Source organism: Rhizobium sp. 3T7, assembly GCF_020166565.1.
Classification (GTDB): Bacteria; Pseudomonadota; Alphaproteobacteria; order Rhizobiales; family Rhizobiaceae; genus Rhizobium.
In genome coordinates this window covers 1-57,160 of record NZ_JAIQXS010000021.1, presented here as the reverse complement: position 1 = coordinate 57,160, position 57,160 = coordinate 1, and the positions used below count along the sequence as shown (strand labels likewise).

Here is a 57,160-nt window from a genome sequence, read left to right as displayed (position 1 = left end):
TCTCATCAGTTCCTGGTGGTTACCGCTTTCGATCAACTCACCGTTCTGCAGGACGATGATGCGATCGGCCTCCCTGATCGTGGCGAGGCGGTGGGCGATAACAAGCCCCGTGCGGTTTTCGAGCAGCTTGACCAGCGCCTTCTGGATCAGCATTTCCGTATAGCTGTCGATATTGGCCGTCGCCTCGTCGAGGACCAGTATTTTCGCGTCGGCCACCAGCGCACGGGCAAAGCTCAAGAGCTGACGCTGGCCGAGCGAAAGGTTGCCGCCGCGTTCACCGAGCATGCTGTCGTAGCCCTGCGGAAGGCGCATAATGAAGTCGTGAGCGCCGACGGCCTTGGCCGCCTCGATGACCTGTTCGCGGGTCGCTTGCGCCTTGTGATAGCGAATGTTCTCAAAGACCGTACCGGTAAACAGGAATGGCTCCTGAAGGACCATGGCGATCTGATCGCCAAGCGAATCCTGGGTCAGTTTGCGCACGTCGTGCCCGCCGACCAATACCTGTCCCTGCTGAACGTCGTAAAAGCGATGGATCAGCGACATGCAGCTCGACTTGCCCGAACCCGTCGGCCCAACAAGTGCGACCGTCTCGCCCGGGTTCACCTTGAAACTGACATGCTTGAGAACCGGATGCTTCGGATGATAGCCGAAGACCACATCGCGAAATTCCACTGACCCGTCCATGTCGGTAGACAATTCCTTGGCATCTGGGGCGTCCTTGATCTCGACGGGCACGTCGAGAACTTCGGTCAATCGCTGACCGGAGGCCATGGCGCGCTGCATCACCGAGTATTGCAACGTCAGCGAGCGGATCGGGTCGAAGAAGCGCTGGATATAGAACAGGAATGCAACAAGGACGCCGACATCGAGTGCTTGGTTCAGAACACGCGCGCCCCCGACGACGATGACGAGCGCCATGGCGACACCGGTCAGCGAGTCGACGATCGGCACCATCACCTGGGCATAGCGTGCCGCTGTCAGGTGCGTCTTCAGATTGGCCTTCGCTTTGTCGTCATAAAGCATGAAGTTGACGCCCTGGCGGTCCATGCTCTGGACCGCTCTTACGCCGTGGATCGCCTCGGCCAGCGCTCCGTTGGCGACGGAATTGGTCTCGTGCGCTGCCATGAAGGACTTGCGAGCCAGAGGCAGCCAGAAAAGCCGCACGACAAAAAGGATCGGCAGGACCGAGAGCGTCAAAAGCCCAAGCTTGAAGTCGAGGTAGAGCATCACGAAGACAATGCCGAAGAGCAGCGCGATATCGCCGACCGACAGGACGGAGGTTTCCAGGAACTCCTGCATCGAATTGACGTCGCCTTGCAGGCGCGACATCAGGCGGCCGACCTCGGTCTTGTCCATAAAGGAGAGCGAAACCCGCTGCAGGTGCGAAAACATCGCCTTGCGGATGTCGAAGAGTACCTCTTCCGCGACATTGCCAACCAGCGTCTCCTGCGCATAGCTGGCGCCGTAGTTGATCAGGATCGCCACAAGAAACGTGACCATCGCCCATGTCAGCGCCGAATGGCCCCCTTGCGGCTGCATGCCGTGATCGATCGCGTAGCGGATGATCAGCGGGATCAACAACTGCATCGCCGTAAAAGTCAGCACGGCGGCCACCGAAAGCCAGACTTGGCGGCGGTAGGGATGCACGAAGGCCCAGATTCGCTTGACGATGTTGCCGTCGAAGGTCTTGCCGAACATCTCCTCCTCGACGCGATGGGAGCCGACAACTGCGCGTGGCGGCCGGCGTCCATCCTCGCGAACGTCGGGGCGTTCGGTTTCCAGTTCCTCGGCCATCTATACTCCTCCCCAGGCGCTGAGGGCCTCGTCGCCCGGCCGCACCTGTAGATCGTAGAGCGCCTTGTAGCGCCCGCCCGCGGCCAGCAACTCCTCGTGCGTGCCGCGCTCGACGATTTCTCCGTTCCAGACGAACAGGATCTGGTCGGCATGCATCAGCGAGCTCAACCGATGAGCGACAATAATCGTCAGGCGATCGGCTGCATACTTGCGCATCGCAGAGCGGATGCGCTGTTCGGTTGCCGCATCGATCGCCGCCGTCGAATCATCAAAGATCATGACGGCAGGTTTCAGCATCAGCGCGCGGGCGATCGACAAACGCTGGCGCTGCCCTCCCGACAATGATACGCCGCGTTCGCCAACCACCGTGCCGTAGCCCGTTGGCAGGCCAAGCACGTAGTTGTGCAATTGTGCGCTTTCGCTTGCGCGCTCGATGCGGCTTTCCTTTGCCCAAGGATCGCCGTAGGCGATGTTGTTTTCGATCGAGGTCGTGAACAGGAAGGAATCCTGCTGGACAACGGCGACCGCGCGACGAAGCGACTGCAGCGTCGCCTTGCGGATATCCTGCCCGTCAATGGTGATCTTGCCCCTCGTGACGTCGTAAAACCGCGGGATCAGATGAGCAAGCGTCGACTTACCGCTGCCGGGCGGCCCGACAATGCCGATCGTCTCGCCGCGTTTTGCTTCGAAGGAAACATTGCCCAGCACCTCGTGCATCGGCGAGCTCGGATAGGCGAAGCTTACATTCTCGAAGCGTAGCGTCCCATCGGTCAGCACCAGATCCTTGGCGTCAGGCGCATCGCGCACTGCAATTTCGAGGTCGAGCAGATTGAAAAGCCTCGTGCCGCAAGTTGATGCGCGCGCGAAGGCATTGACCATGAGGCCAAGCTGGCGGACCGGCATCTGCAGGATCGTCATGAAGGTCAGGAACGACGCGAGCGTGCCGACCGTGATCTCGCCGGACATCACCTTGCCGCCGCCAACCCAGAGCACGAGACCCATGGCTGCAAAGAAGGAGAAGGTCATGGCGCTGGTATTGACCACACGGATTCCGACGCGCTGGTGGGCAAGCGTCAACGCGTTCTTCGAGGCCCTCTCGAACTTCATCATCTCGTGCGCCTGCGCGGCGAAGGCCCGTACCACGCGGATGCCTCCGAGATTTTCTTCCATGATGCGCGTCAGCACGGACAACCGCTCCTGCAGGTCGAGCCAGGTCGCGCGCAATCGCAACTGCGTGACCGAAGAACGCCAGCCAACGAATGGCACGAAGCTTAAGGCAAGCAAACCGAGAACGACGTCTGTGGAAAGCAGCATATAGGCGCCGATGCCAATCAGCATCGTCAACAGCACCATGCGCACCAGCGCCGTCGAGAAATACATGCGGACACCTTCTAGGTCGAGCAGACCGACGGTAATCAGATCGCCCGAGTGGACGCCGTCATGAAAACTGAAGGATAGGCGCTGAATTTTCTCGTAGCAGGCAAGGCGTAGCTCGTAACCGACATGGTGGCCGACGCTTTCGCTGTAATAGTTCTGGATCATCGTAAAGATGCCACGTAGGACGCTGGCGCCGAGCAGCATCAGCGCGGTCGTCAGCAGCGCATCCTGTGCAAGTTGCCCTGCTTGACCGCCTTCCATCGCGATCTGCGTGTGGTCGACAGCCTGGCCGAGCAGACGCGGGATCATCAGCTGAAAGGTGGAGGCCACAAGGGTTGCGCCAATGGCCAAACCGGATTGCCAAGGATGGCGAAATGCCATGACGGTGATGCGGACCAGCGTAAAGAGGCCTTTGCCCCAGCCTGCCGCAATCGCCTTCGCCATCGAAGCCGAGGGCTTCGTCGCGCGTGTTAAAGCATCGCTGCTCACGGGTAATGTTCCAAACAGAGGTGTGGTCGGACGCTGGTCCGGAAAGACGAAGAATCCATCAAGGGATTGATTAGCGCCCTTACTTTTGCCGATTCCTTTCGGCCCTTCAAGTCAAGAATTCACCAATTGGTTATTTTATCGTGAGCCTGGCAAAGACGAAGAAACGGCACCGATACGGCGATATTTGGCTCGAAATATCCAAACAATTTCCGTTCGTTATCGCTGGAGGACTGTGGGGCTTGGAACAAAAGACTTGCCTAAATCGTCTTTTGGAGCTTTCATACACGACCAGTTTGATAGACTAATAGGCGGTTCAAAACTGCGTGAACCAGCTCAACGCGCGAGCGATTTTTCCCGCGTTGAAACCAATCGAGACACGATGCGCGAGGTCGCAGGGGAGTTGAGATGACGGTTCAAGGGCTTTTTTCCTCGAAGTCAACAGCGGCGGCACAGATCTCCGCCATGCCGCGTTTTGCCATTGTCGGCCGCGGCTTTTCCGGAATGATGATGGCGGTCGCCCTGATGAAGACAGTGCGCATGCCTTTTCATCTGCAGCTCTTCGACCCCAATTCGTCGGTCAGCGGCGGACAAGCGCTTTCCTCGGCACGAGCTTCGACGATCCTGAATACGCGTGTGCGGGATCTGTCGGTTTCCACTGGCGATACCGACGATTTCAACGACTGGCTCTGTAGCAACGCGGAATTCCGTGCCGCCGTGCCCGCGGCTATCCCGGGGTTCCGCCAGATCTTCGTGCCAAAAGAGATATTCAGTGACTACGTCTATCAACGCTTCTCCGAAGCCTTGTCCGCCCGCAGGGACATCACCGTTCAGGTCTGCCACGAACCGGTTGTGGCGATCCGCAAGAGCCACGGCAACCGCTTCCTGCTCGAAAGCGCCAATCCCGCCAATCCGCTGTTCGATACGGTCATCCTCGCCACTGGCTACGGCTTGCCGCAGATCGAAGAACCGGAACAGGAGTCTTCGCCAGTCAGAGCCCAGCGCCTGATCGCGCGACCGCACACGGTCCTGCTCGGCAGCGGCATCCGGGTCGTCGATCAGCTCTTGCAATTGCGCGATGCTGGCTATGCAGGGCAGGTTACTATCCTCTCCCGGCACGGTTTCCTGCCCCAAAGCCATACTCCCAACTCTGCCGATCCGGTTTTTCCCGCAGACGCTCTGCCGTCCAACCTCCCGGATATCCTGCGTTTCATCCGCAGCGCCTGCCGCGAGGCCGAAGAAGAAGGCCGAAGCTGGCAATCCGTCATGAACGGGTTGCGCAAGCATGCCCGCTCTTTGTGGCGCGCGCTGCCGGCCCACCAAAAGCGTCAGTTCAACCGTCACCTTCGCGCCATCTACGACAGCCATCGCAACCGACTACCCGAGGCCATCTACGCGCGCCTTCAGAGCGAGCTTGCCGGTGGCAATACGGTTCTTCGCCGCGGCGTCGTGGGACGGCAGGGTTTGAGCGGCCTATTCTTCCGGCCGGCCAGCTCGCAGTCAGATGAGATCATCCATGCCGAGCGTATCCTGGACTGCCGCTGCCAGGCGCCACAATTGACCTCGCCGCTGCTTGCAAGCCTGATACGAGAAGGCTTGGCCGTGCCAGACGAATTGTCGCTCGGCCTGGCCGTCGATCAGCGCGGCCAGCCTTGCCTCGACGATGGGTCGGTGGTTGAGGGACTGTTTGCCGTCGGCCCGCTCGGCCTCGGCAGCCTTCCCGACATCGATCTCGTTCCGGAGATCGTCAGCCAGGCATACGCTGTTGGAGAGCATGTTGCGCTGCGCTTCTATCCCCGGAGCAAGGCTGTCTGATCAGGCTCGGCGGGCGCGCAATTCGCTGCGGAAGACGAAGGCAAGTAGCCCCGCGGCCATGATCGCCAGCGCGAACCAGGTAATCGCGTAAACCAAATGGTTGTTGGGGAAGGCGATCTGCGTCAGCCCGCCAACCGGCAGACCGCCTGGATTGGGCGTCGCATCAGCATCGATGAAATAGGGGGCGACATCTGCGACGTTGCGGCGATCGGCGATCGCTGCCACATCGCGCGAATACCAGCGATCGTTGGCCGGATCGTTGGATTTGATCAGAGTGCCTTTCGGCTCCGTAATCCTTAGCAGTCCGGTGATCTTCACCGATTGAACCTGCCCGTCGCTGCGTGTCTGAGCATCGCGCTTGTCCGTCGGTACGAAGCCGCGATTGATCAGGATAGAGGTCCCGTCGGAGAGATTGAGCGGGGTGATTACCCAATAGCCTGGTCCGAGCGCCGTCGACGCGTAGATCAGCGTTTCCTTGTCGTTTTGCAGGATACCTTCGGCCGTCACATGACGATATTCGTCATTGGCGCGACTGACCTTGCCCCACTGCGCGCGTGCAGGCGCTGGAACCGGCTCTTGATGGACGCGCTGATCAACGCGGGCGATCAGATCCTCTTTCCAGGAAAGCCGTTCGACCTGCCAGATACCGAGCGATACCAGGGCGGCAATCAGCAACACCATGAGACCGCAGAATATCGTGAGCCCCGCGGCGGTATGCTGTCTTTGCGCTTTTTCGGAGGGAATGTCGGCCATCGCCAAAACCTTTGCGGGCGACGTGACCGCCGCCCGCTCTTTGCCCTCATGGCATGTTCTTCATCATTTCCGGGCTCATCGGCATCATGTTTGTGTTCAGATGATGCATGACCCAGAGGGAACCGGCGAGCGCGATGGCTACGAGCAACAGCGTGAAGATCAACGCCATCATCGTCCAGCCACCTTCCGAGCGCGGATTCATATGAAGGAAGAAGATCATATGAACGACGATCTGCACAGCAGCCAGCCCCATGATCCAGGCAGCAGTGACGGCCGAGTTTTCGAATACGCCGGCCATGACCAGCCAGAACGGGATTGCCGTCAGAATGACCGACAGCACGAAGCCGATCATATAGCTCTTGAATGTGCCGTGGGCCGCCTCGTGCCCATGGCTGTGGCCATGATGGGCTTCGTGCGCGTCTTCGGTTGCAGGTGCGTTGGAGGTCATCCGAGAACTCCCATAAGATAGACGAAGGAGAAGACGCCGATCCACACGACGTCGAGGAAGTGCCAGAACATCGACAGGCACATCAGGCGGCGACGGTTTTCCGGGATCAGACCGCGCAGCGATACCTGCACCATCAGCGTCACCAGCCAAACGATGCCGAAGGTGACGTGCAGACCGTGCGTGCCGACCAACGTGAAGAAGCCGGACAGGAAGGCACTGCGGGTTGGACCCGCGCCCTCGTGGATCAGGTGCGCGAACTCATAGAGCTCAATCCCAAGGAAGGTGAGACCGAAGAGGCCGGTAATGGCGAGCCAGAAGAGCGTGGCGCTCTTTTCCTTCCGCTCCATCTGCAGCATCGCGAAGCCATAGGTGATGGAGGACAAAAGCAGCATCGACGTGTTGATCGCCACCAGCGGCAGATCAAAGAGATCGGCCGGTGATGGTCCGGCCGCATAATTGCGGCCGAGAACGGCGTAGGTGGCAAACAGCACCGCGAAGATGAGGCAGTCGCTCATCAGATAGAGCCAGAAGCCCAGCATCGTGCTGCCTTCGGGATGGTGCTCCTCGGTCAGGTAGAATTCAGGCTTGCTGGCCTTGTCGATCACAGTATCGCTCATGGTCTTACACCTGCTCGGCAAGCAGTGCCGTGCGCTTGCCTTCCGTTTCCGTGACTTCCTCGGCGGGAATGTAGAAGTCGCGCTTGTAGTTGAAGGTATGGCCGATCGCGACCGCAAGCATGGCGACGAACGACAGGATGGCGAGCCACCACATGTACCAGATGAGGCCGAAAGCCAGCCCGATGCTGAGTGCGCCAAGGATGACACCGGTTCCGGTGTTCTTCGGCATGTGGATCGGCTTGAAGCCTTCCAGCGGGCGGGCATAGCCGCGCCCCTTCATGTCGTACCAGGAATCATGGTCGTGGACGACAGGTGTGAAGGCGAAGTTGTAGTCCGGCGGCGGCGAGGACGTCGACCATTCCAGCGTGCGACCATCCCAGGGATCGCCCGTCGTATCCCGCAACTCCTCGCGCTTGAAGAAGCTGACGACGAGTTGGATGATGAACGAGGCGATGCCGATCGCGATCAGGACGGCGCCAAAGGCTGCGATGATGAACCAGATCTGCAAGGACGGATCCTCGAACTGCGACACACGACGCGTCACGCCCATAAGGCCGAGCACGTAGAGCGGCATGAAGGCGAAGTAGAAGCCGATCAGCCAGAACCAGAAGGACATCTTGCCCCAGAACGGATCGAGCTTATAGCCGAACGCCTTCGGGAACCAATAGGTGACGCCCGCCATCAGTCCGAACACCACGCCGCCGATGATGACGTTGTGGAAGTGGGCGATCAGGAAGAGCGAATTGTGCAAGACGAAGTCGGCCGGGGGAACCGCCAGGAGGACGCCGGTCATGCCACCGATGACAAAGGTCACCATGAAGCCGATCGTCCATAGCATCGGTACTTCATAGCGGATGCGGCCGCGATACATCGTAAACAGCCAGTTGAACATCTTTGCCCCTGTCGGGATCGAGATGATCATCGTCGTGATGCCGAAGAAGGAGTTGACGCTTGCGCCCGAACCCATCGTGAAGAAGTGGTGCAGCCAGACGAGGTAGGACAGGATCATGATCACGCAGGTGGCGTAGACCATCGAGGCGTAACCGAAGAGGCGCTTGCCGCAGAAGGTGGCAACAACCTCCGAGAAGATGCCGAACGCCGGCAGCACCAGGATGTAGACCTCCGGGTGACCCCAGATCCAGATGAGGTTGACATACATCATCGGATTGCCGCCGAGGTCATTCGTGAAGAAGTTCGTGCCGGCATAGCGGTCGAGCGACAGGAGCGCCAGCGTCGCCGTCAGGATCGGGAAGGTCGCGACGATTAAGATGTTGGTGCAGAGCGCCGTCCAGGTGAAGACCGGCATCTTCATGAAGCTCATGCCGGGTGCACGCATCTTGACGATGGTCGCAATCAGGTTGATCCCTGACAGGGTCGTGCCGATACCTGCCACCTGCAAGCCCCAGATGTAGTAATCGACGCCGACGCCCGGACTATAGTCGGATCCCGACAGCGGCGGATAGGCAAGCCAACCGGTCTGCGCGAATTCGCCGACGAAAAGCGAGATCATGATGATGATCGCGCCCGCCGTCGTCATCCAGAACGAGAAATTGTTCAGGAACGGGAAGGATACGTCTCGCGCGCCGATCTGCAGCGGCACCACAAGGTTCATCAAGCCCGTGACGAACGGCATCGCCATGAAGAAGATCATGATGACGCCATGCGCCGTGAAGACCTGGTCGTAGTGATGCGGCGGCAGGTAGCCACCCGATCCGTTGAAGGCAATCGCCTGCTGGAGGCGCATCATGATTGCGTCGGAGAAGCCGCGCAGCAGCATGATGAGCGCAAGGATGACGTACATGATGCCGATCTTCTTGTGATCGACGCTCGTCAGCCACTCGCGCCAGAGGTAACCCCAGAGCTTGAAATAGGTAACAACACCCAGAAGCGCGATGCCACCTAGCGCGACGGCCGCGAAGGTCACGACCAGGATCGGCTCGTGATAGGGGATCGATTCTAGGGTCAACCGACCGAAGATGAACTTCAGGAGGTCAGGATTGGAAAACATGGATGAACCCGTTCATTGATGTCGTATCGACGCAAAGCGCCAGGTCTTAGTTGCTGTTTGATTGCGCAGGCGTCGTCTCGCCGCCGGTTTTGCTGTCCATGCCGGGCATCGCGTGACCGTCATGTTGCATTCCCGGCATGTTCTGCATGTCGTTGGTCTCGTTGGTGCCGTTCGTAGCGTCTGCCGGCTTGGCTTCGATGGCATCGTGGCTTTCGCCCGCAGACGCCCCGTGTTCACCGCCGGTCTGATCGGCGTGACGGTCGTCGTAGCGCAGCTTCTCGCGATTTTCGGCGCTTTCCTTGCCGCCGCCACCCATCATGTCGATGTGCATCATTTCGTTCATGCACATCTTGCCGGGTGCCGCGCACATGTTGAGAATTGCATTGAAGAGATCCTTGTCGACCGACGAGAAGTAGCGCACCGGCTCCCTCTCACTCGGCCGCTCGAGCTTCAGATAGGTGTCCCGGTTCAGTGCCGTGCCCTTTTCCTTGACCTGCGCCACCCACTGATCGAAGCCCTGCTGGTTTACGCCATGGAACTTGAAGCGCATGTGCGAGAAGCCGGCGCCGCTGTAGTTGGCCGAAAAGCCGTCAAAGACACCTTCCTTGTTGATGACGGCATGCAGCCTGGTCTCCATGCCGGGCATCGCATAGATCTGACCCGCAAGCGCAGGCACGTAGAAGGAGTTCATGACCGACGAGGAGGTGATCCTGAAACTGATCGGAACGTCGACAGGCGCTGCCATTTCGTTGACGGTCGCAATGCCGAGTTCGGGATAGAAGAACAGCCATTTCCAGTCGAGCGCGACGACTTCGACGGTCAGCGGTTTGGTATCGGCCGGGATGGCGCGCTCAGCGTCAATCCGATCGAGAGGACGAAAGGGGTCGAGCTTGTGCGTGCTGATCCAGGTGATGGCCCCAAGTGCGATGATGATCGCCAATGGCGCTGACCAGATGACCACTTCGAGACGTGTGGAATGGTGCCATTCCGGATCATAAGTGGCGGCCGCATTGGAACGGCGATAGCGCCAGGCAAACAGCAGCGTCAGGAAAATCACCGGAACGATGATCAGCAGCATCAAAACCGTCGACACAATGATCAGGTCGCGTTGCTGCATAGCGATATCGCCCGAAGGCGACATGACCACCAAATTGCATCCTGCCAGCGCCAAAAGCAGTGGCAGAACGAGGAGATGGCGGGAAAACTTTGGCAGTTTTTGCACGTCTCTATGCTCTTGTTGTTTCGTCCAAACCGCGACTAAAGCACTGTACCCGATAGCAACATGAGGTGTTTGGTCGCAGCGCAGCAGAAATGCCGCACTGCGGGATAAGGCACGTGGCGCAGGATGTCAAAATCCTGATGAAATTTCGAAGGATTTTCGCGCGCAACCCTTTTTGTACGGCTAATATATCCGCGAAGGCCAATCATGCCAGCCTTTTGCAGGCCGATTTCGCGGCACGGGCCGCGATTTTTCATCCACATCTGATTTTCGAGCAGTAAGATGAACTATTTACGTCGATCAGACTTGATAAGCGCAGTAGTTTGATCAAGATCGCTCGTGAGGCGCTTTGCCACACGGGGTGCCTCAATGAGGGAGGCATTTTTAATGGCGAGTACTACACACTACGGACCGTCGTCCACATCGATGGAACAGGATGCACGGCGAATTCATGCCGACAAGCCGGTGTCACCCGGCAGCATCGCGATCGGCGTCGTCATCGGACGCATGTCGGAATTCTTCGATTTCTTCGTCTATGGCCTGGCATCCGTGCTGGTCTTCCCTCAACTTATCTTTCCTTTCGCGCCGGATCGGCTGACGGCGACGCTCTATTCCTTTGCGATCTTTTCGCTGGCATTTCTGGCACGTCCGGTGGGATCTGTCGTGTTCATGACCATCGACCGCATCTACGGCCGCGGCGCCAAGCTGACGATCGCATTGTTTCTGCTCGGTGGTTCGACTGCCTCGATCGCATTCCTGCCCGGTTATAACGAGATCGGCGTCTGGTCGATCGCCTTGCTGGCGCTGTTCCGGCTCGGCCAGGGTTTTGCGCTCGGCGGAGCATGGGATGGCCTCGCCTCGCTGCTGGCACTCAACGCGCCTCCAAATCACCGTGGCTGGTATGCGATGATCCCCCAGCTCGGCGCCCCCATCGGCTTTGCCCTGGCAAGCGCCCTGTTTGGATACTTCATCGCCAACCTTTCCGGCGAAGACTTCTTGAGCTGGGGCTGGCGATATCCGTTCTTCGTCGCCTTTGCCATCAACGTCGTTGCGTTGTTTGCACGGTTGCGTCTCGTAATGACGCCGGATTTTGGCTCTGCGCTGGAGCAGCATGAGCTGGAAGCCGCACCGATCCGAGACGTGCTGCGGGTGCATGGACGCGATATCCTGCTCGGCGCCTTCGTACCGCTCGCAAGCTTTGCGATGTTCCACCTCGTGACGATCTTCCCGCTTGGCTGGGTCTATCTTTACGGAACCCACGCGATCGGCGCGTTCATGGTGGTGCAGATGGTCGGTGCCGTGGTCGGTCTCGTCGCGATCGTCGTCTCTGGAATGATTGCCGATCGCATCGGTCGGCGCGCCCAGCTGGCGATCTGCGCGGTCCTCATCGCGATCTTCAGCTTCGTCGGTCCGATGCTGATGGCCGCCGGCTCCGAGGGACAGGAGGCTTTCGTCATCATCGGCTTCGGCGTCCTCGGCCTGTCCTTTGGCCAGGCGACCGGCTCGATCTCATCGCGGTTTGGCAGAGGCTACCGATACACCGGCGCTGCCTTCACCTCCGACCTGGCCTGGCTCGTCGGTGCGGGCTTTGCACCATTGGTCGCGCTGACCCTGTCCAGCCGCTTCGGTTTGGCTTTCGTTGGCTACTACCTGCTGTCGGGCGCCATCTGCACGCTCGCTGCTCTGGCCTTCAGCAGGGCGCTCGAACAGCGCGACTAATCTCGCAAAACGACAAAGGGCCCGCCTCACGATCGTGGAGCGGGCCCTTTGCTTTCCGGAGAAGGTGAAATCGTTACATTGCCGCTGCCTGCGGCTGTTTTGCGGCGCGCGCGGCCGTGAGCTCCGCCGTCGTATGGTTAAGGCGGTCGGCCAGCACGCGCATGATCTCAACGGCCATTTCAGGGAAATCACTGAGCAATTTCAGGAAGTGTTCCTTGCTGATGCGCAGAACTTCCAAGGGCGACGTGGCGCGAACTGTCGCGGTACGGGAAACATCGCACAGAATGGCGATCTCGCCGACGATTGAGTTGGGCTCCACATCGGCGACCTTGATATCACCGGCGGAGGAGTGGACAAGAATGTCGGCGGTACCAGATAAGACGACATAGGCGGCATCGCCCGGATCCCCCTGATGGAAGAGGTCCTGACCGATATTGTATGTCATTCGATCGGAAGTGAAGGCCAACAGCTTGAGTTTCGCAGGCGCAATCCTCGAGAAGATCGGCACCCGCCGCAGCATTTCGACTTCGTCTCTCAGCAGCATAAACCTACTACCCCCTGCCGCGCTGTTCGGTGCGCGGCGCTAGACCGTGGCACCTCTCAAGGGGCGCCATCTTACTGTCCCCCCATAGAGTATTACGATAACAGTTCCTTGAACATACCGTTTTGCTCGGAGAGCTCCGGAAAGTTGCCGGCTTCGGCCAAGGCACCCCTGTCGAAGAGCAGGATTCGATCAAAGATTTCGGCCAGTTTCGCGTTAGACAGCACCCAGATGATGGCGGGCTTTTCGCCTTCCCTGTGCAACCCTTCCACAACGTTGTGCGTGATCTGATCCTGCACTCGCTGGTCGAGGGCCGATAACGGCCTGTTGAAAACGAAATAGTCCGAGCGCTTGAGGAGCGCGCGAGCAAGATTGAGCTTCTGCCGCTGCACCATGGTCAGGCGCTTGCCGCCAGAGCCGACGTCGAACTCGAGCCCGATCGACAAGACGTCATCGAAGAGTTCGAGCGAGTCGAACAGTTCGCCCATGATGGCCCGAATGCGGTCGGATGCGTCGGCCTGTTGATAGGCAATGCGCCCGAACAGGACATTGTCCATCAAGCTTGCAGAAGAGATGAAATGCTCAGGATCGTATCGCTCGATCACGGCGGCGAGATCATCCGGAATGTTCTCATGGAACTGTTTGCGGGCACTGACGATCTTGTCCATCAGCTCGCCCGTCAAGAGACCAAAACGATGCCTGGGCTCGATATAGGCAAAGCTCAACCGAATAATCGCGGAGCGTTCCTCGGGGGCCGCGTCGTCGAAGCGTCGGCTTTGCAGCTTCTGCAACAGTGCCTGATAGGTCGGAATGTCATCCGCCGTCATGAAGGTCAGCTGCTGGAAGAACGGGTGATCTGGCGGCAGATCGTGGAAGAGTTCGACTGCGTTCTCCGCGATCTCCAAGCCCATGGCGTAAAGATCGTTGCTGAGGCCGGTTTCCCTAAAGAGCGTCTGAAAATACGGATGCGCCGCCAGACGACGATTGTTCATCATCGGTCGTTTCATCGCCCCGAAGAGCAGGTTTTCACCAACGGTGGCCTGAGGATTGTAGGTATCGAAATCGAACGGCACGACGATGTTGCCAAGTTCAATGTCCCGCATGCGCTGGCGCAGCGCCGTTCGCAGATCGACGATGTGGTCGGCGAGCGCGACATGCACGTTCGTGTTGACCGTTGATCGCAGTGCCAGGTCGAGGATGTCCTGTGAAATCAGGACCGCATCGAGCACCGGACGGATCGCCGTCAGGATATCCTCCGGGCCGGTCGCGCCGGCAGCCTGATAGTCCACCCAGTCGCTGTTGATATCCATCGTCGGGTTACCCGCCTTGACGGCCTCCTCAGCATGCCACTTGGCCTCTTGAGCCTCCTTGCCGTCATATTTCGGCTCTCGCAGGGGAGCGTGTTTCAAGCCGTAAAGGAGATTGTCCCGCAGCGTTCCGTGGAAAAAGTAGCTGTCGGCAGAGGCATAGGAGATGCGCCGGCCGGTAATGGATTCAGGCAGGTCAAGAAGGTCCTTGCCGTCGATGGTGACACGGCCGGAATCCGGCCACACCAGGCGCCCGAGTGCCTCCGCGAAGGCTTCGGCGCCGCTGGCATTTGGGCCCACCACGGCGACTGTTTCGTTCGGCTTGATCTCGACCGAAACGTGATCGACCAGCCGCGCGCCGCTGTCGTCGCTGACGGTCAGGTTGGTAATCACCAGCGGGGCCGTCAGCGCTCCGATCGCTTCTGGCGAAATGTCCTGGATCTTGCCGTCGATCAGTGGCTCGACATTGAACTGCTCGTAAACCTGCTGGTACTTGACCTGCACGTCCTGGCGCATCTGATCCCAGTCGATCAGTTCCTTGAGCGGCCCGGGCAGATCCTTATAGGCACTGATGACGGCGACGAGCTGGCCGATATCCAGTCGGCCCTGGAGCGCGAGATAGCCGCCGATTGCGTAAAAGAGAAACGGTGTAACCTGGGCAAGGAAGTTGTTCAGGAATTTAACCAAGAACTTCCACTGATAGAGGTCATATCGGATCGAGAAAATCAGCCCGAGCCGGGTGGCGATATCGGCGCGTTCAAAATTCGATGTGTCGTTGCCGTGGATCGTGCCTATGCCATCGACGATTTCGCCGACACGACCGGACAGCTCGCGGGCCGTGAGCTGGCGTTGGCGACCAAGCTCAAGCAGGCGCTTTCTCATGCGCGGGATCACGACCGCCTGTACGCCGACAATAGCCGCGGCAATCATCCCGAGCCAGAAATTCTGAATGATGATGAAGGCGAGCGCCGTCAGCGCCTGACCGCCGAGCAGGGCAGGCGAAACGAAGGCATCACCGGTGAAGCCACCCATCGGTTCGACTTCATCCTTGATCATCGTGGCGATCTCAGCTGACTTGACGCGCTTGAAATGCGACGGTGGGAACCGCAAGACGCGGTCGATCAGCTCGAAGCGGATGCGTCGCAGCATCCGCTCGCCAAGCCGTCCCTTGTAGGTATTGATGTAGAATTTGAAGAGGCCGTTGAGGACCACGAGCGCAAGAAAGACGAGGCTCAGCCCCATCAGCATCTGCAGCCGGTCAAGCTGGACACCCTTGAAGAACTCGACTTCGCCGATCACGGGTAACGTGTAGACGAGGCGCATGAAGGTTTGCGTTGCGCCTTGGCCCTCGAAGCCCGAGCCCTGAATCGGTCCGTTGACGATCTGCTTCGGCAGGTCGAAGGACAGAAAATAGGGGATCATCGAGACTGCAACGACTGTTAGGATCCAGAGCTGCTGCAGCCGCGTGTTCGACCAGATGTAACGCGCGAGGCTTTTTTCCATTGCTAACCGTCAGTTGCCTGGGAAATCTGGGGGCAGTGAACCTGCGGCAAGACAAAGAGGAATGCCGAAAACAGGACCATGCAACCGGACCGCCGGATCTCATAATGAAAACAAGGCGAATCGGCTTGCCGTTGTCATGCCGATTCTCGCCGGGGTGTTGTTTATATCACATCACTTTCGCAAAGTGCGAGGGTTTCAGCCAGTCATTGAACGAATGATTGCCGCTGTTTTCTCCGCCCCCTCCAGATCCAGCGGCACCAAGGCTGCACGCGGCGTCGCAAGTGCCATGCTGACGGCGTCGGCAACGATCTCCGGCGTCAGGCCGGCCTCCGGCAGGATGTCTGCAAGCCCAAGCGCCTTCAGCCGCTCGGCGCGAACCGTCTGCTCCGTCTCTCCCCCGGCAACGAATGGGATGAGGATCGCCCTGCAGTCCGTCTGCAACAGATCGCCAACGGTATTGTAACCCGCCTGCGAGATGGAAACACGTGCGCCGCGCAGCAGCGAGGGAAAGTCCTTCCGGAAGCGAGCGAGCGTAACATTCGCAGGCCTTGCGTTCACCAGGCCGGCGAAATCATCCTCCGGAAGGTTCGGCCCGCTGATAAGCAGCCACTGCAGGTTCGCCGGCAGCATGGCAGCGGCTGCATTGGCGGCGCGAAGCAGTTCGAGGCCGACGGCTCCGCCGCCTGCGGACGCTATAACATCGAAGGTCTCCTCCGGCGCAGCCGAGCGCGCAGCAGCCACCATGCCGGTATAGTGAATTTTGGATGCGATCTCGGAAGTCAGAGGAAAGGTATCTTCCAAACGAACGAAGTTGGGATCCCCGTGGACGAGGACACCATCAAAATGGTTCCGGACCAGTGCGACTGTCTCTTCGTCGCGCCCCGGCTTGCGGTTTTGCTGCAGGATATCGCGCACCGAGGCGAACAGTTTCGGCCTTGGATGCGCTTCCTTGATAGCATCAAGGAGCGGAAGCAGCTCGAAACGCATCTGCCGGCGGCCAAAGGGAAACGCTTCAATGATCACGACATCGGGCGCGCAATCGCGAAAGGCGGAAAGCAACAGATCGCGACGCCGGCTTAGGAACGCCTCGTCCGCGGCAACGCCATTGCCGTCGGCAAGCCCTGAGAAACCTGCATTGCTCGCCACGACTGGCGGCAGTGCCACCGTCCTGATGCCTTCTCCGGGGAAACCGGGGACCGGTAGACCGCCGGTGACGACGGTGACGTCGAACCCGTCGCGAACGAGCGCACTAGCGATGCGGCTTGCCCGGGCGATGTGGCCGATGCCAAGCAAATGCTGAACGTAGAAAAAGACGCGGGGCATGTTCATGAGGCTTTCTGCCATTCCTCTTCAAACAGCCGGCCAAGTTGATCGATGCTTGCCTCGTGATCGAAATGCTCACGCACCCGCCGTTCCGCGGCATCGCCGAGCCGCAGCCGCAAGGCAGGGTCCCGGATCATTTTCTCAAGCGCCCCCGCGAACGCCACAGGATCCTGCGGCGGAACCACCATTCCGTTCTCACCGTCGACAAGGAGTTCGGGCACGCCCGAAACCGAGGTCGAGACGCAAGGCAGGCGCTGGCTGGATGCCTCCACCAGCACATTCGGCAGGCCATCGCGATCGCCATCTGACGCAACCCGGCAGGCAAGCGCGAAAACATCGGCCCGGCGATAGTGGTCGAGCACGTCTTCCTGAGCGAGCGCGCCCTTCCAGCTGATCCGGTCCGTCAGGTTGAGTTCCGCAGCAAGAGCCTTCAGCTTCGGCAATTTGTCGCCGCCGCCGATATGCTCGAACCGCCAAATCAGGTCGCGGGGCAAAAGCGCAAGTGCTCTCAAAAGCGTTTCGTAGCCCTTCTTCTCCACTGCCCGCCCGACGCTGAGAATAAGCACAGGGTTGGCCGGATCGCTGCCATCACGGTGAGATCGCTCACCGCCGAAATGGGCGAAGCGCGCAAGGTCGAGGCCATGGTAGCTCAAATGCACCGCTTCCTTGCGAGGCGTCAGCGTGCGCATGTGTTCATAGCCGTTTCGTGTGCAGGTCACCGTCCAGCGTGCACTGCCGAGTTTTTCGTGCAGGTCCCAATCAGGCGATGTCCAGATATCCTTGGCATGGGCAGAGCAAGTCCAGGGCACGCCTGTCAGGATGCTCGCATACTCGGTTACCGAGGCTGGCGTGTGGATGAAATGCGCGTGCAACCATTCACCGTTGTCAGGCCACTCGCGGCCGAGCACCAGCGCTTGCCCCAAGCGTCTGAAGCGATTGCGGGAGACGTCACGCTGCAGGTCTTTCAGGAAGCGCTTCCATAGCGCCTTGATCCCCGGCTTGCGAAAGCTCGCAAAAAAGCCTTTGAGGACGCGGATCGGCTCCTCGTGTAGATACTCCGGCAGATAGATGACGCGTGCCCTGATCTCGTCGTGCACCGGATGCCGCTTCTTGTCGGTCGGGCGGCGCATCGAGATCAAGGTCAGGTCAAAGCCGGCCTTCTCCAGGCCGAGCAGCTCCTGGGCGATGAAGGTTTCCGAAAGGCGCGGGTAGCCTTTCAGCACGACGAGAATCTTACGACGGTGCAACAAAGTCTTGGCCTTCACTCGGCTCCGACGACGGACAGATGACGGCTACGGCCGTCCAGCCAATGACCGACGGTTTGCGAGATATGGTCCAGGCCTTTCAGTTGCAAGGTACAGCCACTCTTGGACGGCGGCAGGCGCTCCGGCAGTCGCTTCAGGGCTTCAGACATTACCGTTGGATTTGCGGACTGATCCGGCAGCAACATGTCGACAAGGCCGAGCTCGCTCGCCCGCTGGGCGCGCAAAAGCTGTTCTTCCCGTGGCTTCACCCGAGGGACAATGAGGGCAGGCTTGTCGAACGACAGAATTTCGCAATAGGTGTTGTAGCCACCCATGGCCACGACCCCCGTGGCGCCCACCATCAACTCTTCCATGTGATTGTCGAACTCGATGACCTCGATGTAAGGGATGCGCGACCCCTTGGCGACCAGCTTGGAGCGCTCGGCTGCAGGCATGTACGGGCCGAGGACCACGAGTGCCTTTTGTTGCAAGGTCGGATCATGTTCATAGGCGTTCATGACGTCGTGCACGAGATCAGACCCATCGCCGCCACCGCCGGTCGTGACCAAGATGTAGTTGTCAGAGCGCGCGTTGATCGAGGTCTTACTCGTGGAGACGCTGCGTTGCAGGAAGCCGACGAAATCCATTTTCCTGCGCACGCTTGCGGGAACATCGAGGCCGATCAGCGGATCGTAGAAATCCGGCGGACCGTAGACCCAGACCGAATCGTAATACTGGTCGATCTTCTGCATGATGCCGTTGCGCTTCCATTCGGCATCAAGCAGGTGCGGTGCATCCATGATCTCGCGCAAGCCAAGCACCAGAACGGTGCCGCGCGCCTTCAGATAGGCAAGTGTCTCCTCGACCTCACCCTTCAGCCCCATCGGCTCCTTGTCGACGATGAAAATGTCGGGCTGGAAGGTTTCGGCGGTGTGGCGAATACTCGACTCTCGCATTTTCAGCGTTTCATGCAGATCGATATGACCCGCCATCGAGGTGTATTCGCCGTTGCGGAGCTTGATCACGCTCGGAATCTTCACGAAGTCGACGCGTGCGCGGTAATCGAATGCGCCGGCAATCGTGGCTCCGGAGATGATGAGAATGTTAAGCCCGCGATAGTCCTCGACCAGTGCATGGGCGATTGCGCGGCAACGGCGCAAATGACCAAGCCCGAACGTGTCGTGGCTATACATGAGGATGCGGGCATCTTCCAGGCGCCGTGCCATGGGCACTCCTTCTGCGCTGTACATCATACTAGCACCGCCGGTTTCCGCTGGCCGTCAGGCAACAGAGCAGCGCTCCGCCGGGCTGGCCGCTATTTGTAGGGATCTGCCGCATCGCGCAAGCCGTCTCCCAGAAAGTTGAACGCCAAAATTACCAGAACGACCGGTATAATCGGAAAAAGCAACCATGGATAGAATGCGATGACGCTTACGCTCTTTGCCTCCGTCAGCAGAATGCCCCAGCTGGTGATCGGCGGGCGCAGACCAAGTCCGAGGAAGCTCAGTGCCGTCTCGCCGAGGATCATGCCGGGGATCGAGATTGTGGCCGAGGCGATCAAGTGGGACATGAAGCCCGGCACGAGATGTCGGCCGATGACGCGCGGCGTGCTGGCGCCCATCAACTGGGCGGCCTGGACATAATCCTCTTCACGCAACGCCAGGAGTTTCGAGCGCACGGCTCGCGCCAATCCAGTCCAATCAATGATCCCGAGAATGACAGTGATCCCGAAGTAAATGACGATCGGACTCCATGTCACCGGCATGATCGCCGCCAGCGCCATCCAGAGCGGCAGGCTCGGCAGCGACTGCAGAACTTCAATGAGGCGTTGGACGATCAAATCGAAGATACCGCCCCAATAGCCGGCCAGTCCCCCGATGACGATACCGAGGCAGAAGCTGATGGTGATACCGATCAGGCCGATCGTCAGCGAAATGCGCGCCCCATAGAGAATGCGGGAAAGCACGTCGCGGCCGAGACGGTCCGTGCCAAGCAGGAACATTTGCCCGCCGACTGCCGGGCAGACCAAATGAAGATCAGAACTGACCAGTCCCCAGAACTTGTAGGTATCCCCGCGGCAGAAGAAACGGATCGGCTGCACGTCGTTTGGCTTGTCAGTGTAGATTCGATGGAGCGTGTCGAGATCAAGCGACATGCTGCGTCCATAGACAAAGGGGCCGATGAACTTGCCGTTGTCGAAGAAGTGGACCCGCTGTGGCGGTGAATGGATGAAGTCGACATTCTTGGTATGCAGCCCATAGGGCGCAATGAATTCGACGATAATGATCATGAAATAAAGGGCGAGCAGGAAGACGCCGGAGGCAAGGGCCAGCCGGTGCTGCTTGAACTTCCACCACATCAACTGCTTCTGCGAGGCAAGGTGGATGCGTGATTGCGCAGCCGTCATCCCTTCGGTTGCCATCGGATCGAAGGGTGCAGTCGAAACATAATGCGGCATCGGCGCGCCGGGCGGTGGCAAGGGCGACATTTATTTGGTGCTCCTGCCTTGGAGGCGGATACGCGGATCGAGGAAGCCAAGCGCAATATCGGAAACAAGTACTCCGACCACGTTGAGGAAGGCGAGGAACATCAGAAATGAGCCTGCGAGATACATGTCCTGGCTCTGCAGAGCCTTGATGAGCATTGGGCCCGTTGTCTCGAGTGAAAGCACGATCGCAACAATCTCGGCGCCCGAGATGATCGAAGGCAGGATCGAACCGATATCGGCGACGAAAAAGTTGAGAGCCATGCGCAGCGGATATTTCACGAGCGCGCGCAGCGGGTGAAGCCCCTTGGCGCGCGCGGTCACGACGTACTGTTTCTGCATCTCGTCGAGCAGGTTGGCCCGAAGCCGCCGGATCATCCCGGCCGTTCCGGCCGTACCGACGATAACGACTGGAATCCAGAGATGCGAGAGAATGGACCTGGCCTTTTCCCAGCTCATCGGCTCGTTGAGGAACTTTTGGTCCATCAAATGCCCGATCGACACCCCGAACCAGATATTGGCAAAGTACATCAGGATCAAAGCCAGCATGAAGTTCGGGATGGCAATGCCGAGCAACCCCAGAAAGGTCAGCCCATAATCGCCCCAGCTATATTGATGGGTGGCCGAATAGATGCCGATCGGAAAGGCGATCAACCACGTCAGCAGGATCGTGGAAAAGGAAACGAGGATCGTCAGCCAGAGGCGATCGCCGACGACTTCCGAGACTGGCAGCTGATATTCGAACGAATAGCCGAAGTCTCCGTGCAGCATGCCGCCGATCCAAAAGAAGTAGCGGACGATCTCAGGCTTGTCGAAACCGTATTGCTTCCGCAGCTCTTCGATTTCCTGAAGATTGGCACTCTCGCCCTGAGCCCGCAGCTCGGCGATCTGGCTCTCGAAGAAATCGCCAGGTGGGAGTTCGATGATGGTGAAGACCAGCGCCGAGATGATGAACAGCGTCGGCACCATCGCTGCAATGCGCCAAAGGATGTATTTCAGCATCCCTCAAGCCTCCTTGAACCAGAAGGCATCCGGCATATAAAGGCCGAGATAGGACGTTGGATCGAAACCATAGAGTGCCTGCTCTGGCACGTTCTGCAATTTGGCAGATCTGAGGATCGGCTGCAGCGTGCTGTTGATGAGGCCGATCGAGAAGACCTGTTGGGTGTAAAGCGCCAGCATCTGATGCCAGATCACTTCACGCTCCTCAAATCTCGCGGTATCGCCCCACTGTTTGAGAAGATCGACCAGCTGCTGCACTTCCTTGAGGTCGGGCGCGCTGCCTTCCTGTCCGGCAGACAGGTGATACATCCCCCAAAGCGGCCATTGCAGCTGATCGTCAACCGTTGGCGCAAGCTGCCCCGGAGACATATCGGCGGTTGCGACGCCGTTTTCGATGCCGTACCAGATCGACATCATGATCGTGCCGCTCATGGCGCGGCTGCGGAAAACGTCGCGTTGCGAGGTACGGGTGTAAAGAGCAAGACCGACCTCAAGCCAATGATCACGCACCAGTTCCAAAACGTCGGTGTCGAGATTGCTTTCGCCAGCGGTTTCCACTGTGATTTCGGCACGGCGGCCGTCCGGCAGCAAGCGAATGCCATCGGCGCCACGGCTCGCCAGTCCGAGCTCGTCAAGGAGCTTGTTCGCCTGATCCGGATCATGTGCAATGAAGGCCTCCGCATACTCGGGCCTGAAGAGGGGACTATCGGGTAGAACGGTATCAGCGCTTTCCTTGCCAAGACCGTAGAAGGCAACCATGTTGATCTCATGCCGATTAATCGCCATCGACAGCGCCCGCCGAAACCGGGCCTCGTGGAAGAGGTTGCGCCAGACCTCATCGGCGCAGTTGAGGTTCGGCAGCAGCGCAACACGCGATCCGCGCACCTGCTTCCACAAATTGACCTTCACCGGAAACCGCTTCTCTGCATCCTTCAGGAAGGTGTAGTCGCTGAAGTCAACGCCGGTTGCCTGCAAGTCGGATTCACCGGCGCCCGCCTTGGCGGCAATGATCGAGGACGAGCTGACGTTGAGGATAAACTTGTCGATATAGGGGAGTTGCACCCCGTTCTCGTCGACCCGATGGAAAAACGGGTTGCGCACAAATACGAATTGTTCGGCCGGCAGCGGCGTGGTGTTGCGCCATGGATCGAGCGTCGGCAAGTCCGGATTTTCAGGGCGCGAGGCGCGCGACATCTTGATGTGCAAGTCCGCCCACTTCTTGACGCGGTTTTCCTTCATCAGCGCCGAAAGACGGAAATCATCCTGATACTTCTTGTGGAACTGTTTGAGGTAGTGTCCGGGTCCGAAAATCACGAGCGGTAGCGGACCGGCGAGCGCCGGCATGAACATCGGATTGGGCCGCTCCCAAGTGTAGCGAACCCTCAATTCGTCGAGGACTTCGAATTTCGGCAGATTGCCATGCGGCCTCAGCTCGAGCGCTCCGCCACCTGGCGTCAGCTCCTTGTTGAGGATCACGTCTTCCCACCAGTAACGGAAGTCGTCGACCGTGAAGGGTGCGCCGTCAGACCAGCGGTGTCCCTCGCGCAAATGGAACGTGAAGACAGTGTCGTCCTTGGATTCGAAACCAAGCAGAATATCCGGCTGGAACATCAGGTGCTTGTCATAACCGACCAGGCGCGAATAGCCGTAGACGGTCATATAGCGGATGTCCTTCTGGCTCCCGATGATCGTGCGCACCGTGCCGCCATAGACGCCCGGCTGCCGACCCGCCTCCTTCATGTTGACGATCCGCGGATGGGTCGGCAGCCGATCCACCATGACAGGGATACGTCCTGCGCGCAGCCAATCCCTGAGGAACTCCGGCTCGATGTCACGATCCGCTGCCGCCTTGACGACCGAAGGCAGCATTGTCGAACCGACAAGGCCACCTAGAAACGTGCGCCGCGTTACCATGAGCGAAGCTCCTTTGCGTCCGCACCCTTGCGGGCCCGCACGAGATGGCCGTTGCCGAGATCTGCGTAATCCAGTTCGGAAGCGTCATCATGCTCCGCCGTAAAGGTGATACCCCAATTCTGCTTGTCTGCGGCGCCGTTCTTTCTGAGCGCTTCGAAATCGAGCGGCCGGTTCAGGTCGGGGAAGGGAACTGCTGCCAACAGCGACTTCGTATAGGGATGCACGGGATCACGCAGAATGATCTCGCGTGGCGCGATCTCGACGATGCGCCCCTTGCACATGACGGCTATGCGGTCGGCCATGTAGTCGACGACCGCCAGATTGTGCGAAATGAACAGATAGGTGAGCCCAAGATCCTTCTGCAGGTCCTTGAGCAGGTTGAGAATCTGGGCCTGAACGGACACGTCGAGCGCCGATACCGGCTCATCTAGAATGATAAGCTTCGGCCCAAGTGCCAACGCACGGGCGATGCCGATACGCTGACGTTGGCCGCCGGAAAAGCTGTGCGGGTAGCGGTTCAGGTAGCGTCGGTCGAGGCCGATGGCGCCCATCAGCGCCTCAACGCGCTGTTTGCGCTCCGGCCCATCCCCGCGGTCGTGGATCTCCAGTGGCTCGCTGAGAATATTACGCACGGTCATACGTGGCGACAGCGAGGAAACGGGATCCTGGAAGACCATTTGTATCTTGGTGCGCAATTCCTGCAGATCGTCGCCTGAGACGGACAAGACGTCGGTGACATCCTTGCCGTCGTTGAAGATCACAGAGCCGCCGTCCGGGGTTACGGCGCGCATCAATATCTTGCTGACGGTCGTCTTGCCGCATCCCGATTCGCCGACGAGTCCAAGACACTCACCCCGTCGGATGTCAAAACTGACATCATCGACGGCGTGAACCAGCGCGGCCTCGCGCGTTCCAAAGAGCCCACGGTTGCGGGTCTTGAACGTTTTCGAGAGGTTGTTGACGGCAAGCAGGACCTCCGGCCCCTCAGCCTTCACCTTCTTCTTGCCGATCAGGGATTCGAGGTTCACGGGCACGTCACGCAGTGCCTTGAGGCGCTCGCCGGGCTTCATGTCGAAGTGCGGGACGGCCGCCATCAGGCCCTTGAGATATGGATGCTGAGGGTTGCGGAAGATCGACTCGACCGGCCCCGCCTCCATGATCTCGCCGTGATAGATCACCACGACCTCGTCCGCCATGTTGGCGACAACGCCGAGATCGTGCGTGATCAGCAGCATCGCCATTCCGAGCTTGTGCTGGAGGTCGCGCAGCAGCTCCAGGATCTGCGCCTGGATGGTCACGTCGAGCGCAGTTGTCGGCTCGTCGGCGATCAACAGCGCCGGATTGCAGATCAGCGCCATTGCGATCATCGCGCGCTGGCGCATGCCGCCAGAGAGTTCGAACGGGTACATATCGAACGTGCGCTTCGGATTGGCAAAGCCAACGAGACCCAGCGTCTCCTCGGTCTTCTCGCGCGCTTCCCTTTTGTCGGCGTCCGTGTGGATGAGGAGCGCTTCGCTGATCTGATTGCCGACCGTGTGGATCGATGACAGCGAGGTCATCGGCTCCTGAAAAATTGTCGCCATGCGACGCCCACGCAGGTCACGCATCTGCTCGCTGTCGCGCGAATAGCGCAGAATGTCCGTCGTCTTGCCGTCCAGGGGGTCGGTAAAAAGGATACGTCCCTCGGCCGTCGCCGGATTCGGGAGGATGCCCATTATGCTCTGGCTAATCACGGATTTACCTGAGCCGGATTCTCCGACGAGCGCAGTGACCTTGCCCGGCAAAATACGGATATTCGCGTTCTTTACGACGCGCAGGCGATCGCCGAAAACCGAGAAGGAAACGTCGAGGTTCTCGATGCGCAACAGATCCGAGGCGGACGCCATACCAATGAAATTCCCCAGTTTTCTATGTTCCCGTTAAGGCACACTATCGTACCGCAATCGGGGTGTCCAGTTGATGACGGACACACAAAAACCGGCGCATTTCTTGCGCGGCAAAGTGAAATCTGGACCTGTTTTGAGGTGGGTACGCCTCTACTGCATGAACTTCTCGACCGTTGGTTTATTGGCCTGCTTGAGAGCATCACGATGAAGCAGGATGACCTGCTCCGCCTCTGAAAGTCCGGTCGGTGCGACCTCGCGGAATTTCTCTTCGACATGAGGGACGGGCGCCGGCACATGCGGCTGCAAAATAGTGACCTTCTGGCGGATGCCGCGCAGTTTTTCCTCTCCCAAGGTGCGCCACTCGCCGCCGCAGTAGCCGGCAAATGCCTGGCTTGCGACCACCTCGCTCGAATATTTCTTTGTAACCGCTTGCAGGCGCTGGACTTCGTTGACGGCCGAGCCGAATGCCGAAAACGTCAGTCGGTCCTTGAGGCCGACATTGCCGAACATCACATTCCCGACATGCAGGCCGATTCCGTAGGAAACCTTGCTCAGGCCTGCGTCCGATCGTTCCCGGTTCAACTCCGCGACACGCGCTTGCGCCTGATGGACGGCGGAAAGGGCGGCCTGACAGGCAATCTTGGATGGGTCTTTGTGGCGGCCACAGGGATAAACCGCCAGGAAACCGTCTCCGAGGAAACTCAAGATCTCACCGCCATTGCGGTTGAACGGCGCAGCGATCGCGTCGAAGAACTGGTTCAGCGTATCAATGTAGGCCTGCCGGCCTTCCTTTTCGGCGTACATAGTCGACTGGCGCATATCGCCCATGACGAGGGCAGCACGGATTGTCTCACCGTCACCACGACGGATCTGGCCATTCAGCACGCGCTTGCCCGCATCGCCGCCCAGATAGGTGGTCAGCATGTTGTTGGCGAGCTTGCCGAGAACGGCCATCTTGGCCGCAACGGCAAGGTGGTTCTGCATGCGCAGCAGCGCATCGATCATGTCGTCGGAAAAGCCTGCGTGGCTGTCCGTCGACCATGACCCCATCATGCCCTGCACGGAACCATCGCCAAACGGCTGAACGAAAGCCAAATAGTCGGTGATGCGCTCCTGCCGCAGATCGATGAAGACCGGAAATTCGGCCGGTCCATCGGCCGAAATCCGGCGGCGAATGTGCTGCAGATTGTTGTCCAACAGGTAGTAGTAAGGGCTCTGCAAGAAGCGGTCGGGCTTCTGTCCTGCCGCGGTATGGCGAAACCCCTCGATCGTCACGCCACTTGCCCGTCGCCACGTAAAGCTCAGCGCGTCGTAAAGCGGGTGCAGCATGGAAAACGTCAGATGCACACGTACGATCGGCAAGCCCGCTGCCGCAATGCGCTCGCAAAATCCGCGAACGATGCTCTCGAGGTCATCGCCAGCCAAAGAAGAATTCGTCAGCCATTCGGCGACCCGATCCAACAAAATAGTGGAGACGGTGGTTTCGATCGTGCCCATTCTCGGTAGTATCCTCATAAAGCACGTCCATTCCCAAAAAGCGTCAGCAACCCTGCCTGCAGCAACGCCGTGCGCAGGGCGGGAAGGAGGATGGACGAGCGGTAATATTGTGTCAACGATCTGCCGGGAGCCCAGCAGCGGCACCTGTCAAACCCTTATTTTGGTGGGCGTGACCGGCAATCCTTTCTCGCGGTTCGTTATTGAAAATAAATAGGCACGGCGCCGACCCCAAACAATGGCATCCGCACATTTTCTGACGTTGTGGTGCAATCTCTTGGGACGCCCGAGTCTTTTTGGTCACACTGGCAGGAGCGGCGGGGAGATTGAGGCACACCCATGGCACGAATTTTCACGATCGCGTCAGTGCTCAGTGAACTGCGGGCGGGTTTCAATTGCCACGGTCTTACATTAGATCAGAGTACCCTTCAGCACTGAGATGAGATCTGCCTTGGCCAGTTCCTCCGCCTATGACATCCTTTCCAACAAGATCGAAGCGCGCAGCGCCCGAGCCGGCGTCATAGGGCTCGGCTATGTTGGCTTGCCGCTGGCAATCGCCATTGCCCGCAGCGGTTTTGCTGTCACTGGCTTCGACATTGACCCCAAGAAGATCGTCTCCCTGGATGCGCGGCGCTCCTACATTGATGCCGTCGCAAGCGTCGATCTCGCTGCCGAAATCGACGGCAGACGCTTTTCCGCCACCACGGATTTTGCCGGGCTCGCGGCTTGCGATGTCATCGTGATCTGTGTGCCGACGCCGCTCACCAAGCACCGCGACCCTGATCTTTCCTTTGTCGAGGCGACGTCTCGGTCGATCGCCGAGCATCTGCGGGCCGGCCAGCTTGTGGTCCTGGAGTCGACGACCTATCCGGGCACCACGGACGACGTCGTCAAGGCCATTTTGGAAAGAACCGGCCTCAAATCGGGCACGGATTTCTTCGTCGGCTTTTCCCCAGAGCGTGAGGATCCCGGTAACCAGCATTATCACACGGCAACAATCCCCAAGGTCGTTGCCGGCGACGGCCCGCAGGCATTGGCACTCATGAGGAGCTTCTACGGCGCGGCGGTCAAGACCGTGGTTCCCGTGTCTTCCAACGCGACGGCAGAGGCCGTCAAGCTGACCGAGAACATCTTCCGGTCGGTCAACATCGCGCTCGTCAACGAGTTGAAGACCGTCTACGCCGCCATGGGAGTTGATGTCTGGGAGGTGATCGAGGCAGCAAAGACCAAGCCGTTCGGCTACATGCCCTTCTATCCTGGGCCAGGACTCGGCGGACACTGCATCCCGATCGATCCCTTTTACCTGACCTGGAAGTCCCGCGAGTACGAGTTGCCGACGCGCTTCATCGAGCTCGCTGGCGAAATCAACTCGGCAATGCCGCGCTACGTCGTCGGGAAACTTGCCGAAGCACTCGACATGCGCTTCGGCAAGGCCCTCAGTCGCTCGCGCGTGCTGGTTCTCGGCTTAGCCTATAAGAAGAACGTCGCCGACATTCGCGAGAGTCCTTCGCTGCGCCTCATTGAGATCATCGAAGAGCGGGGCGGCAAGGCCGACTTCCACGATCCCCATGTCGGCGAGATCCCCTCGACGCGCGAGTACCAGGACTTGAAAGGCCGCAAATCGGTGGACCTTACGCTTAAGGTGTTGCAAGCCTATGACGCCGTTCTGGTGGCGACCGACCATGATCATCTCGACTACGCGCTCGTCGCAAACAGTGTGCCGCTGATCGTCGACACTCGCAATGTCTTTGCTCGTCTCGGGCTATCCGCCGGTCACATTGTCAAGGCGTGATCTGAACGCCTGAGAGCTGCTTGCCCGTGATCTGGCTCGCGGCAACGGCATAGCCGCCGCTGGCGCCGTCGATGAAGTGCACATGGTCGCGCGAAAGCGGTGTTGGAACGAAGCAGGTCATCAACGCGGACGCCTGCCGGTGCAAGCCGTAGCGGGCGATGCCTTTGGCTTTTGCGTCCTCTAGCAGCGCCTGAATACGGCCGAGATGGTCCGAATCGACATCGATCGTCATCTTCAAGCCATCATCAAACTTGCGGAAATCGGAATTGCCGGAAACGTCCTGCGTGTAACGCCGGGCGTCGAAGCGGCCGAGCTTGGCACCCAGTTTGTGCAGGACGACCACGAGGACAATCTGAAGGAGGATGAACAGCTTCTGCTTCAGGCGCTTTCCCGGCGGTGCTATCGCCCGTGCCTCGCGATCGACGCCTTTCATCGAAAAGGCAAATTCGGGACCGTCCGACGGAACCGGATGGCCGCCGCGACCCTGTTCGGCAGAGATTGCCACGACGTCCATCACGAGCTTGCGAAACTCGGCGGTGGGGCGACCGCCTTCGGCCGGTACGGCGATGATTGAGACGATTTCGCCGTTGTGAGCGGCGATCGGGCTCCAGCGGCATGACAGGCCCGTCAGATCCGGCCGCGTGCCTGGCGGCGCGGGCTCGACACCATAGCGCCCACTCTTCATCTGGCGCTCGGCCCAGCTCGCTCCACCCCCGGCAAACATTGCGTAGGTGACGAACGGACTGGCCGCATGACGCGCGACGCGAACGTCCAGGCCCTCGTTGCGAATATCGGCGAGAGGCACGACCGCAATGCGCAGCGTCAGGCCCATTTCCTCCTCAACCCAGCGCTGCGCCGCCGCCAGTGCGTCGCGCGCAGCAACCTCCAGGTTTCCGGGCAAAGCGACCACGGCGCCGTCGCCGCCGAACACGAACGGGTAGTCTCCCTTGTCGACCGCATTCAGGATCGCTGAAATGACGCTGACGCCCGCCATGTTCACGTCCTTGTAACGGCCGGCCGCAATTGCCGGTGTCGAACCGACGATGTCGGCGAGTGCCAGAAACCAGCCGTCTGGGAGCGGGTGATAGTTGCTCGTATCCGTCACCCGCTCGAAGTCGGTGAAGACAGGCACGTCGGCGAAGAATCTTTCATTCGAAACGTCGTTCATGTGAGAAACCTAGCACAGACCCATGCTGTGACTGCAACGCCATTTTGCATCTACGGCAATCGACTTCACACAGTTTCATGTGCTAGCACCGAGTCGAAAAACTATTGAATGGACAAGAACATAGATGAGCCGTCTGGACAGCTTCATCCGCCGTTTGACGGCTCAGCGCGATATCCTCAATGCAATCGTCGAGCTTGTGAACGGCACCGAAGGCCCGGTGTTGGAATTTGGCCTTGGCAACGGCCGCACCTACGATCATCTGTGCGAGCATTTTCCGGATCGTCGCATTATCGCCTTCGATCGTGAGGTCCGCTCATATTCGTCCTCCACGCCGCCGACGCAGAATATGGTGACCGGCGACATCCGTGAATCCGGCCAGGCTTTCGTCGGCATCGGCGCAGCTCTCGCGCATGCCGATATCGGTACCGGTCATGACGACATCGACGCGATCACGCTGACATGGTTGCCGCAACTGATGGTCGGCGTCCTTGCCAAAGACGGGATTGCCGTCAGCGGTCTGCCGCTGGATCGCCCGGAGTTGGAGCCGCTGGCGCTTCCTGCAGGCGTGAAGGAAGGCCGCTACTATCTCTATCGGCGGAAATAATCAGGGAAGAAACAGCACGTCGTACTGTTCGATGCTGCCAGGCAGGTTCACGACCTTCATCTCCTGCTCTTCCTCCTCGAAGAAGACCAGGCAATTCTCGTAGAAGCCGGCGAGCGTCTTGATGAATTCGCGGGTCTGTTCCGGTCCGTAGAAGAGTGGCGTGAACTCCATGTAGACAGGCACGCGGCGCGACAGGAGTGGCAGCATCGAGCGGCATGCGACTGGCTCATAGCCTTCGATGTCCATCCAGACGAGGCCGATATCGGCAGGATCGATCGAAAGCTCATCGAGGATCTGTGTCACCGGCTTGACCGGGACGCTCGTCTTCTCATCGCTGGCACTCTTTCGGTACGCGCTGCTTTTTCCATGATTGTTGGCGTTCATAAAGAAGTCGATCTCGCCAGCTGTCGCCCCGGCGGCGCAGTTGACCAGCGTCACCATCCTATCGAGCTTGTTCTGGCGAATATTTTTCTGCAGCAGCGGGAAGTTGCGCGGGTCGGGCTCGATGCTGACGATGCGGGCATAGGCGCCGCTCAGCGCGAAGTAGACGGTCTGCGTTCCGATGTTGCCACCGATCTCCAGGAGATGGCCGTGCTTGCGCATCAGGCCCCGCTCACGCAGCACCGTGATCAGCCGGTCAACATGCTCGCGCTCGAAGTGCCCCTTTCGAAAGACCTTTCGCCCGATGTAGTCGGATGGCGAAAAGGTCATGAGGTGATCACCCGCATCGACCGTCATCGAGACGACCCGCGGCCCGATGTTCTCGATCAGCAACCGCCGCCCGGTGCGGGTATTGAAGAACCTGCTGGCAATCGCATTGCGTGCCCGACGCAGGCGCTTCTTCCAGAATTTGGCCTTGAGCCAGTCGCGGCCTGTCATGCATTTTTTCCTTCGACCAGTTCGGCGGCCTTGTCACTCGCAATGACATACACTTTCAGGGGCAGGGCGCGGCCACGCACACTGATTTCACGGCTTTCGACACCGGCCGTATCCGCTCCGGAAAGGTTTGCGACCGTTTCGGAAATGACGATTGCCGCATCGAATTCCTTGGCAGCTGTCTCCAGCCGGCTTGCAACGTTGACCGTATCGCCGATTGCAGTAACGCTGCGTACCCGGCCATAGCCGAGCGTTCCGACAACCGCGGGGCCAGTGTGAATGCCAATGGCTATGTGAAGCGGCATGGAAAGTTCGTCCGAAAGCTCGGCGCCGAGCTTCTCGATATCACGCACGATGGCCGCCGCCGCCGCAAGCGCTTGGCGACAGGCCTCTTCGGGAGAGCTGCCGATGCCGAAGAGCGCCATGGCGCCGTCGCCGATGAACTTGTCTATTCGCCCCCCGGCTTTCTCGACGGCATTGCCGACCAGCGCAAAATAGCGGTTGAGCAGGAATACGATGTCGAAGGGGAGCCGCGTTTCCGTCAGTGAGGTGAAGTGACGGATATCGCAGAAGAGAACGGTGATCTCTTGTTCACGTCCGGGGCTCGTCTCCTGAGCGTTGGGCGGCAATGCCGCCTCCTGTGCTGCAACGAGCAGCGGCGCGACGGTCACGTCATGCGTCGGTCGCAACTGGCAGGCAAGGCGCACATCGGGCGCTGCTTTGATCCGTTTGAGCGTCGAATGCTCCAGCTTGTCGGGCGGCGGCAGATCGTCATAGCGGCTGAGGATCTGGACCCGGCAGGTCGAACATTGCCCCTTGCCGCCACAGACAGAATAGTGCGGTAAACCGCCCAGCCTGCTTGCCTCAAGAACCGTAAAGCCGCGCGGCACGCTGATCGCCTCACCGCCCGGATATCGCACGGTGATCTGATTGACGCGCTCCCTCCACCGCCGCCAGGTCCGCGCACCGACGACAGTCAGCAGCGCGCCCGAAAATGATCCATACAATCCCGCCCGTATCATCGCGATCTGGCGCTGCGCTTCCGGGTCTGAATAATAGCGGATGTTGAGATTTTCCTGATACCGATCCGTATTGACCATGCCCTCGTAAGCAGGTTCCGCAATCGTTCGACCCATCTCGATGAAGCCGAGTATGCCAAGCACCGGCAGCAGGATCGCAACGGCGAGCAGCATTGCGGCGATGCTATCGTACCAGGGTCGGTAGCGTAGCCAGAAGTGCAGGCCGATGCAGCCGTGGGTCCATACAGCGAGAAGCGCGACAACCTGTCGCCAGCCGTTGGCTGGCGAGGTGATCCAAAGGAGACGAACGATCGTCTCGTAGTCATCCCGATGCCGGAAGAGCGTGTGGGCAATCCGCGTGCCGATGACATGGTCGATCAACAGCAGCGGAATGGCGATTCCGAGCACGATCTGGGTCATCTCCGCGGCCGGCATCACCAGGCTCCTGCGTCTATAAACGGAGCGCAGCACCAAGGTGATGTGCGTAAGGACCGCCCCGTAGAACACCACCGTTCCCACAGGGTTGCGCCAGATCGCCAGGAAAAGCCTTCGCCCGTCGTCAGCGGCCGAGACGGAAATCAGACCCAACGCATGGTTGGAGAGATGCAGCAGCACGAAGAAAAACATGACGAGCCCGGAACCGAGCCGAGCGTGTCTGATCGAGCGCTCTGAAAAAATACTGGTGGCAGCGATCGTCGCCATTCATTCCCGTTCTTGAATACCAAATGACAAATGCAATAGAGAGGACGGAATTAAGGTGGAATTGCCGCCACTGCGATTGCGATCGCCTTTCATGTCTATCAGCAAAACTTATGCAAGCTGACAATAGCGGAATTTCTGGTGGCTGGCCCGTACAACGATTGTAAACAGTGTGTGTCGATGGAGGTGCGGAAATGCGGATTGCGTTCTACGCGCCGTTGAAATCCCCGAACCACCCCGTTCCATCCGGCGACCGCCTGATGGCGCGCCTGCTCATGCGCGCTCTGGAGCTTGCCGGATATTCGGTCGAAATCGTCTCGGAGTTCCGCAGCTTTGCAGCGACACAGGAGGAGGCGAGCGGGCGGCGGTCCGCCGCAGAGGCGGAATTGAAGCGCCTGCGGGACGACTGGACAAGCAAGCCGCGCCCCGACCTCTGGTTTTGCTATCATCCCTACTACAAATCGCCCGATGTCTTCGGGCCGGCACTCTGCCGGGAATTCGCCATCCCATACGTCACGGCCGAGGCGTCGTATTCGGCGAAAAGAGACGCGACGGAATGGGGCGAGCAACAAGGACTGGTCGTGGACGGCGCCCGCGCGGCAGCCGTCAACATCATTTTCACCGAGCGCGACCGGGCCGGGCTGGCACAAGCCCTACCGACGGGTTCATTCGCCGCCCTGAAGCCTTTCATCGATACGACGCTTTTCGCGACCGCCCTGCCTCAGGCGAAGCCAGAACGCCTGATCGCCGTAGCAATGATGCGCAGGGGCGACAAGATGCAGAGCTACACGATGCTCGCCGCGGCGCTGCAGCACCTCGGGGATCGCCCCTGGACGCTGGCAATCGCAGGCCATGGGCCGATGCGGGCCGACGTGCGGCAGTTGTTTGGCGCCTTCGAATCGGAACGCATCGAATGGCTCGGAGAGCTCAGCGCCGGCGAAATCGCTCATGAGCTCGGCCGCTCCGGCATCTATGTATGGCCGGGCTGCGGAGAGGCCTACGGGCTTGCCTATCTGGAGGCGCAGGCTGCAGGATTACCAGTGGTCGCCCAGAAGACCGGAGGCGTTCCCGAGGTGGTTATCGACGGCGCCACCGGCCATCTGACGCCCGCAGGCGATGTGCCGGCCTTCGCAGCAGCAATCGCAGCTTTGCTTGACGATCCCGTCAAGCGCTCGACAATGGGCGCAAGCGCGCGTCACTTCGTTCTGGAGGAGCGTTCGCTCCAGGTTGCAGCAGAAGCACTGGATGCCATTCTGCAGACTTATGTGAGACGAAAAGCATGACCGAGGATCAAATCTGGGCGCCCCTCCGGCAGGAACTCGACCGCTGGCAGTCGGCCGGTCGACAGGCACGACTTTGGTTGCGCGACGACGACGCAATCGCGCCGACCGATGCACTCGAGAGCCTGCTCAGGATCACCCGTCAATCTTCCGTCCCGCTAACGATTGCGGTTATTCCGGCGTCGACTGGCGAAGCGTTGGCAACGTGCCTCTCCCGCGAAGATCACGTTCTCGTTGCCGTCCACGGCTGGTCGCATGCAAACCATGCCGGGCCGGACGAAAAGAAACAGGAGCTCGGCGGCCACCGGCCGGCGCATATCGTGCTTGGAGAATTGCGCGATGGCCTAGTCACGCTCCAAGATCTTTACGGTCCAAGGCTTTTGCCCATGCTGGTGCCGCCTTGGAACAGGATAAGCGACGAGCTGGTCCCGCAGCTTGGCGCGCAGGACTTCGATGTGCTGTCGGTATTCGGCAGAGCCAAGGCCGGCAACCCGATCCGCCTGCTGAACACCCATGTCGATGTCGTCAATACCCGCGGACAGCGCGGCAACCGTGCGCATGCGGATCTGGTTGGAGAATTGGTGGCGCAATTGCAGGCTCGCTCTGCTGGCGACGATGAGCCGATCGGCCTACTCACCCACCATCTGGTGCATGGGGCGTCGGAATGGGAATTCCTGGCCCGCCTCTTGCGGGAAACCGGACATCATCGCGGTGCCATCTGGATGTCGGCGCGCGATCTGCTTAGCTGATTTCGAGGACCTGATTGTCCCTGGCGGCAAAAGCCCCTGGGAACGAAGCCTGTGCCTCCTGTTCCATCTGCTCCAGCTGCGTATCCGTACGCGACGGGGCATGGTGGAACAGGGCAAACTGCTTGGTGCCGGCCATCTTGGCGAGTTCGACGCCATGCTGCCAAGTGGAGTGGCCGAAGCCTTTGAAGCGCTGCATCTCGTCTTCGTTATAGGTGCAGTCGTAGACGGCGAGATCGACGTCTTTCATCATCTCGAGCGCAACCGGATCGTAGACGCCGGGGATATGCTCGATGTCGTAGATCAGGGCCACCGAGCGTCTCTTCCATTCGATACGGTAGCCGATCGCGCCGCCGGGATGGTTCAGCATGAAGGTCTTGATCTTGATACCGGGCCGCGGCTCCAGCGTCTGGCCCGCATGAAAGTCGCGAAAGCTCATAGTCGCCTGGCAGATGTCGGTTTTGACAGGAAACCATGGGGGGCTGATAAACTGCTCGATCATCTCGCGGGTGCTCATCTTTCCGTCGAGATGGCCGGACCAGATCGTCAGATCGATGGTGGGATAATAGATCGCCTTGAAGAAGGGCAGACCGATGATGTGGTCGTAGTGACAATGGCTGAAAAACAGGTCGACGTCCCGGACGTCCTCATTGAGCATGGCAAGGCCAGCTTCGCGTACGCCCGATCCGGCGTCGAAGATCATCCGGTGTTCACCGCAGCGAATTTCGATGCACGAGGTGTTGCCGCCATAGCGATCGAATTCGGGGCCCGAGACCGGGATGCTGCCGCGAACGCCCCAAAACTTTACCTGAAACAGATCTTTACTCATCGCGTCTTCAAAATGGGCCAACCCCACAACGCTATCGTAATCATATCGTGATTAGCAAGCGAAGCGTGGAATTCCATGGGCGACCCCGTATCGTTGGTATCGTTTCTACCCGCTATCAGTTCGACTGGTAGATTTTCCTAAGCAATCGATTTTTGCTTCGGAAAGCAACTGCCCATGGTTTGTTTTCGGTAAACGGACCATAATGCCTGGGCAGGACAGAAGCGACACGGTCCGCATTTCTTTGTATTAGATGGTTGCTCGGCCCTCCAAATACAATTGTCGGCTCCTTCGCCAATAGTATGAGGCGCTGGGACATTGGAGGGCAACGCGACGATCGCATCGCCCGGACTTAATGAAGCCCTCCAACACCCAGCAGACGCTCTACAGTGTCGTGATCGTCAGACAGTTCCTTCGGCGCACCGGCCCAGGCTAGACGCCCGCGCTCGAGCACGATCACGTGGTCGGCAAAATCCAAGGCGCTCTGGATACGTTGTTCGACAAGAAGAATGGTCATGTCGCCGGTCTTTGCGAGCGCGGCGAAAGCCGCCATCAGTTCCTCGCAAATGACGGGCGCCAACCCCTCGAGTGGCTCGTCAAGGAGAAGCACCGACGGACGGCCGAGGATTGTGCGCGCCGTGGACAGCATCTGCTGTTCGCCGCCGGAAAGCTGGTTGCCGAGGTTACGGCGTCGTTCCTTCAAGCGCGGAAACATCCCGTAAGCTTCCTCAAGCGCGCCCTTTGCGCGGCCCTTGAGGCCCACGAAGAGATTCTCCTCGACCGTCAAGGTCGGAAAGATGCAGCGTGCCTGCGGCACATAACCCAATCCCTTGTGAGCACGTGCAGCACTCGGCATCGCCGTTACATCGGCTGCGCCGATGCGTATCCTACCATCATAGCGTTTGGTCTGTCCGGCCAACGTCGCAAGTAGCGTGGTCTTGCCCATGCCGTTGCGACCGAGAACGGCGAGGCGCGCGCCGGCAGGAACGGAGAAGGAAACGCCTTCGAGAACGCGTGTCGGTCCGTAGCCGGCGGACAGGTTTTCGACCTCAAGCTGCGTGGCTGGCATTGGCATAGCTCCCGAGATAGGCCTGGCGAACGCGGGCATCCTTGGTGACGTCGGCAGGCGATCCGTCGAAGATGATCGCGCCGGCAGCGAGAACGACGACGCGCTTGGCGAAGCGGAAGACGAGATCCATGTCGTGCTCGATCATCAAGACGGCGAGATCGGCGGGCAGGTCGGAAAGCGCCTGCTCGATGCGGCCGGTATCGCTCTGGGGAACACCGGCCGCCGGCTCGTCAAGCAGCAGCACCTTCGGCCGCAGCGCCATGGCGACGGCGATCTCCAGGAGACGTTGCTGGCCGTAGGCAATCTCATTGACCTTGCGATGCATGAGATGAGCAATGCCGAGCGTTGTGAGCAGGTCGCTTACCTCGTCCATCACATCGGGCATCGCAAGGAAATTTCCGAGCATGCGGCCCGTGCGTCCCTGACGCTGGAGGATGGCAAGGGCCACATGCTCGGCCGGCGTCATCTCAAGGAACAGCCGGGTAACCTGGAAGGACCGCACCAGGCCGCGCTTGACGCGGCCATTGGACCCGATCTTGGTGACGGTCTCGCCGGCAAGCCGGACATCGCCGGAATCGGGCTGAAGGTTACCCGTCACAAGATTGACGAATGTCGTTTTGCCCGCTCCGTTCGGTCCAATCAGCGCCACGCGATCGCCCGGTGCCATCGACAGCGAGACGTCGTTTGTCACGGCAAGGCCACCGAAGGATTTCTTCAGCTTGAGGACTTCGAAGACGGCGCTCATTGTCCCGCCTCCTTCTTGCGGTTCAGGAAAGCTGCGGCGGAGCCATAGAGCCCCTTCGGGGCAAATAAGACAACGGCGATCAACAGTGCGCCGACCATCGTCAGCCAGTGGAACGGATTTGCCGCCGAGACATAATCCTCAAACAGCATGAAGATTACAGTTCCAGACAGCGCGCCGAACAGCGAGCCGGTGCCGCCGAGGACGAGCATGACAAGCGACTCCGCTGACAGCGTGAAGGAAAGGCTGTCGAGGCCGACGACCTGCGTGGTAATGGCGTTGAGTGCCCCACCGACGCCGGCGACCGCTCCCGAGATCACGTACATCTTCATCAGGGCGGCTTTTGGCGAGGCGCCCATCGCGCGGACGCGGACCGGATCCTCCTTGATGCCGCGACACAGCATGCCGAAGGGCGAGCGGACGAGCAGGCGCAGGATCACAAAGACGATGAGCAACAGGACAATCGCAAAGACATAGGCGGTATGGCCATAGAGATCGAACTCGAAGTAACCGAAGATCGGATCGGTAGAGATGCCCGACAGGCCATCACTACCGCCGGTCCAGCTGGATGCCTTGTTGGCGAACTCGTGGAAGAGATTGATAAGCGCGATCGACAGCACGAGCTGTGGCAGGCCGTGGCCACGCAGGATGACGGCGCCGCTGACAAATCCGGCTACTGCCCCGCCAACGACACCTGCAAGCGTCATCAGCAGCGGATCGTTGATGCCGTAGTGAGCCGAGAGGATGCCGGCCGCATAGGCACCCGATCCAAAGAGGGCCGCATGGCCAAGTGTCGCAACCCCGCAGTAACCGGTGACGAGATCAAGCGACAAGACAAGCAAGGCGGCCGCGACGATACGCGTGAGCAGCGCGAGATTGTCCGGAAACAACAGGTAGCCGATCGCGGCAACGACGACGATGGCGGCGACGCCCGCCACATCACGCCCCATCGAGCGATGCGGGCGGGCAGACATGGAAATTGCTGCTTCGGTATTCATAGCGACAGCCATTCTATTTCGTCCTTCCCGCAAGGCCACGCGGGAAGATGCAGATGATGGCAATGACCGCGAGGTAGAAGAAGAATTCGCCGAACTCCGGCATCAGGTAGCGTCCGGTGGTGTCGATGCCGCCAAGCAGGAGGCAGGCCAGCAGGGCTCCAGGGATGGACCCCGCACCGCCGACCGAAACCACCACGAGGAAGGTCACCATGTATCTGAGTGCATAGTAGGGTTCGACGGGCAGCATCTCGGCGCCGACAACGCCGCCAAAAGCGGCGAGCCCAACCGCCACAGCAAAGCTTAGCGCATAGATGATCTCGGTGCGTACTCCGAGTGCCGCCGCCATCGCCGCATTGTCGACAGAGGCGCGCAGCTTCACCCCGAAGCTTGTTCTTTCGATCGCGTACCAAAGCCCGACGGCGACAGCGAGACCGCACAGGATCGCAAACAGGCGATGGACTGGGATGGTTCGGAAGCCAAGATCAGCCGAGCCCTGAAGTCCTGATGGTAGCGGGATCGTCTTCAGCGTTGGACCGAAGACGTAGTTTGCAATACCGATGATGCAGAAGGTGATGCCGATGGTCATCAGCACCTGCGTCAGTTCCGGCGCCCCATAGATGCGCCTATAGAGAAAGCGCTCGACAGGAATTGCTATGATCACCGTACCAACGACAGCAGCGATCACCGCAACGCCGTAACCGAGCCCGAGATCGCGCGCCGCATAGGAGGCGATGTAGCCGCCGATCATGGCGAAAGCGCCGTGCGCAAGATTGACGACGCGCATCAATCCCATGGTCACCGACAGACCGATCGAGATGACGAACAGCACCATGCCATAGGCAAGCGCATCGACGGCTATGCTGAAGACTGTTTGCATGAGGTTATCCCGATGCTGTTGGAGCGGGCCGGTGTTGCGGTGCTTGAGCGTGCTCGGCGCCGCCAGCATTCTCCGGTCCGCTGCAGGTATCAGAAGCCGTTACTTCGCAGCCGCAAGGCCAGGATCACCCTGTTTTTCGAACGTCTGGACTTCCTTGTTGTAATAAGTCCCATCATCGGCCTTGGTGACTTCGCGCAGGTAGATGTTCTGCGTGATGTGGCGGCTTTCCGGATCGATCGAGACCGGACCACGCGGGCTGACCCACGTCAGTCCCTTGACTGCCTCGACGGCCTTGGCCGCGTCCTGCTTGCCGCCGGTCGCCTCGATCATCTTGTAGATCACATTCATGCCGTCATAGGCGCCAACGGCCGGAAAGGACAGCTCCGCCTTGTTGCCGATCGCCTTGGCCGCAGCTTCGACAAACGCCTTGTTTTCAGGAGAGTCATGCGAGACCGCATAATGGAAGGTCGTCTGGATGCCGAGAGCCGCATCACCAAGTGCTGGAAGGTCGGATTCCTGCGTCAGGTCTCCCGGCGCGAAGAACTTGATGCCGGCCGCCTTGAGACCGTTTTCGTTGTAGGCCTTGACGAAGCCGAGCGTCGTCGGACCGGACGGCAGAAAGGCAAAGACGCCCTGCGCGCCGGAATCCTTGATGCGCTGCATGATCGGGCTGAAATCGTTTGTCGACAGCGGCATGCGGATCGCCTCGACGACCTGGCCGCCTTCCTTTTCGAAGGCTGCCTTGAAGGCATTCTCCGCGTCGACACCCGGACCGTAGTCGCTGACGACTGAGATGACCTTGCTGACGCCGGCGTCATGGGCGACCTTGGCGATCGGGGTAGAGGTCTGCCATGTCGTGAACGAGGCGCGGACCACCAGTGGGCTCTTGGTGACGATCGCCGATGTGGCAGCATTCATGATCACGAGCGGCGTATTCGCCTGCTTCAGGATCGGTGTCACGGCCATCGCATCAGGCGTGAAATAAAAGCCGGCCAGGTACTGGACCTTTTCCTTGACGACCAGTTCCTGCGCCAGTGCCTTGGATTGCGCCGGATCGGCGGCCGGAAGATCGCGGTAAATCACTTCCACGGTATTGTCGCCGACCTTGTTGCCGTTGATTGCCATGTAGGCGTCAATACCGGCCTTGAAGTTCTTGCCCTGCAGGGCAAATGGACCCGAGAACGGCCCGACGACGCCAACCTTGATCGTGTCAGCATAGGCCGCTGTGCTCATGACGATTGCCGCGACGGCGGCCAGGACAAACCGTTTCATAAATCCTCCCATTGACTGTGGCGCACTCCCACGCCGGACTAGCCAGAAGCTAAAACCGTGGCGATAGTGTCTCATCCCAAACGGTAATGTAAAATGAAATAAAAGCCGAAATTCATACTTCCAGGGTTATGAGTTTCGCCGCCCAATTCGCTTGATATGACCGGCCAGTTCAAGCGCCAGGCGAAGCGAAGCGGCTGTAGCCATAACCATTTGCGGCAGAATAAGCCATTCGAGCATCCAGGCCGCGCCCGATCGCTCCTGTTCATGCACCAGCGATTGATGGCAACCGGAAAGCTGGGTCGCATTGAAGCGCGCAAGAGCAACCAGCGTTTCAGCGGCGACCGGATTTTGCTTGTGCGCCATTGCGGACGAACCGCCGCCACCGGCAAGCTCGATCTCATCGCCGGCCTGTGCCAAAAGCGCGATATCCTGGCCAAATTTGCCGAGGCTGCCACTGATGAGTGAGAGCAGATTGGCGAAATCAGCGATTATCCCGCGTTGGCTTTGCCATTGCGGCGTGTCGGAAAGGCCGAGTTCCTGAGCAAGGGCAGCGCGTACGGCCGATGCATGATCCTGAAGCTTGTCGAGCGTGCCGGCCGCCCCGCCAAACTGCACGGGGAACCGCTGTTCGGTCAGCCGGTCGCGATAGCCGCCGAGCGGCGCGCTCCATGCACGAAGACGATCCGACACGGTGATCGCAATCGCTGCCTGCATGCGTGTCCGCCCCATCAGGACATTCTTTCCAAACTGCGCGTCGAGATTGTCGAACGCCGTGGCAAGCTGCGAGAGCCGACTTGAAAACAGGAACGCGATTGCCTTGAGCCGAACCATCAAACTGGTGTCGATGACATCCTGGCTCGTGGCGCCGAGGTGAACGCAATCGCAATACGGACTACCGACTGCCTTGCGAAGCTGTTTGACGAGATCGGCAACCACAACCCCATCGCGGGCAGTGGCTGCTCTCAGATGCAAAACGTCCGGCTCAAACGTCGCGCAAACTGTGCCGATGTGGCGGGCGGCCTCGTGTGAAATCAGGCCATGACCGGCCTCGGCCTTCGCGAGCGCTGCTTCAAAGCCGAGCATCGCGCGAATATCCGCCTGCGCGCAGAAATACGAAGCCGTCTCGTCGTCGCCAAGCAAGCCGGAAAGAAAGGGGTGATCGTAAGCTGAGATCGTCATCAGTATCTTTCTTGCGCGAACCGATAACTGCGCCCGGAATCGTCGCGTTGCAAGGTCCCCGCAGCCCTGCGATCAGATATCCAGGAACACGGTCTCCCTGTCTCCTTGAAGTCGAATGTCGAAGGTGTAGGTCGAGTCCTCGCGCACGGCAATCAGCGTGTCGACGCGCTCGCGGTGCTCGATGCGCAAGAGCAGCGGGTCGGCCTTGTTGGCCTCGGTCTCCTCGGGAAAATACATGCGCGTGTGCAGGCCGATGTTGATGCCACGAGCGACGATCCAGAAGGTGATGTGCGGCGCCATCTTGCGTCCGTCCTTGAAAGGAACGCGACCTGGCTTGACGGTGTCGAAGGTGAAAACGCCGTCTTCGGCGCGCGTCGCGCAGCGACCCCAACCGGTGAAGTTCGGATCTGCCGTGCCACGCATTTCAGACGGGCTGTTATAGAGGCCGGCGCTGTCGGCCTGCCAGATTTCGATGACGGCATCGCGGACCAGCGCACCAGCTCCGTCAAGAACGCGGCCGGTCACGGTGATACGCTCTCCGAGAGTCTTGTCGTTGACCATCATCGAGCCAAGGTCGTCTTCATAAACGCCACCGATGTCGCAGAAGTTCGGCGTTAGGCCGATATGAACGTACGGGCCAGCCGTCTGCGACGGTGTTTCCTTGAGGTAACCGAGTTCCTGTACCATCAATTCCCCTCCAGGCGGTTCTCGAACATCGTCGAGCGGCGACCGCGCAGCACGATATCGAACTTGTAGGCGCGCGCATCCATCGGAATTGTATTGCCCCAGTCGAGCGGCGCAATCAGTTGCTCAATGGCGCGCTTGTCCGGGATCGTGCCGACAATCGGACACTTCCAGATCATTGGATCACCCTCGAAATACATTTGCGTAATCAGACGCTGGGCAAACCCGTGGCCGAAGATCGAAAAGTGGATATGGGCCGGCCGCCAGTCGTTGACGCCGTTCGGCCAGGGATAGGCCCCTGGGCGAACCGTACGGAAAGAATACTGACCGTACTCGTCGGTGATGCAGCGTCCGCAACCGCCGAAATTCGGATCGATGGCGGCGAGATAGGTTTCCTTCTTGTGTCGATAGCGCCCGCCGGCGTTGGCCTGCCAGAACTCGACAAGAGCACCGGGCACCGCCCGGCCACGTTCATCGAGCACGCGGCCATGAACGATGATGCGTTCGCCGATGGCACTCTCGCCCGGCTTGGCGAAGTTGTGGATCAAATCATTGTCGAGCTCGCCGATGACAGAATGGCAAAAGACCGGGCCTGTGATCTCCGAGATCGTCCCGTCAAGCGAGAGTAGTGCGCGCTGCGGCGAACGCAAAACAGAGGTCTTGTAGCCCGGGGTCAGGGCGGGCGCGTGCCACGCGCGATCACGGGCGAAGAAGGCGCCGGTTTCAGGCTTGCGGTTGGTGAGGTCAGACATACTGTGCCTTTCAGGCCGCCTTTCCGGCGTCCATCTGCTCGAAAACGTGCTTGGCGATCTTGATGGCGTGATTGGCGGCGGGAACACCTGCATAAATCGCCACGTGCAGCAGCGCCTCGCAGATGTCATCTCGTGAGGCGCCGGTGTTGGCGGTGGCGCGCACATGCATGGCCACCTCGTCATCCTGGCCGAGCGCGGCAAGAAGCGCGATGGTGACGATCGATCGCTCACGGCGCGTCAGCGTCGGGCGCGACCAGACGTGGCCCCAGGCGGCTTCCGTGATTAGGTCCTGGAACGGCTTGTCGAAAGGCGTCGAACTCGCTTCGGCGCGATCGACATGCGCATCGCCCAGTACAGCACGGCGCGTCGCCATCCCTTGCTGAAAGCGCTCCGATGGCTGGTGGCGTTCACTCATGGGTTCTTTTCTCCATGCAATGCGAAATCGATGAATGCGCGGATGATTGCCGTCAGCGCTTCCGGCTGCTCCACGCAAGGGATATGGCCGGCATCGCGAATGATCTCGAAGCGGGCGTTGGGAATGAGCTTGGCCGTCGACTTCACCAGATCGGGCGGTGTCGAGCCGTCCTGATCCCCAACGATGCAGATGGTCGGAACGCCGATCTTGGCGGCAGCCTCCGTGTAGTCGGCGTCACGGATCGCTTCGCAGGTGGCGAGATAGCCTTCCACCGGCTGGCGCACGAGCATGTTGCTGTAGCCGTGATAGGCCGTATTCTCGGGTCGCCGGAAGGCCGGCGTGAACCACAGCTTCATGACACCATCGACAATACTGCCGATGCCCTTGCTGGCAACGGTTGCAATGCGCGTATTCCAGCTTTCGGTGGTACCAATCTTGTGCGCGGTATCGCAAAGGATCAGCCCCTGCACCATGTCGGGACGCGCCTTGTAGAGCGCCTGAGCAATCAACCCGCCCACCGAAAGACCGCAGATGAAGGCCCGCTTGACCGCCAGAAGATCGAGCAAACCGCCAAGATCGGAGGCATGGTCTTCGATCGAACAAGGAACCTGACCGACATCGGAAAGCCCGTGGCCGCGCTTGTCGTAAACAACGATCGCATAATCCCCGGCCAGTCGCACGATCACGTCACGCCAGATGCGGAAATCGGTGCCAAGCGAATTGGCAAAGACAATGACCGGCTTGTCGGCGGGGCCGCCGATCAGCTGATAATGGATCGCGATGTCGTTGATACGAGCAAACTGCATGGCAAATCTCCTCTCCGCGCCCATCCCCATGCAAGCCGCAGTCGACTTGATGGAAAGATCCGCACAGACCCTGGTTCAAATTGGATGTTTAATTTGGTTAGGTAAAATGATATTTCGTGGCATTTCGATAACTCCGGAGTTATGAAAAGCATGATCGACAATCGCGTCAAGTTTCGTCATCTGCAGACATTTGTCGAGGTCGCTCGTCAGAAAAGCGTGATGAAGGCTGCCGAGCTGCTCAATGTCAGTCAGCCTGCAGTGACGAAGACGATCCGCGAATTGGAAGAGGTGCTTGGTGTGGCCGTCTTCGAGCGCGATGGACGCGGTATCAAGATCACCCGCTATGGCGACGTCTTTCTCCGCCACGCGGGGGCGGCGCTGACGGCACTGCGCCAGGGGCTTGATTCGGTCTCGCAAGAGCGTTTCGGCGAGGCACCACCGATCCGCATCGGCGCGCTCCCAACGGTATCGACGCGGATCATGCCGCGGGCGATGGAGCTTTTCTTGAAGGAGAACACCTGGAGCCGCATCAAGATCGTCACAGGCGAGAATGCAGTGCTTCTCGAGCAGTTGCGTGTGGGGGACCTTGATCTCGTCGTCGGGCGTCTTGCCGGAGCCGAAAAGATGGCCGGCTTCTCCTTCGAGCACCTCTATTCGGAGCAGGTCGTCTTTGCCGTTCGTGCCGGCCATCCGCTCCTCAAGTCGCGCCAGTCCCTATTCGCGAACCTTAGCGAATACACAGTGCTGATGCCCACGCGCGCCTCCATCATTCGCCCGTTTGTGGAAAGCTTTTTGATTGCCAACGGCGTGGCCAGTCTGCCGAACCAGATCGAGACGGTTTCGGATTCCTTCGGCCGCGCCTTCGTGCGGTCGAGCAACGCCATCTGGATCATCTCGACAGGCGTCGTCGCGACCGACATCGCCGACGGCTTGCTGGAAGTCTTGCCGATCGACACGAGCGAAACGAAAGGCCCGGTCGGATTGACAATGCGCACGGACGCCATCCCCTCGCTGCCGCTCTCTATCTTAATGCAGACATTGCGGGAAGCGGCAACCGAGATTGCCGTGAAGACCTAGCGACCCTGTTCGCGATACGACCCGCGTGGTATCGTCCAGCTCGTGCAACTGCGCGTGGGAGCCACACTATGGGAAGTGCAGCCGCATTACATGGAACATGGCGAATGGTGTCTTGGAAACGGAAGATGGTTGCGTCCGGCACCGTTTCCGACGTGATGGGACCGGACCCCGTCGGTTTCTTATCGTATCAACCGGACGGCAGAATGATGGCATTGGTCGTCAGCAGCGAACGGCCAGTCTCTAACGGTAAGATGCCGACAGATTCCGAAAAGGTTGCTCTCTTCGATAGCATGCTCGCCTATGCCGGCACCTACACGTTCGATAACGGCCGCGTTATCCACCATGTCGATGCCAGCTGGAATCCGGCCTGGGGTGTGACCGACCTGGTTCGGCCATTCTCCATCGACGGCAACAGGCTGAGGATCAGCGGCGCGCCGGGTGTGGATCCCGCGACAGGCGAGGAAGTCATCTACGAACTCGAATTCCGAAAGATCTGAGCGCGGGCGAGCAGCGGTGGGACGCATTGACCACCGCCGCTCTCCATGCACCCTTCCGTGGATGGCGGAAGGGGAGCTAGTAGGGAAGACCGACGTAATTTTCCGCAAGCGCCGTCGAAGCCGCACGTGAATGTGTGAGATAGTCGAGTTCAGCTTCCTGAATCTTTTGGTCGAAGTCACCGGTATCAGGGAACCGGTGCATCATCGTCGTCATCCACCAGGAGAAACGAACCGCCTTCCATACCCGGGCGAGCGCCCTTTGCGAGTAGGCGTCAATGCCCGCGTTCGAGCGATCCTGGTAGTGCTCTATGAGGCCCGAAAACAGATAATGCACGTCGCTCGCGGCAAGATTGAGGCCTTTGGCGCCAGTTGGCGGCACGATATGGGCTGCATCGCCGACCAGGAACATGCGGCCAAAGCGCATCGGTTCGGCAACGAAGGAGCGCAGCGGCGCGATCGACTTCTCGAAGGAAGGCGCGCTGACAAGTGCCTCGGCATGGTGTGCAGGCAGACGTCGGCGCAGCTCGTCCCAGAAGCGGTCGTCGCTCCAGGCATCGATCTTTTCGTCGAGCGGACACTGGATGTAATAGCGGCTGCGATGCGCAGAACGCATGGAACACAGCGCAAATCCCCGCGGGTGGTTGGCATAGATCAGTTCATGATTGACAGGAGCGACTTCGGCCAGAATTCCAAGCCAACCGAAGGGATAAACCTTTTCGAAGGTGCGCAGCGATTTTTCCGGCACCGCCTTGCGGCTGACGCCGTGAAAACCGTCGCAGCCGGCAATGAAATCGCAGTCTATCCGATGGGCGAGGCCATCCTTTTCGTAGCTTACGTAGGGGGCCGTTCCATCGAAGCCGTGCGGCTGAACATTGGCCGCTTCATAGATCGTCTGGGCGCCGCTGATCTCGCGCTGCTCCATCAAGTCTCGGGTGATTTCCGTTTGCCCGTAGACCATGACGCGCTTGCCGCCGGTCAAACCAAAAAGATCGATGCGGTGATCGCGCCCGTCGAAGGCAAGGGAGAAACCATCATGCGGGAGACCTTCGGCATGCAGGCGCGCGCCCGCCTTTGCCTCGTCGATCAGGCCGACGGTGCCTTCCTCGAGCACTCCAGCGCGCACGCGGCCAAGGATGTAGTCCTTCCCGACCCGATCCAGGATGATGTTGTCGATGCCGGCCTCTTTCAGCAGTTGGCCGAGCAAAAGCCCTGATGGGCCGGAGCCGATGATGGCTACCTGTGTGCGCATGGTGTCCTCCCGCACTTGTCTTTTGTTAAATTGTGACGAGGCGCGACGCGATCAGCAATGGACAATTCCATCACGAAACTGCACTAATCGAACATACGGCGGACGAGGTGGAAATGGCGAGGATTGTTCCGACATACGAGCTATACGGCGAGAACACCGGTCGAAAGCCAGATTTTTGGCTGCATTGCGAAACAATTCCATCGCGCAGCAGCCTACATCATTGGGAGATCCGGCCGCATCGCCATGACAGTTTCTTTCAGATATTGCACATAGATAGCGGTTCCGGGGAGGCCATGTTCTCAGGCGTCCGGCGCGCGATCGAACCACAGTCGGTGATCACTGTTCCTCCCGGCGTCGACCACGGCTTTCGCTTTTCCAAGGACATCGAGGGCTTCGTCATTACGGTACTGAGTTCGCATCTGAAGGCGATACCCGGCGACCGCAGCAGGCTCGGCGAGTGGATGGCTTCTCCGCATCTGACGAAACTCGACATGGAAGATGAGGACGCACGCTACGTCGCGGCTTGCCTGCAGCGGCTCGGGCACGAGTTTTCGCAACGGCGGGCCGGACGCAATGATCTGCTGGAGTCCTATCTGACGTCGGCCCTGCTACTGACAGCGCGCCTCTCTTCGGCCGGGAGGGAAGATCAGGCGGCTGCCGATGAGAATGAGCGACGCATGGAGCTGCTTCACGGCCTGATACAGCGGCATTTCAAGTCGCATGAGCCGGCCGCCTTCTATGCCAGGGCGCTCGGCATCTCGCCGACCCACCTCAACCGGATCGTGCGCGCCACGACCGGCTACGGCGCGCATGAATTGATTGCCCGCAAGCTTCTCGATGAGGCAAAGCGCGAATTGGTCTTCACCTTTGGCAGCGTCCAGGAGATCGCCTATCGCCTAGGTTTCTCGGATCCCGCCTATTTCTCGCGTTTCTTCCTCAAGCAGGCCGGCCAGACGCCCAGGTCATGGCGCATGGCGGAGCGAGCCAAGCTTGGCGTCTAGCTGCATTGGCAGCAACCTGCCTTGGGCAGCGCTCGGGGAACGGACTATTCCCCGGCAAATCTGCGCTGGAGGTGACCGTCGATAGGAGTGACCAGATGTTGCTTCATCTGCCTTAAAGCGGCTTACTCGGGTGCGGCAATACGAATAGGACGGGTTCCGACCGGCGCGCCGGTTACGCGGTCGATGGTGACGGGATCGATCTCCGTTCCGGTCTCGGCGTCGAAGAAGCGCGTCACCTTTCCCCCGCCGCGATGCTTGCGTCCCCAGGCGCCGATCGCAAACAGAACCGGCAGAAAGTCGCGACCGGCTTCCGTCAGCACATACTCGTCCCGGGGCGGACGGTCGGAATAGCGGCGTTTCTCCAGAAGCCCCTCCTCGGTGAGGGCCGAAAGTCGCCCCGTCAGCATCGTCGGCGCGATACCGAGGCTCTTGCGGAAATCATCGAAGCGGGTCAGCCCCGCATGGGCGTCACGCATGATCAGCATGCTCCATGCGTCTCCCACAAGCGCCAGGCTCCGGGCGATCAGGCAGGGTTGGTCCGAAAGATTCTTCATGTCGATATCTTTTTAGTAGTGACTTGATACTGATTTGATAGTAACTGATTGCTCATCGATGTTCCATGACAAAATGAAAGCGGAAGCCGATGAGTAAAAGAGAACGCGGCGTCGCCCTGGTCACGGGCGCTTCCTCGGGCATTGGGCTGGTGACGGCGGAATCGTTGCGGCGCGATGGCTACCGTGTCTTCGGCACCAGCCGAAAGCCGATGGCCGATACGCCCGATGGGATCGCGATGCTGATCTGCGATGTCATCAACGATCAATCCGTGCAGAGCGTCGTCGACGAGGTTTTAAGCCGGGAAGGGCGGATCGATCTGCTCGTCAACAATGCCGGGATCGGCTTGCTTGGCGGGGCCGAGGAATCGACAACGGCGCAGGCGAAAGCGGTATTCGACGTCAACGTCTTCGGCACCATGCGAATGACGAATACGGTCCTGCCGGTGATGAGACGGCAGCGCCGAGGCCGGATCATCAACCTTAGCTCCATACTCGGGCTGATCCCGGCTCCCTATAACGCGCTCTACGCATCGACCAAGCACGCCATCGAAGGCTATTCGGAATCTCTCGACCACGAAGTGCGAACGCAGGGCATCCGCGTCGTGCTCGTCGAACCCGGTGTCACCCGCACCTCCTTCGAAGAGAACATCACGCGACCGGACCGACCGCTTGCCGTCTACGATGCGGCGCGCGCCAGCGCCGAGAGACTGATGCGCGAAATCGTCGCGAAGGGCGATGCAGCCGAGGTGGTCGCCGAAACCATCGTCCGGGCAGCCAACGCGGCATCGCCCAAGAGACGTTATACTGCCGGAAAAGCGGCAGGACAGGTCCGTTTCATCCGCCGCTTTCTGCCCGAGTCCTTCGTCGACAAGAGCCTTCGCAAATTCAACAGACTTCCCGATTGAGCGTTCATCGCCGCACTACCGGTGCTGCCGGCTCACACAGAAACGAAAGTTCGTATGATGAAAGCATTCCTGATCGATCGCTATGGGAAAGGCGGCGCCCTACAGCTCGGCCAAAGTCCTGAACCGCAGTTGCGTGAGAACGACGTCATGGTCGAGATTCACGCCGCTGGCGTGAACCTGCTGGACGGCAAGATCCGGGACGGAGAGTTCAAGCTGATCCTGCCCTACCGCCTTCCGCTGGTACTCGGCAACGATGTCGCGGGCGTTGTGGTCCGGGTGGGGGCCAATGTCCGGCGATTCAAGCCCGGTGACGAGGTCTACGCACGTCCGGCCCAGGATCGGATCGGCACATTTGCAGAATATATCGCCATGGACCAGGCCGATGTAGCAATGAAGCCCGCCAATCTGACCATGGAAGAGGCAGCATCCATTCCGCTTGTCGCGCTGACGGCGTGGCAGGTGCTTGTGGAGCGAGCCAACTTGCGCAAGGGGCAGAAGGTTCTGATCCATGCCGGCTCGGGCGGCGTGGGCACGATCGCGATCCAGCTTGCCAAGCATCTCGGCGCCGATGTGGCCACGACCACGAGCACCGCAAATGTCGCTCTTGTGAAAAGTCTCGGCGCAGACGTCGTGGTCGACTACAAGAAGGATGATTTCGAAAAAGTGCTGCAGGGCTATGACGTCGTGCTGAACAGCCTAGGGAAGGAGACGCTGGAGAAATCCCTTGCTGTTTTGAAACCCGGCGGCAAGCTGGTCTCGATTTCCGGTCCGCCCGATCCCGACTTTGCGAGGCAGAACGGCTCTGGCTGGCTGCTGCAACAGGTCATGCGTCTGCTGAGTTTCGGCATCAGGAGAAAATCGAAACGCCGGGGGATCAACTATTCGTTTCTCTTCATGACAGCGAACGGCGGACAGCTTGGAAAGATCACCTCCCTGATCGAGGCGGGTAACATACGCCCGGTGATTGATCAGGTCTTCCCGTTCGAGAGGACCAATGAGGCGCTGGATTATGTCGAAACGGGTCGTGCGAAGGGGAAGGTCGTGGTCGCGGTGAAGTGATGCCGGCTGATTGGCACAGACACCGCGAAATCGAAGACCTGTTCGGAAGACTCAAGGACAGTTGTCGCATTCACACCCGATGTGACCGCTGCGAACACATCTTCTTCTCAAGCGCATGGATCGCGCCTGCCGGCATCTTCTAGGTCTGATTTGCGAGCCCCGAGCCTAGCGCAGCACGAGGCGCAGCGCCTTTTGTGTCTCCCTGAGCAGTGGCAGGTAGCGAGCCGGCATGTCCGCGGCTGGCGCGTGCGCGGCCGGCGCGCCGATGTTGATTGCCGCCACCGTTTGCCCGCGATCGTTCTCGACAGGAACTGCAATCGAGCAAAGGCCGATTTCCAGCTCCTGATCGATCACGGCGTAACCCTGCTCGCGCACGCGCCGGAATTCGGTCACCAGTTCCTCGACATCCGTCTTGGTGTTCGGCGTATTGGGCTTGAGGTCGGTGCGGGCAAGGATTGCTCTGGCGTCTGCCTCAGGGAGCGCTGCCAGCAGGACACGCCCCATCGAGGCACAGAAGGCGGGAAGACGGCTGCCAGGCGTCAGGTTGATCGACATGACACGACGCTGCGAGGCGCGCGCGATGTAGACGATTTCTGTGTTGTCGAGCACGGAGGCGGATGCGCTCTGCCCGGCTTTTTCTGACAGCTGATCCAGATGCGGCTGAATAAGGACGGGCAGGGGCGTTGCCGAGAGGTAGGCATGTCCCAGTCGCAGGATCTTCGGCGTCAGGGCGAAGAACTTGCCGTCGTAGTCGGCATAGCCGAGCTCGGCGAGTGTCAGCAATGAGCGCCGAACCGTGGCGCGGTCGAGGCCGGTCAGCTTCGCGGCTTCCGCAATCGAAAGACGCTGGCGCGTCTCCTCGAAGGCTTCGATCACCTTCAATCCTCGAGCAAACCCGCTGACAAAATCAGTGTCACGCATCGCCGTCCTCCTTGCTGCAGTTTGTGCGATATACGAACAAATGTCAAATAACGCACAAAATATTTGACGGCGCTTTTGCGGAGGCGCTTATTGCGCGCATTCGACAGCAGATTGCGGGAGGCCATATGGCGAAGATCGTATCGTTGAAGGAAGCCGTCGCCGAGAACGTAAGGGATGGCGACACCGTCGCCATGGAGGGCTTCACCCATCTCATCCCCTATGCCGCCGGCCACGAGGTGATACGCCAGGGCAAGAAGGACCTTTTCCTGATCCGCATGACCCCGGACATTCTCTACGACCAACTGATCGGGGTCGGAGCTGCGCGCGGCATGAAATTTTCCTGGGGCGGCAATCCCGGCGTTGGCTCGTTGCACCGTTTCCGCGATGCAGTGGAAAATCAGTGGCCGCGGCCGCTGGAGATCGAAGAACACAGCCATGCCGCCATGGCCAATGCCTACGAGGCAGGCGCTGCGAACCTGCCCTTCGCAGCGCTGCGCGGCTACATCGGCGCCGATCTTCCGAAGGTCAATCCCAACATCAAATCCGTGACGTGCCCGTTCACGGGCGAGGTCCTTGCCGCCGTTCCGGCCATTCGCCCCGATGTCACGATCATTCACGCGCTGCGGGCCGACCGCAAGGGCAACGTCCTGCTCGAAGGCATTGTCGGCGTCCAGAAGGAGGCGGTTCTCGCCGCCAGGCGCTCGATCGTGACGGTCGAGGAGATCGTCGACGAGCTCGCCCCGCCATCGCCGAACTCCGTCGTGCTGCCGACCTGGGCTGTAACCGCCGTCGCGAAAGTTCCAGGTGGCGCATTCCCGTCCTATGCACAGGGCTACTATCCGCGCTCCAATGCCTTCTACATCGCTTGGGACGAGATCGCCCGCGATCGCGACACCTTCCTGAAATGGATCGATGAGAACGTCATGCAGGCAAGCCCCGAAGACTTCGCCAAGCATGCAAAGAAGGTTGCGTGAGGAGGCCAGGATGAACGACTTTACCCCCACTGAAATGATGACCATTGCCGCAGCGCGCGCGCTGACCAATGACGATGTCTGCTTCGTCGGCATCGGCGCGCCATCGGCCGCCTGCAACGTTGCACGCCTGACCCATGCACCTGATATCACGCTCATCTACGAGAGCGGCACGGTTGGCACCAAGCCGGATGTATTGCCGCTCTCGATCGGCGATGGCGAACTTTGCGATACTGCACTCTTTACCGTCTCGGTGCCGGAAATGTTCCGCTACTGGCTGCAGGGCGGCCGCATCACCACCGGCTTCCTCGGCGGCGCCCAGATCGACAAGTTCGCCAACCTGAACACCACGGTCGTCGGCCCCTATGACCATCCCAAGGTTCGCCTGCCGGGCGGCGGCGGGGCGCCGGAGATCGCCAGCAATTGCGGCCAGATCTTCATCACCATGGCGCTTTCCAAGCGTGGCTTCGTGGACAAACTACCCTTCATCACCTCGATGGGTCACGGCGAAGGCGGCGATCACCGAGAGCGCCTCGGCATGAAGACCAAGGGCCCGACCCGCGTTATCACCGATCTCTGCATTCTCGAGCCGGCTCCGGTGACGAAAGAACTCACCGTTGTCTCGATCCATCATGGCGTCAACCGGGAGCAGATCGTCGAGAACTGCGGCTGGGCGATCAAGTTCGCCGACCATGTGATCGAGACGCCGGTTCCCACCGAAATCGAACTTTCGACGCTGCGCGACATCAATGCGCGCACCAAGAAAGCCCATCAGGGCGACAAGGAGGCCGCGTAGAATGGCTGACGCTTACATCTGTGACTATATCCGCACGCCGATCGGCCGCTTTGGCGGTTCGCTCTCGACCGTTCGCGCCGATGACCTCGGCGCCGTGCCACTGAAGGCGCTGCTGGAGCGCAACGGCAAGGTCGATTGGGAAACCGTCGACGACGTCATCTTCGGCTGCGCCAACCAGGCTGGCGAGGACAACCGCAACGTTGCCCGCATGTCGTCGCTGCTTGCTGGCCTGCCCATCTCCGTGTCCGGCACAACAATCAACCGCCTGTGCGGTTCGGGTATGGATGCCGTGATTGCGGCAGCCCGTGCGATCCGTGCCGGCGAAGCGGACCTGATGATTGCCGGCGGCGTTGAAAGCATGTCGCGCGCACCCTTCGTCATGCCGAAAGCCGAGACGGCCTTTTCGCGCAATGCCGAGATCTACGACACCACGATCGGTTGGCGCTTCATCAATCCCCTGATGAAGAAGCAGTACGGCGTCGACTCGATGCCGGAGACGGGCGAAAACGTCGCCGAGGACTACCAGGTTTCGCGCGAGGACCAGGACGCCTTTGCCGTTCGCAGTCAGGCCAAGGCCGCCGCCGCGCAGGCCAATGGCCGGCTGGCAAAGGAGATCACCTCCGTCTCCATCGCCCAGCGCAAGGGCGAACCCATGATCGTTGAGAAGGACGAACATCCGCGCGCAACGACGATGGAAGCGCTTGCCAAGCTTTCCACCCCCTTCAAGAAGGAAGGCGGAACGGTGACGGCCGGCAACGCATCCGGTGTCAACGATGGCGCTGCCGCCCTTGTCATCGCGAGCGAGGCTGCTGCCAGGAAACATGGGCTGACGCCGATCGCCCGCATCCTTGGCGGAGCAACCGGGGGCGTGCCGCCGCGCATCATGGGCATCGGCCCTGTTCCGGCATCGCGAAAGCTGATGGCCCGGCTCGGAATGACACAGGACCAGTTCGATGTGATCGAACTCAACGAGGCCTTTGCGTCGCAGGGGCTGGCAGTTCTGCGCGAACTCGGCATTGCCGATGACGACGGCCGCGTCAACCGAAATGGCGGGGCGATCGCCCTTGGCCATCCGCTTGGCATGTCCGGCGCGCGCATCACCGGCACCGCTGCGCTCGAGCTCCGCGAAACCGGTGGACGCTATTCTCTCTCGACCATGTGCATCGGCGTCGGTCAGGGAATTGCAATTGCCCTCGAGCGGGTCTGAAATGTTGCAAATGGAAACGGCGGGGGATGCCGCGCCGTCTCCGCTTGGCGCCTCTTACGGCATCAACTGGCCACCATTAACCTCGATGATCTGTCCGGTCACGTAGCCTGAGAGCGTCGCAGAAGCGAGGAAGAGATAGGCGCCGACACAATCCTCGGGCGTCCCCACGAACCCCATCGGAATGGATTTGCGTTGGATCTCCATCTGCTCGTCGTTCGTATAGCGATCATGAAACGGCGTGGCGATAACACCGGGCGCCACCGCGTTGACACGGATGCGATCGGGAACGAACTCCTTGGCATGGCCGCGGGTAATGGTCGAGACGAACCCCTTTGACGCAGCATAGAGCACGGCACCGTTGCCACCGCCGTTGCGCGCCGCAATCGAGGTTGTGTTGATGATGAAGCCGCCCTGTTTCTTCAGCCAGGGATGTGCTGCGCGCGTGGCGGCAAGCACCGAGCGCGCGTTCAAATCCATGACCTTCGTGTAGTGTTCGTCGGTATATTCGGCGGTCGGCTTGCGGCCAAGCATGCCGCCGGCATTGTTGATCAGCCCGTCGAGATGCCCGAAGGTTCTGGCCGTCTCCTCGACGACGCGTTCCGTCTCGCCCTCCTTCGATACATCGCCATGAACGAGGTGCACGGTACCACCAGCTGCCCGTATTTCGTCGGCAAGCGCTTCAGCGGGCTCCCGGCTCGCATTGTAGTGAATTCCGACTTTCATCTCCTGGGCGGCAAAGGCGCGCGCGAGCGCTGCCCCGATACCAGTCGAAGCGCCAGTGATCAGCACCGCCTTGCCGGAAAGGTCCGGAATTTTGATGGATGCAAGTAATTGAGCAAGATTTGCCATGGCAGCGATAGCCTCCAGGAATATGATGGGACGGGTGAGGGCAAGTTGGTTGCAAGGAGCTTATCAGCCACCATCGACACGGGGCAATGCCATATCCGCTATGGCGCCAGATCGAGTTCCGGGTAGTACCGAAAAATCCCTTCCTCGTTGAAGGCGAGCCGGCGTTGCGACCGTAAATACGCGGCGATGTTCGGCCGCTTGGCGACGGCATCGTGCAGCCCTGTCAGCCCCGGATAGTTGGCCGCATAGGCATTCATGGCCTTCGGAAAGGCATACCGCAGACCCTCAATCACCTGAAATAGCGACAGATCGACGTAGCTCGTCGTATCGCCGACGATGTGGCTCGATCCCTTTTGATTTTGTTGCAGCACTTGTTCGAAGTAACCGAGAAATTTCGGAATGCGTTCAACGATAAAAGCTTGGGAGCGGGCTTTCGCCGCTTCCTTCTGATCCTCGTAGTAGAGCGATGTCGCGATGGGGTGATGCGTGTCGTGCACCTCCGCCACCAGATCCGTGATCGTCAGCTGCAAGCCGTTGGCGACGTAGCGCAGCTTTTCATCGTCCGGCGCAAGACCGAGTTTCGGACCGAGATAGAAAAGAATGTTGGCGACATGCGAGACAATAAGCTCGCCATCTTTGAGAAACGGTGGTGCGAATGGAATGTGGGGTTCATTCTTGCTCTTCATAAGCTCCAGCATGGCGCCCGTGCCCATCCCGCGTCCGGACTGTCTGGACACGTCGACATAGTCCGCCTGGGCGTCTTCCAATGCCAGGCGCACGAACTCGCCACGGCCTTGAATACCATCCCAATAATAGAGTTCATACGCCATGAGTTCCCTCCCGGTGGCCCGCATCAGTCATCAGTGATGCGTCTGTTGCTCGTTGCGCTTGCGGGTCGTAGCGGCCTTCTTTGCAGAAGCGGAACGCTCGGCTGCGGAACGCGATGCGGAGGCGGCACCGCCTTTGCGCCCACCCTTTTCGGAGGCCTCGTGGGTATCCTTCTTGCCCCGGCCGGAACCGGATTTGTTGCCGCCGCCGCTTTCCTTGTTGACCGTCGCCCACGCCCGCCGTTCGGCCTCCTTGGTGGAAACGCCGCGTTCTTCGTAGCCTTCCTCGATGTGTTCGGCCTTGCGCTTTTGCTTGTCCGTATAAGCGGATTTATCGCCTCTTGGCATGACTGCCTCCAATGAAAGAACACAAGGGGCAAAACGCCTTCAATTGGCGGCTTTCCTTGGGTTCGGTTTCGTTTTGACCGGCGTTCTCGCCGATCGGCAAAGTCCTTCTTTCCGCCGGACAGATAGCTTTTGCTGTCCTGCGGTTCTCGAACCACCCCAT

General features: G+C 59.7%; 51 protein-coding genes (1 of these 51 cut by a window edge). 14 read left to right on the top strand and 37 right to left on the bottom strand.

Annotated features, from left to right (window positions below; all coding sequences use genetic code 11):
• Together K9B32_RS23535 and K9B32_RS23530 are read right to left on the bottom strand one after the other, a co-directional pair.
• Positions 1–1,794 carry the 5' portion of an ABC transporter ATP-binding protein gene (locus K9B32_RS23535; protein WP_224566544.1) on the bottom strand. It extends 105 nt beyond the left edge of the window, so only the first 1,794 of its 1,899 coding nucleotides appear in the window; the start codon lies at positions 1,792–1,794; its stop codon lies beyond the left edge, outside the window.
• A complete protein-coding gene (locus K9B32_RS23530; RefSeq protein ID WP_224566629.1) occupies positions 1,795–3,615 on the bottom strand; it encodes an ABC transporter ATP-binding protein in 1,821 nt (606 codons plus the stop codon).
• Between the two features lie 450 nt (positions 3,616–4,065).
• Here K9B32_RS23530 and K9B32_RS23525 point away from each other — a divergent pair, with 450 nt between their 5' ends.
• Positions 4,066–5,472 (top strand): FAD/NAD(P)-binding protein, encoded by a 1,407-nt coding sequence (locus K9B32_RS23525; RefSeq protein ID WP_224566542.1) that lies wholly within the window; start codon positions 4,066–4,068, stop codon positions 5,470–5,472.
• Here K9B32_RS23525 and K9B32_RS23520 read toward each other — a convergent pair whose 3' ends face one another.
• The 5 genes from K9B32_RS23520 to cyoA are packed head-to-tail and all read right to left on the bottom strand — an operon-like array spanning position 5,473 to position 10,520.
• Entirely contained in the window at positions 5,473–6,225 is a 753-nt protein-coding gene (locus tag K9B32_RS23520) for an SURF1 family protein (RefSeq protein ID WP_224566539.1), read from the bottom strand.
• 46 nt (positions 6,226–6,271) lie between these two features.
• Positions 6,272–6,673, bottom strand: a complete 402-nt coding sequence (cyoD, locus tag K9B32_RS23515) for a cytochrome o ubiquinol oxidase subunit IV (protein WP_224566537.1) — start codon at positions 6,671–6,673, stop codon at positions 6,272–6,274.
• Complete coding sequence (gene cyoC / locus K9B32_RS23510; RefSeq protein ID WP_224566535.1) at positions 6,670–7,290, bottom strand: cytochrome o ubiquinol oxidase subunit III; 621 nt, start codon at positions 7,288–7,290, stop codon at positions 6,670–6,672. The genes cyoD and cyoC overlap by 4 nt, the downstream gene beginning before the upstream one ends.
• Positions 7,291–7,294: 4 nt before the next feature.
• Entirely contained in the window at positions 7,295–9,298 is a 2,004-nt protein-coding gene (gene cyoB / locus K9B32_RS23505; protein ID WP_224566533.1) for a cytochrome o ubiquinol oxidase subunit I, read from the bottom strand.
• A 46-nt stretch (positions 9,299–9,344) separates the two neighbouring features.
• Positions 9,345–10,520 (bottom strand): ubiquinol oxidase subunit II, encoded by a 1,176-nt coding sequence (gene cyoA / locus K9B32_RS23500; protein WP_224566531.1) that lies wholly within the window; start codon positions 10,518–10,520, stop codon positions 9,345–9,347.
• A 384-nt stretch (positions 10,521–10,904) separates the two neighbouring features.
• Between cyoA and K9B32_RS23495 the strand changes: the two genes are divergently transcribed.
• Positions 10,905–12,236 carry an MFS transporter gene (locus K9B32_RS23495; protein WP_224566529.1) on the top strand — a complete coding sequence of 444 codons (1,332 nt, stop codon included), beginning with the start codon at positions 10,905–10,907 and terminating at the stop codon, positions 12,234–12,236.
• Positions 12,237–12,309: 73 nt separating this feature from the next.
• Here the strand turns inward: K9B32_RS23495 and K9B32_RS23490 are convergent, their stop codons facing one another.
• The 10 genes from K9B32_RS23490 to K9B32_RS23445 all read right to left on the bottom strand — a co-directional run bounded on the left by K9B32_RS23490 (position 12,310) and on the right by K9B32_RS23445 (position 26,938).
• Positions 12,310–12,780 (bottom strand): cyclic nucleotide-binding domain-containing protein, encoded by a 471-nt coding sequence (locus K9B32_RS23490; protein WP_132588236.1) that lies wholly within the window; start codon positions 12,778–12,780, stop codon positions 12,310–12,312.
• A gap of 92 nt (positions 12,781–12,872) precedes the next feature.
• Entirely contained in the window at positions 12,873–15,587 is a 2,715-nt protein-coding gene (locus K9B32_RS23485; protein ID WP_224566527.1) for an ABC transporter ATP-binding protein, read from the bottom strand.
• A gap of 195 nt (positions 15,588–15,782) precedes the next feature.
• Complete coding sequence (locus K9B32_RS23480) at positions 15,783–16,916, bottom strand: glycosyltransferase family protein (protein WP_224566525.1); 1,134 nt, start codon at positions 16,914–16,916, stop codon at positions 15,783–15,785.
• On the bottom strand, positions 16,913–18,175 hold the full coding sequence (locus tag K9B32_RS23475; RefSeq protein ID WP_411969744.1) for a glycosyltransferase: 1,263 nt from the start codon (positions 18,173–18,175) through the stop codon (positions 16,913–16,915). The genes K9B32_RS23480 and K9B32_RS23475 overlap by 4 nt, the downstream gene beginning before the upstream one ends.
• On the bottom strand, positions 18,172–19,380 hold the full coding sequence (locus K9B32_RS23470; protein ID WP_224566523.1) for a glycosyltransferase family protein: 1,209 nt from the start codon (positions 19,378–19,380) through the stop codon (positions 18,172–18,174). Before K9B32_RS23470 ends, K9B32_RS23475 begins: the two co-directional genes overlap by 4 nt.
• 89 nt (positions 19,381–19,469) lie before the next feature.
• On the bottom strand, positions 19,470–20,642 hold the full coding sequence (locus K9B32_RS23465; protein ID WP_007794952.1) for an ABC transporter permease: 1,173 nt from the start codon (positions 20,640–20,642) through the stop codon (positions 19,470–19,472).
• Complete coding sequence (locus K9B32_RS23460; RefSeq protein WP_224566521.1) at positions 20,643–21,641, bottom strand: ABC transporter permease; 999 nt, start codon at positions 21,639–21,641, stop codon at positions 20,643–20,645.
• A gap of 3 nt (positions 21,642–21,644) precedes the next feature.
• Positions 21,645–23,555: an ABC transporter substrate-binding protein gene (locus K9B32_RS23455; RefSeq protein ID WP_224566519.1), complete on the bottom strand. Its 1,911-nt coding sequence runs from the start codon at positions 23,553–23,555 to the stop codon at positions 21,645–21,647.
• Complete coding sequence (locus K9B32_RS23450) at positions 23,549–25,441, bottom strand: ABC transporter ATP-binding protein (protein WP_224566517.1); 1,893 nt, start codon at positions 25,439–25,441, stop codon at positions 23,549–23,551. Before K9B32_RS23450 ends, K9B32_RS23455 begins: the two co-directional genes overlap by 7 nt.
• 150 nt (positions 25,442–25,591) lie before the next feature.
• Positions 25,592–26,938: an adenylate/guanylate cyclase domain-containing protein gene (locus K9B32_RS23445; RefSeq protein WP_224566515.1), complete on the bottom strand. Its 1,347-nt coding sequence runs from the start codon at positions 26,936–26,938 to the stop codon at positions 25,592–25,594.
• 448 nt (positions 26,939–27,386) lie between these two features.
• Between K9B32_RS23445 and K9B32_RS23440 the strand changes: the two genes are divergently transcribed.
• Positions 27,387–28,727, top strand: coding sequence for a nucleotide sugar dehydrogenase (locus tag K9B32_RS23440; RefSeq protein WP_224566513.1), 1,341 nt, complete (start codon positions 27,387–27,389; stop codon positions 28,725–28,727).
• On the opposite strand, the gene K9B32_RS23435 is transcribed toward K9B32_RS23440, so the two are convergent.
• A complete protein-coding gene (locus K9B32_RS23435; RefSeq protein WP_224566511.1) occupies positions 28,717–29,895 on the bottom strand; it encodes a DUF3095 domain-containing protein in 1,179 nt (392 codons plus the stop codon). The two genes, K9B32_RS23440 and K9B32_RS23435, sit on opposite strands and share 11 nt — an antisense overlap.
• A gap of 124 nt (positions 29,896–30,019) precedes the next feature.
• Between K9B32_RS23435 and K9B32_RS23430 the strand changes: the two genes are divergently transcribed.
• Positions 30,020–30,499, top strand: coding sequence for a class I SAM-dependent methyltransferase (locus K9B32_RS23430; RefSeq protein WP_224566509.1), 480 nt, complete (start codon positions 30,020–30,022; stop codon positions 30,497–30,499).
• Here the strand turns inward: K9B32_RS23430 and K9B32_RS23425 are convergent, their stop codons facing one another.
• Entirely contained in the window at positions 30,500–31,378 is an 879-nt protein-coding gene (locus tag K9B32_RS23425) for an FkbM family methyltransferase (RefSeq protein ID WP_224566507.1), read from the bottom strand. It lies immediately after the preceding gene.
• Positions 31,375–33,096, bottom strand: a complete 1,722-nt coding sequence (locus K9B32_RS23420; protein WP_224566505.1) for an adenylate/guanylate cyclase domain-containing protein — start codon at positions 33,094–33,096, stop codon at positions 31,375–31,377. The genes K9B32_RS23425 and K9B32_RS23420 overlap by 4 nt, the downstream gene beginning before the upstream one ends.
• 191 nt (positions 33,097–33,287) lie before the next feature.
• On the opposite strand from K9B32_RS23420, the gene K9B32_RS23415 reads away from it, so the two are divergent.
• Together K9B32_RS23415 and K9B32_RS23410 are read left to right on the top strand one after the other, a co-directional pair.
• Positions 33,288–34,376 (top strand): glycosyltransferase family 4 protein, encoded by a 1,089-nt coding sequence (locus tag K9B32_RS23415; protein WP_224566503.1) that lies wholly within the window; start codon positions 33,288–33,290, stop codon positions 34,374–34,376.
• The gene (locus K9B32_RS23410; RefSeq protein ID WP_224566501.1) at positions 34,373–35,122 is read left to right on the top strand and encodes a polysaccharide deacetylase family protein; all 750 of its coding nucleotides are present in this window, start codon (positions 34,373–34,375) and stop codon (positions 35,120–35,122) included. The genes K9B32_RS23415 and K9B32_RS23410 overlap by 4 nt, the downstream gene beginning before the upstream one ends.
• On the opposite strand, the gene K9B32_RS23405 is transcribed toward K9B32_RS23410, so the two are convergent.
• The 11 genes from K9B32_RS23405 to pcaD all read right to left on the bottom strand — a co-directional run bounded on the left by K9B32_RS23405 (position 35,115) and on the right by pcaD (position 44,739).
• Complete coding sequence (locus tag K9B32_RS23405) at positions 35,115–35,948, bottom strand: MBL fold metallo-hydrolase (RefSeq protein ID WP_224566499.1); 834 nt, start codon at positions 35,946–35,948, stop codon at positions 35,115–35,117. The two genes, K9B32_RS23410 and K9B32_RS23405, sit on opposite strands and share 8 nt — an antisense overlap.
• Before the next feature lie 349 nt (positions 35,949–36,297).
• A complete protein-coding gene (locus K9B32_RS23400) occupies positions 36,298–37,014 on the bottom strand; it encodes an ABC transporter ATP-binding protein (RefSeq protein WP_224566497.1) in 717 nt (238 codons plus the stop codon).
• Positions 36,995–37,759 carry an ABC transporter ATP-binding protein gene (locus K9B32_RS23395; protein ID WP_224566495.1) on the bottom strand — a complete coding sequence of 255 codons (765 nt, stop codon included), beginning with the start codon at positions 37,757–37,759 and terminating at the stop codon, positions 36,995–36,997. Before K9B32_RS23395 ends, K9B32_RS23400 begins: the two co-directional genes overlap by 20 nt.
• Positions 37,756–38,766, bottom strand: a complete 1,011-nt coding sequence (locus tag K9B32_RS23390) for a branched-chain amino acid ABC transporter permease (protein WP_224566493.1) — start codon at positions 38,764–38,766, stop codon at positions 37,756–37,758. The genes K9B32_RS23395 and K9B32_RS23390 overlap by 4 nt, the downstream gene beginning before the upstream one ends.
• A 1-nt stretch (position 38,767) precedes the next feature.
• Positions 38,768–39,631, bottom strand: coding sequence for a branched-chain amino acid ABC transporter permease (locus tag K9B32_RS23385; protein ID WP_224566492.1), 864 nt, complete (start codon positions 39,629–39,631; stop codon positions 38,768–38,770).
• 99 nt (positions 39,632–39,730) lie between these two features.
• The gene (locus K9B32_RS23380; RefSeq protein ID WP_224566490.1) at positions 39,731–40,903 is read right to left on the bottom strand and encodes an ABC transporter substrate-binding protein; all 1,173 of its coding nucleotides are present in this window, start codon (positions 40,901–40,903) and stop codon (positions 39,731–39,733) included.
• Positions 40,904–41,029: 126 nt separating this feature from the next.
• Positions 41,030–42,082, bottom strand: a complete 1,053-nt coding sequence (locus K9B32_RS23375; RefSeq protein ID WP_224566488.1) for a 3-carboxy-cis,cis-muconate cycloisomerase — start codon at positions 42,080–42,082, stop codon at positions 41,030–41,032.
• A gap of 72 nt (positions 42,083–42,154) precedes the next feature.
• Positions 42,155–42,769, bottom strand: coding sequence for a protocatechuate 3,4-dioxygenase subunit alpha (gene pcaG / locus K9B32_RS23370; protein WP_224566486.1), 615 nt, complete (start codon positions 42,767–42,769; stop codon positions 42,155–42,157).
• Complete coding sequence (pcaH, locus tag K9B32_RS23365; protein WP_224566484.1) at positions 42,769–43,518, bottom strand: protocatechuate 3,4-dioxygenase subunit beta; 750 nt, start codon at positions 43,516–43,518, stop codon at positions 42,769–42,771. The genes pcaG and pcaH overlap by 1 nt, the downstream gene beginning before the upstream one ends.
• A 10-nt stretch (positions 43,519–43,528) precedes the next feature.
• A complete protein-coding gene (pcaC, locus tag K9B32_RS23360; RefSeq protein ID WP_224566482.1) occupies positions 43,529–43,933 on the bottom strand; it encodes a 4-carboxymuconolactone decarboxylase in 405 nt (134 codons plus the stop codon).
• Entirely contained in the window at positions 43,930–44,739 is an 810-nt protein-coding gene (pcaD, locus tag K9B32_RS23355) for a 3-oxoadipate enol-lactonase (protein ID WP_224566480.1), read from the bottom strand. Before pcaD ends, pcaC begins: the two co-directional genes overlap by 4 nt.
• A 150-nt stretch (positions 44,740–44,889) precedes the next feature.
• Here pcaD and pcaQ point away from each other — a divergent pair, with 150 nt between their 5' ends.
• On the top strand, positions 44,890–45,816 hold the full coding sequence (gene pcaQ / locus K9B32_RS23350) for a pca operon transcription factor PcaQ (protein WP_224566478.1): 927 nt from the start codon (positions 44,890–44,892) through the stop codon (positions 45,814–45,816).
• 68 nt (positions 45,817–45,884) lie between these two features.
• Positions 45,885–46,313, top strand: a complete 429-nt coding sequence (locus K9B32_RS23345) for a lipocalin-like domain-containing protein (RefSeq protein WP_224566476.1) — start codon at positions 45,885–45,887, stop codon at positions 46,311–46,313.
• 76 nt (positions 46,314–46,389) lie between these two features.
• Here K9B32_RS23345 and pobA read toward each other — a convergent pair whose 3' ends face one another.
• On the bottom strand, positions 46,390–47,562 hold the full coding sequence (pobA, locus tag K9B32_RS23340; protein WP_224566474.1) for a 4-hydroxybenzoate 3-monooxygenase: 1,173 nt from the start codon (positions 47,560–47,562) through the stop codon (positions 46,390–46,392).
• Between the two features lie 113 nt (positions 47,563–47,675).
• Here pobA and K9B32_RS23335 point away from each other — a divergent pair, with 113 nt between their 5' ends.
• Positions 47,676–48,563 carry a helix-turn-helix domain-containing protein gene (locus K9B32_RS23335; RefSeq protein ID WP_224566472.1) on the top strand — a complete coding sequence of 296 codons (888 nt, stop codon included), beginning with the start codon at positions 47,676–47,678 and terminating at the stop codon, positions 48,561–48,563.
• A 122-nt stretch (positions 48,564–48,685) separates the two neighbouring features.
• On the opposite strand, the gene K9B32_RS23330 is transcribed toward K9B32_RS23335, so the two are convergent.
• Complete coding sequence (locus K9B32_RS23330; RefSeq protein ID WP_224566470.1) at positions 48,686–49,117, bottom strand: winged helix-turn-helix transcriptional regulator; 432 nt, start codon at positions 49,115–49,117, stop codon at positions 48,686–48,688.
• An 89-nt stretch (positions 49,118–49,206) separates the two neighbouring features.
• On the opposite strand from K9B32_RS23330, the gene K9B32_RS23325 reads away from it, so the two are divergent.
• Complete coding sequence (locus tag K9B32_RS23325; protein ID WP_224566468.1) at positions 49,207–50,022, top strand: oxidoreductase; 816 nt, start codon at positions 49,207–49,209, stop codon at positions 50,020–50,022.
• Positions 50,023–50,079: 57 nt separating this feature from the next.
• Positions 50,080–51,081 (top strand): NADP-dependent oxidoreductase, encoded by a 1,002-nt coding sequence (locus tag K9B32_RS23320; protein WP_224566625.1) that lies wholly within the window; start codon positions 50,080–50,082, stop codon positions 51,079–51,081.
• 165 nt (positions 51,082–51,246) lie between these two features.
• On the opposite strand, the gene K9B32_RS23315 is transcribed toward K9B32_RS23320, so the two are convergent.
• Positions 51,247–52,002, bottom strand: a complete 756-nt coding sequence (locus K9B32_RS23315) for an IclR family transcriptional regulator C-terminal domain-containing protein (protein ID WP_224566466.1) — start codon at positions 52,000–52,002, stop codon at positions 51,247–51,249.
• Between the two features lie 125 nt (positions 52,003–52,127).
• Here K9B32_RS23315 and K9B32_RS23310 point away from each other — a divergent pair, with 125 nt between their 5' ends.
• Genes K9B32_RS23310 through pcaF form a run of 3 tightly spaced genes read left to right on the top strand, consistent with a single transcriptional unit; the run spans position 52,128 to position 54,976 of the window.
• The gene (locus K9B32_RS23310; RefSeq protein ID WP_224566465.1) at positions 52,128–52,976 is read left to right on the top strand and encodes a CoA transferase subunit A; all 849 of its coding nucleotides are present in this window, start codon (positions 52,128–52,130) and stop codon (positions 52,974–52,976) included.
• A 10-nt stretch (positions 52,977–52,986) separates the two neighbouring features.
• Positions 52,987–53,769, top strand: a complete 783-nt coding sequence (locus K9B32_RS23305; RefSeq protein WP_224566463.1) for a CoA-transferase subunit beta — start codon at positions 52,987–52,989, stop codon at positions 53,767–53,769.
• A 1-nt stretch (position 53,770) separates the two neighbouring features.
• Entirely contained in the window at positions 53,771–54,976 is a 1,206-nt protein-coding gene (gene pcaF / locus K9B32_RS23300; protein WP_224566461.1) for a 3-oxoadipyl-CoA thiolase, read from the top strand.
• A 54-nt stretch (positions 54,977–55,030) separates the two neighbouring features.
• On the opposite strand, the gene K9B32_RS23295 is transcribed toward pcaF, so the two are convergent.
• The 3 genes from K9B32_RS23295 to K9B32_RS23285 form a co-directional block, all read right to left on the bottom strand.
• Positions 55,031–55,825 (bottom strand): SDR family NAD(P)-dependent oxidoreductase, encoded by a 795-nt coding sequence (locus K9B32_RS23295; protein WP_224566458.1) that lies wholly within the window; start codon positions 55,823–55,825, stop codon positions 55,031–55,033.
• Positions 55,826–55,923: 98 nt separating this feature from the next.
• On the bottom strand, positions 55,924–56,655 hold the full coding sequence (locus K9B32_RS23290) for a glutathione S-transferase (protein ID WP_224566456.1): 732 nt from the start codon (positions 56,653–56,655) through the stop codon (positions 55,924–55,926).
• A gap of 30 nt (positions 56,656–56,685) precedes the next feature.
• A complete protein-coding gene (locus tag K9B32_RS23285) occupies positions 56,686–57,000 on the bottom strand; it encodes a plasmid stabilization protein (protein ID WP_224566454.1) in 315 nt (104 codons plus the stop codon).
• Positions 57,001–57,160: the final 160 nt, after the last annotated feature.

Bases quoted from the DNA above. Each gene is read 5' to 3' on its own strand.
- K9B32_RS23530 (WP_224566629.1), bottom strand. From the start codon at position 3,615: ATGGCGAAGGCGATTGCGGCAGGCTGGGGCAAAGGCCTCTTTACGCTG.
- K9B32_RS23525 (WP_224566542.1), top strand. From the start codon at position 4,066: ATGACGGTTCAAGGGCTTTTTTCCTCGAAGTCAACAGCGGCGGCACAG.
- K9B32_RS23520 (WP_224566539.1), bottom strand. From the start codon at position 6,225: ATGGCCGACATTCCCTCCGAAAAAGCGCAAAGACAGCATACCGCCGCG.
- cyoD (WP_224566537.1), bottom strand. From the start codon at position 6,673: ATGACCTCCAACGCACCTGCAACCGAAGACGCGCACGAAGCCCATCAT.
- cyoC (WP_224566535.1), bottom strand. From the start codon at position 7,290: ATGAGCGATACTGTGATCGACAAGGCCAGCAAGCCTGAATTCTACCTG.
- cyoB (WP_224566533.1), bottom strand. From the start codon at position 9,298: ATGTTTTCCAATCCTGACCTCCTGAAGTTCATCTTCGGTCGGTTGACC.
- K9B32_RS23495 (WP_224566529.1), top strand. From the start codon at position 10,905: ATGGCGAGTACTACACACTACGGACCGTCGTCCACATCGATGGAACAG.
- K9B32_RS23490 (WP_132588236.1), bottom strand. From the start codon at position 12,780: ATGCTGCTGAGAGACGAAGTCGAAATGCTGCGGCGGGTGCCGATCTTC.
- K9B32_RS23485 (WP_224566527.1), bottom strand. From the start codon at position 15,587: ATGGAAAAAAGCCTCGCGCGTTACATCTGGTCGAACACGCGGCTGCAG.
- K9B32_RS23480 (WP_224566525.1), bottom strand. From the start codon at position 16,916: ATGAACATGCCCCGCGTCTTTTTCTACGTTCAGCATTTGCTTGGCATC.
- K9B32_RS23470 (WP_224566523.1), bottom strand. From the start codon at position 19,380: ATGGCACGGCGCCTGGAAGATGCCCGCATCCTCATGTATAGCCACGAC.
- K9B32_RS23465 (WP_007794952.1), bottom strand. From the start codon at position 20,642: ATGTCGCCCTTGCCACCGCCCGGCGCGCCGATGCCGCATTATGTTTCG.
- K9B32_RS23460 (WP_224566521.1), bottom strand. From the start codon at position 21,641: ATGCTGAAATACATCCTTTGGCGCATTGCAGCGATGGTGCCGACGCTG.
- K9B32_RS23455 (WP_224566519.1), bottom strand. From the start codon at position 23,555: ATGGTAACGCGGCGCACGTTTCTAGGTGGCCTTGTCGGTTCGACAATG.
- K9B32_RS23450 (WP_224566517.1), bottom strand. From the start codon at position 25,441: ATGGCGTCCGCCTCGGATCTGTTGCGCATCGAGAACCTCGACGTTTCC.
- K9B32_RS23445 (WP_224566515.1), bottom strand. From the start codon at position 26,938: ATGGGCACGATCGAAACCACCGTCTCCACTATTTTGTTGGATCGGGTC.
- K9B32_RS23435 (WP_224566511.1), bottom strand. From the start codon at position 29,895: ATGAACGACGTTTCGAATGAAAGATTCTTCGCCGACGTGCCTGTCTTC.
- K9B32_RS23430 (WP_224566509.1), top strand. From the start codon at position 30,020: ATGAGCCGTCTGGACAGCTTCATCCGCCGTTTGACGGCTCAGCGCGAT.
- K9B32_RS23425 (WP_224566507.1), bottom strand. From the start codon at position 31,378: ATGACAGGCCGCGACTGGCTCAAGGCCAAATTCTGGAAGAAGCGCCTG.
- K9B32_RS23420 (WP_224566505.1), bottom strand. From the start codon at position 33,096: ATGGCGACGATCGCTGCCACCAGTATTTTTTCAGAGCGCTCGATCAGA.
- K9B32_RS23415 (WP_224566503.1), top strand. From the start codon at position 33,288: ATGCGGATTGCGTTCTACGCGCCGTTGAAATCCCCGAACCACCCCGTT.
- K9B32_RS23410 (WP_224566501.1), top strand. From the start codon at position 34,373: ATGACCGAGGATCAAATCTGGGCGCCCCTCCGGCAGGAACTCGACCGC.
- K9B32_RS23405 (WP_224566499.1), bottom strand. From the start codon at position 35,948: ATGAGTAAAGATCTGTTTCAGGTAAAGTTTTGGGGCGTTCGCGGCAGC.
- K9B32_RS23400 (WP_224566497.1), bottom strand. From the start codon at position 37,014: ATGCCAGCCACGCAGCTTGAGGTCGAAAACCTGTCCGCCGGCTACGGA.
- K9B32_RS23395 (WP_224566495.1), bottom strand. From the start codon at position 37,759: ATGAGCGCCGTCTTCGAAGTCCTCAAGCTGAAGAAATCCTTCGGTGGC.
- K9B32_RS23390 (WP_224566493.1), bottom strand. From the start codon at position 38,766: ATGGCTGTCGCTATGAATACCGAAGCAGCAATTTCCATGTCTGCCCGC.
- K9B32_RS23385 (WP_224566492.1), bottom strand. From the start codon at position 39,631: ATGCAAACAGTCTTCAGCATAGCCGTCGATGCGCTTGCCTATGGCATG.
- K9B32_RS23380 (WP_224566490.1), bottom strand. From the start codon at position 40,903: ATGAAACGGTTTGTCCTGGCCGCCGTCGCGGCAATCGTCATGAGCACA.
- K9B32_RS23375 (WP_224566488.1), bottom strand. From the start codon at position 42,082: ATGACGATCTCAGCTTACGATCACCCCTTTCTTTCCGGCTTGCTTGGC.
- pcaG (WP_224566486.1), bottom strand. From the start codon at position 42,769: ATGGTACAGGAACTCGGTTACCTCAAGGAAACACCGTCGCAGACGGCT.
- pcaH (WP_224566484.1), bottom strand. From the start codon at position 43,518: ATGTCTGACCTCACCAACCGCAAGCCTGAAACCGGCGCCTTCTTCGCC.
- pcaC (WP_224566482.1), bottom strand. From the start codon at position 43,933: ATGAGTGAACGCCACCAGCCATCGGAGCGCTTTCAGCAAGGGATGGCG.
- pcaD (WP_224566480.1), bottom strand. From the start codon at position 44,739: ATGCAGTTTGCTCGTATCAACGACATCGCGATCCATTATCAGCTGATC.
- pcaQ (WP_224566478.1), top strand. From the start codon at position 44,890: ATGATCGACAATCGCGTCAAGTTTCGTCATCTGCAGACATTTGTCGAG.
- K9B32_RS23345 (WP_224566476.1), top strand. From the start codon at position 45,885: ATGGGAAGTGCAGCCGCATTACATGGAACATGGCGAATGGTGTCTTGG.
- pobA (WP_224566474.1), bottom strand. From the start codon at position 47,562: ATGCGCACACAGGTAGCCATCATCGGCTCCGGCCCATCAGGGCTTTTG.
- K9B32_RS23335 (WP_224566472.1), top strand. From the start codon at position 47,676: ATGGCGAGGATTGTTCCGACATACGAGCTATACGGCGAGAACACCGGT.
- K9B32_RS23330 (WP_224566470.1), bottom strand. From the start codon at position 49,117: ATGAAGAATCTTTCGGACCAACCCTGCCTGATCGCCCGGAGCCTGGCG.
- K9B32_RS23325 (WP_224566468.1), top strand. From the start codon at position 49,207: ATGAGTAAAAGAGAACGCGGCGTCGCCCTGGTCACGGGCGCTTCCTCG.
- K9B32_RS23320 (WP_224566625.1), top strand. From the start codon at position 50,080: ATGAAAGCATTCCTGATCGATCGCTATGGGAAAGGCGGCGCCCTACAG.
- K9B32_RS23315 (WP_224566466.1), bottom strand. From the start codon at position 52,002: ATGCGTGACACTGATTTTGTCAGCGGGTTTGCTCGAGGATTGAAGGTG.
- K9B32_RS23310 (WP_224566465.1), top strand. From the start codon at position 52,128: ATGGCGAAGATCGTATCGTTGAAGGAAGCCGTCGCCGAGAACGTAAGG.
- K9B32_RS23305 (WP_224566463.1), top strand. From the start codon at position 52,987: ATGAACGACTTTACCCCCACTGAAATGATGACCATTGCCGCAGCGCGC.
- pcaF (WP_224566461.1), top strand. From the start codon at position 53,771: ATGGCTGACGCTTACATCTGTGACTATATCCGCACGCCGATCGGCCGC.
- K9B32_RS23295 (WP_224566458.1), bottom strand. From the start codon at position 55,825: ATGGCAAATCTTGCTCAATTACTTGCATCCATCAAAATTCCGGACCTT.
- K9B32_RS23290 (WP_224566456.1), bottom strand. From the start codon at position 56,655: ATGGCGTATGAACTCTATTATTGGGATGGTATTCAAGGCCGTGGCGAG.
- K9B32_RS23285 (WP_224566454.1), bottom strand. From the start codon at position 57,000: ATGCCAAGAGGCGATAAATCCGCTTATACGGACAAGCAAAAGCGCAAG.